This window comes from Nocardioides sp. NPDC101246 (assembly GCF_044767415.1).
Lineage (GTDB): Bacteria > Actinomycetota > Actinomycetes > Propionibacteriales > Nocardioidaceae > Nocardioides.
The window spans coordinates 1-56,578 of the sequence record NZ_JBIWNX010000022.1 but is presented as its reverse complement, the minus strand read 5'-3'; the positions used below and the strand labels follow the sequence as shown (position 1 = coordinate 56,578).

54 protein-coding genes (1 of these 54 cut by a window edge) are annotated in these 56,578 nt (G+C 69.7%); 21 read left to right on the top strand and 33 right to left on the bottom strand.

Features of this window, described 5'->3' with window-relative positions; genetic code table 11:
• Window positions 1-318, bottom strand: the 5' portion of a protein-coding gene (locus ACIRON_RS28740; protein ID WP_402998188.1) for an Lrp/AsnC family transcriptional regulator. Its footprint begins 132 nt before the window's first position; the window shows 318 of its 450 coding nt (coding positions 1-318); it begins with the start codon at window positions 316-318; its stop codon lies beyond the left edge, outside the window.
• A 110-nt stretch (window positions 319-428) separates the two neighbouring features.
• On the opposite strand from ACIRON_RS28740, the gene ACIRON_RS28735 reads away from it, so the two are divergent.
• Window positions 429-911: a DUF2000 domain-containing protein gene (locus ACIRON_RS28735; protein WP_402998186.1), complete on the top strand. Its 483-nt coding sequence runs from the start codon at window positions 429-431 to the stop codon at window positions 909-911.
• A gap of 3 nt (window positions 912-914) precedes the next feature.
• Here ACIRON_RS28735 and purE read toward each other — a convergent pair whose 3' ends face one another.
• Window positions 915-1,409 carry a 5-(carboxyamino)imidazole ribonucleotide mutase gene (purE, locus tag ACIRON_RS28730; RefSeq protein WP_091050777.1) on the bottom strand — a complete coding sequence of 165 codons (495 nt, stop codon included), beginning with the start codon at window positions 1,407-1,409 and terminating at the stop codon, window positions 915-917.
• A gap of 89 nt (window positions 1,410-1,498) precedes the next feature.
• On the opposite strand from purE, the gene ACIRON_RS28725 reads away from it, so the two are divergent.
• The 5 genes from ACIRON_RS28725 to ACIRON_RS28705 are packed head-to-tail and all read left to right on the top strand — an operon-like array spanning window position 1,499 to window position 11,131.
• On the top strand, window positions 1,499-4,162 hold the full coding sequence (locus ACIRON_RS28725; protein WP_402998184.1) for an FtsX-like permease family protein: 2,664 nt from the start codon (window positions 1,499-1,501) through the stop codon (window positions 4,160-4,162).
• Window positions 4,163-4,209: 47 nt separating this feature from the next.
• Window positions 4,210-6,858: an FtsX-like permease family protein gene (locus ACIRON_RS28720; protein WP_402998181.1), complete on the top strand. Its 2,649-nt coding sequence runs from the start codon at window positions 4,210-4,212 to the stop codon at window positions 6,856-6,858.
• 5 nt (window positions 6,859-6,863) lie between these two features.
• The gene (locus ACIRON_RS28715; RefSeq protein WP_402998178.1) at window positions 6,864-7,697 is read left to right on the top strand and encodes an ABC transporter ATP-binding protein; all 834 of its coding nucleotides are present in this window, start codon (window positions 6,864-6,866) and stop codon (window positions 7,695-7,697) included.
• Complete coding sequence (locus ACIRON_RS28710) at window positions 7,690-8,352, top strand: ATP-binding cassette domain-containing protein (protein ID WP_402998176.1); 663 nt, start codon at window positions 7,690-7,692, stop codon at window positions 8,350-8,352. Before ACIRON_RS28715 ends, ACIRON_RS28710 begins: the two co-directional genes overlap by 8 nt.
• A gap of 58 nt (window positions 8,353-8,410) precedes the next feature.
• Entirely contained in the window at window positions 8,411-11,131 is a 2,721-nt protein-coding gene (locus ACIRON_RS28705) for a DEAD/DEAH box helicase (RefSeq protein ID WP_402998174.1), read from the top strand.
• Between the two features lie 370 nt (window positions 11,132-11,501).
• Here ACIRON_RS28705 and ACIRON_RS28700 read toward each other — a convergent pair whose 3' ends face one another.
• From ACIRON_RS28700 to ACIRON_RS28685, 4 genes are all read right to left on the bottom strand, one after another.
• Complete coding sequence (locus ACIRON_RS28700) at window positions 11,502-12,659, bottom strand: 5-(carboxyamino)imidazole ribonucleotide synthase (RefSeq protein WP_402998172.1); 1,158 nt, start codon at window positions 12,657-12,659, stop codon at window positions 11,502-11,504.
• A gap of 94 nt (window positions 12,660-12,753) precedes the next feature.
• On the bottom strand, window positions 12,754-13,053 hold the full coding sequence (locus ACIRON_RS28695; protein ID WP_229788189.1) for a winged helix-turn-helix domain-containing protein: 300 nt from the start codon (window positions 13,051-13,053) through the stop codon (window positions 12,754-12,756).
• A 249-nt stretch (window positions 13,054-13,302) separates the two neighbouring features.
• Window positions 13,303-14,253, bottom strand: a complete 951-nt coding sequence (locus tag ACIRON_RS28690; RefSeq protein ID WP_402998169.1) for an adenylate/guanylate cyclase domain-containing protein — start codon at window positions 14,251-14,253, stop codon at window positions 13,303-13,305.
• A gap of 24 nt (window positions 14,254-14,277) precedes the next feature.
• Complete coding sequence (locus ACIRON_RS28685) at window positions 14,278-15,066, bottom strand: biotin--[acetyl-CoA-carboxylase] ligase (RefSeq protein ID WP_402998166.1); 789 nt, start codon at window positions 15,064-15,066, stop codon at window positions 14,278-14,280.
• A gap of 61 nt (window positions 15,067-15,127) precedes the next feature.
• Here ACIRON_RS28685 and ACIRON_RS28680 point away from each other — a divergent pair, with 61 nt between their 5' ends.
• The 9 genes from ACIRON_RS28680 to ACIRON_RS28640 all read left to right on the top strand — a co-directional run bounded on the left by ACIRON_RS28680 (window position 15,128) and on the right by ACIRON_RS28640 (window position 23,414).
• A complete protein-coding gene (locus ACIRON_RS28680; protein WP_402998163.1) occupies window positions 15,128-16,756 on the top strand; it encodes an acyl-CoA carboxylase subunit beta in 1,629 nt (542 codons plus the stop codon).
• 147 nt (window positions 16,757-16,903) lie between these two features.
• Complete coding sequence (locus ACIRON_RS28675) at window positions 16,904-17,119, top strand: acyl-CoA carboxylase epsilon subunit (protein ID WP_402998160.1); 216 nt, start codon at window positions 16,904-16,906, stop codon at window positions 17,117-17,119.
• An 82-nt stretch (window positions 17,120-17,201) separates the two neighbouring features.
• Complete coding sequence (locus ACIRON_RS28670; RefSeq protein WP_402998157.1) at window positions 17,202-17,804, top strand: nucleotidyltransferase family protein; 603 nt, start codon at window positions 17,202-17,204, stop codon at window positions 17,802-17,804.
• 60 nt (window positions 17,805-17,864) lie between these two features.
• Complete coding sequence (locus tag ACIRON_RS28665; RefSeq protein ID WP_402998155.1) at window positions 17,865-18,617, top strand: class I SAM-dependent methyltransferase; 753 nt, start codon at window positions 17,865-17,867, stop codon at window positions 18,615-18,617.
• 249 nt (window positions 18,618-18,866) lie between these two features.
• A complete protein-coding gene (locus ACIRON_RS28660; RefSeq protein WP_402998152.1) occupies window positions 18,867-19,373 on the top strand; it encodes a hypothetical protein in 507 nt (168 codons plus the stop codon).
• A gap of 224 nt (window positions 19,374-19,597) precedes the next feature.
• Complete coding sequence (locus ACIRON_RS28655; protein WP_402998149.1) at window positions 19,598-20,740, top strand: hypothetical protein; 1,143 nt, start codon at window positions 19,598-19,600, stop codon at window positions 20,738-20,740.
• Complete coding sequence (locus tag ACIRON_RS28650; RefSeq protein ID WP_402998147.1) at window positions 20,737-21,321, top strand: hypothetical protein; 585 nt, start codon at window positions 20,737-20,739, stop codon at window positions 21,319-21,321. Before ACIRON_RS28655 ends, ACIRON_RS28650 begins: the two co-directional genes overlap by 4 nt.
• Window positions 21,318-22,049, top strand: a complete 732-nt coding sequence (locus tag ACIRON_RS28645) for an ATP-binding cassette domain-containing protein (RefSeq protein ID WP_402998144.1) — start codon at window positions 21,318-21,320, stop codon at window positions 22,047-22,049. Before ACIRON_RS28650 ends, ACIRON_RS28645 begins: the two co-directional genes overlap by 4 nt.
• An 18-nt stretch (window positions 22,050-22,067) precedes the next feature.
• Window positions 22,068-23,414 (top strand): glycosyltransferase 87 family protein, encoded by a 1,347-nt coding sequence (locus ACIRON_RS28640; RefSeq protein WP_402998141.1) that lies wholly within the window; start codon window positions 22,068-22,070, stop codon window positions 23,412-23,414.
• Here ACIRON_RS28640 and ACIRON_RS28635 read toward each other — a convergent pair.
• Together ACIRON_RS28635 and ACIRON_RS28630 are read right to left on the bottom strand one after the other, a co-directional pair.
• A complete protein-coding gene (locus ACIRON_RS28635) occupies window positions 23,381-24,679 on the bottom strand; it encodes a hypothetical protein (protein WP_402998138.1) in 1,299 nt (432 codons plus the stop codon). The two genes, ACIRON_RS28640 and ACIRON_RS28635, sit on opposite strands and share 34 nt — an antisense overlap.
• Window positions 24,672-25,229, bottom strand: coding sequence for a SigE family RNA polymerase sigma factor (locus tag ACIRON_RS28630; RefSeq protein ID WP_256328819.1), 558 nt, complete (start codon window positions 25,227-25,229; stop codon window positions 24,672-24,674). The genes ACIRON_RS28635 and ACIRON_RS28630 overlap by 8 nt, the downstream gene beginning before the upstream one ends.
• Window positions 25,230-25,322: 93 nt before the next feature.
• Between ACIRON_RS28630 and ACIRON_RS28625 the strand changes: the two genes are divergently transcribed.
• The gene (locus ACIRON_RS28625) at window positions 25,323-27,002 is read left to right on the top strand and encodes a DUF885 domain-containing protein (RefSeq protein WP_402998134.1); all 1,680 of its coding nucleotides are present in this window, start codon (window positions 25,323-25,325) and stop codon (window positions 27,000-27,002) included.
• 784 nt (window positions 27,003-27,786) lie between these two features.
• Here ACIRON_RS28625 and ACIRON_RS28620 read toward each other — a convergent pair.
• From ACIRON_RS28620 to moeZ, 11 genes are all read right to left on the bottom strand, one after another.
• Window positions 27,787-30,999 carry a UvrD-helicase domain-containing protein gene (locus ACIRON_RS28620; RefSeq protein ID WP_402998131.1) on the bottom strand — a complete coding sequence of 1,071 codons (3,213 nt, stop codon included), beginning with the start codon at window positions 30,997-30,999 and terminating at the stop codon, window positions 27,787-27,789.
• A gap of 20 nt (window positions 31,000-31,019) precedes the next feature.
• Window positions 31,020-34,364: an ATP-dependent helicase gene (locus ACIRON_RS28615; protein ID WP_402998129.1), complete on the bottom strand. Its 3,345-nt coding sequence runs from the start codon at window positions 34,362-34,364 to the stop codon at window positions 31,020-31,022.
• A gap of 33 nt (window positions 34,365-34,397) precedes the next feature.
• Entirely contained in the window at window positions 34,398-34,688 is a 291-nt protein-coding gene (locus ACIRON_RS28610) for a DUF1905 domain-containing protein (protein ID WP_402998126.1), read from the bottom strand.
• Between the two features lie 3 nt (window positions 34,689-34,691).
• Window positions 34,692-35,135 carry a cupin domain-containing protein gene (locus ACIRON_RS28605; protein ID WP_402998123.1) on the bottom strand — a complete coding sequence of 148 codons (444 nt, stop codon included), beginning with the start codon at window positions 35,133-35,135 and terminating at the stop codon, window positions 34,692-34,694.
• The gene (locus ACIRON_RS28600; RefSeq protein WP_402998121.1) at window positions 35,116-35,814 is read right to left on the bottom strand and encodes a hypothetical protein; all 699 of its coding nucleotides are present in this window, start codon (window positions 35,812-35,814) and stop codon (window positions 35,116-35,118) included. The genes ACIRON_RS28605 and ACIRON_RS28600 overlap by 20 nt, the downstream gene beginning before the upstream one ends.
• A 77-nt stretch (window positions 35,815-35,891) precedes the next feature.
• Window positions 35,892-36,557 carry a lysophospholipid acyltransferase family protein gene (locus ACIRON_RS28595; protein WP_402998277.1) on the bottom strand — a complete coding sequence of 222 codons (666 nt, stop codon included), beginning with the start codon at window positions 36,555-36,557 and terminating at the stop codon, window positions 35,892-35,894.
• Complete coding sequence (locus ACIRON_RS28590) at window positions 36,557-36,892, bottom strand: MGMT family protein (RefSeq protein WP_402998118.1); 336 nt, start codon at window positions 36,890-36,892, stop codon at window positions 36,557-36,559. The genes ACIRON_RS28595 and ACIRON_RS28590 overlap by 1 nt, the downstream gene beginning before the upstream one ends.
• Before the next feature lie 47 nt (window positions 36,893-36,939).
• The gene (locus tag ACIRON_RS28585; RefSeq protein WP_402998116.1) at window positions 36,940-37,800 is read right to left on the bottom strand and encodes a hypothetical protein; all 861 of its coding nucleotides are present in this window, start codon (window positions 37,798-37,800) and stop codon (window positions 36,940-36,942) included.
• Window positions 37,801-37,860: 60 nt separating this feature from the next.
• Window positions 37,861-38,487 carry a class F sortase gene (locus ACIRON_RS28580; protein WP_402998113.1) on the bottom strand — a complete coding sequence of 209 codons (627 nt, stop codon included), beginning with the start codon at window positions 38,485-38,487 and terminating at the stop codon, window positions 37,861-37,863.
• Window positions 38,484-38,774 carry a hypothetical protein gene (locus ACIRON_RS28575; protein WP_091052603.1) on the bottom strand — a complete coding sequence of 97 codons (291 nt, stop codon included), beginning with the start codon at window positions 38,772-38,774 and terminating at the stop codon, window positions 38,484-38,486. Before ACIRON_RS28575 ends, ACIRON_RS28580 begins: the two co-directional genes overlap by 4 nt.
• Window positions 38,775-38,914: 140 nt before the next feature.
• The gene (gene moeZ, locus ACIRON_RS28570; RefSeq protein WP_402998110.1) at window positions 38,915-40,129 is read right to left on the bottom strand and encodes an adenylyltransferase/sulfurtransferase MoeZ; all 1,215 of its coding nucleotides are present in this window, start codon (window positions 40,127-40,129) and stop codon (window positions 38,915-38,917) included.
• Between the two features lie 127 nt (window positions 40,130-40,256).
• Between moeZ and ACIRON_RS28565 the strand changes: the two genes are divergently transcribed.
• From ACIRON_RS28565 to ACIRON_RS28555, 3 genes are all read left to right on the top strand, one after another.
• Entirely contained in the window at window positions 40,257-40,889 is a 633-nt protein-coding gene (locus ACIRON_RS28565) for a TetR/AcrR family transcriptional regulator (protein ID WP_091052606.1), read from the top strand.
• A 110-nt stretch (window positions 40,890-40,999) separates the two neighbouring features.
• On the top strand, window positions 41,000-41,221 hold the full coding sequence (locus tag ACIRON_RS28560) for a DUF3107 domain-containing protein (RefSeq protein ID WP_091052608.1): 222 nt from the start codon (window positions 41,000-41,002) through the stop codon (window positions 41,219-41,221).
• A 154-nt stretch (window positions 41,222-41,375) separates the two neighbouring features.
• Window positions 41,376-41,687 carry a hypothetical protein gene (locus ACIRON_RS28555; RefSeq protein ID WP_402998107.1) on the top strand — a complete coding sequence of 104 codons (312 nt, stop codon included), beginning with the start codon at window positions 41,376-41,378 and terminating at the stop codon, window positions 41,685-41,687.
• A 61-nt stretch (window positions 41,688-41,748) separates the two neighbouring features.
• Here ACIRON_RS28555 and ACIRON_RS28550 read toward each other — a convergent pair whose 3' ends face one another.
• Window positions 41,749-42,810 (bottom strand): C39 family peptidase, encoded by a 1,062-nt coding sequence (locus ACIRON_RS28550; protein ID WP_402998104.1) that lies wholly within the window; start codon window positions 42,808-42,810, stop codon window positions 41,749-41,751.
• Window positions 42,800-43,501 (bottom strand): ferritin-like fold-containing protein, encoded by a 702-nt coding sequence (locus ACIRON_RS28545; RefSeq protein WP_091052612.1) that lies wholly within the window; start codon window positions 43,499-43,501, stop codon window positions 42,800-42,802. Before ACIRON_RS28545 ends, ACIRON_RS28550 begins: the two co-directional genes overlap by 11 nt.
• 175 nt (window positions 43,502-43,676) lie before the next feature.
• Here ACIRON_RS28545 and ACIRON_RS28540 point away from each other — a divergent pair, with 175 nt between their 5' ends.
• Window positions 43,677-45,146: a DEAD/DEAH box helicase gene (locus ACIRON_RS28540; protein WP_402998100.1), complete on the top strand. Its 1,470-nt coding sequence runs from the start codon at window positions 43,677-43,679 to the stop codon at window positions 45,144-45,146.
• Between the two features lie 15 nt (window positions 45,147-45,161).
• On the opposite strand, the gene ACIRON_RS28535 is transcribed toward ACIRON_RS28540, so the two are convergent.
• On the bottom strand, window positions 45,162-45,809 hold the full coding sequence (locus ACIRON_RS28535) for a L,D-transpeptidase (protein WP_402998097.1): 648 nt from the start codon (window positions 45,807-45,809) through the stop codon (window positions 45,162-45,164).
• A 190-nt stretch (window positions 45,810-45,999) separates the two neighbouring features.
• On the opposite strand from ACIRON_RS28535, the gene ACIRON_RS28530 reads away from it, so the two are divergent.
• Entirely contained in the window at window positions 46,000-46,764 is a 765-nt protein-coding gene (locus ACIRON_RS28530; protein ID WP_402998095.1) for an SDR family NAD(P)-dependent oxidoreductase, read from the top strand.
• A gap of 53 nt (window positions 46,765-46,817) precedes the next feature.
• Here the strand turns inward: ACIRON_RS28530 and ACIRON_RS28525 are convergent, their stop codons facing one another.
• From ACIRON_RS28525 to ACIRON_RS28475, 11 genes are all read right to left on the bottom strand, one after another.
• Window positions 46,818-47,876 carry a hypothetical protein gene (locus tag ACIRON_RS28525; RefSeq protein ID WP_402998093.1) on the bottom strand — a complete coding sequence of 353 codons (1,059 nt, stop codon included), beginning with the start codon at window positions 47,874-47,876 and terminating at the stop codon, window positions 46,818-46,820.
• Between the two features lie 122 nt (window positions 47,877-47,998).
• On the bottom strand, window positions 47,999-48,598 hold the full coding sequence (locus ACIRON_RS28520) for a MarC family protein (protein WP_091052619.1): 600 nt from the start codon (window positions 48,596-48,598) through the stop codon (window positions 47,999-48,001).
• Complete coding sequence (locus tag ACIRON_RS28515; protein ID WP_402998090.1) at window positions 48,595-49,470, bottom strand: PHP domain-containing protein; 876 nt, start codon at window positions 49,468-49,470, stop codon at window positions 48,595-48,597. Before ACIRON_RS28515 ends, ACIRON_RS28520 begins: the two co-directional genes overlap by 4 nt.
• Window positions 49,471-49,479: 9 nt before the next feature.
• Entirely contained in the window at window positions 49,480-50,139 is a 660-nt protein-coding gene (locus tag ACIRON_RS28510; protein ID WP_402998088.1) for a DUF6758 family protein, read from the bottom strand.
• Window positions 50,140-50,183: 44 nt separating this feature from the next.
• Window positions 50,184-51,371, bottom strand: coding sequence for a hypothetical protein (locus tag ACIRON_RS28505; protein ID WP_402998085.1), 1,188 nt, complete (start codon window positions 51,369-51,371; stop codon window positions 50,184-50,186).
• A 93-nt stretch (window positions 51,372-51,464) separates the two neighbouring features.
• Window positions 51,465-52,019 carry a histidine phosphatase family protein gene (locus ACIRON_RS28500; protein WP_402998083.1) on the bottom strand — a complete coding sequence of 185 codons (555 nt, stop codon included), beginning with the start codon at window positions 52,017-52,019 and terminating at the stop codon, window positions 51,465-51,467.
• A 36-nt stretch (window positions 52,020-52,055) separates the two neighbouring features.
• The gene (locus ACIRON_RS28495; RefSeq protein ID WP_402998080.1) at window positions 52,056-52,880 is read right to left on the bottom strand and encodes an SDR family oxidoreductase; all 825 of its coding nucleotides are present in this window, start codon (window positions 52,878-52,880) and stop codon (window positions 52,056-52,058) included.
• A gap of 11 nt (window positions 52,881-52,891) precedes the next feature.
• A complete protein-coding gene (locus ACIRON_RS28490; protein WP_402998077.1) occupies window positions 52,892-53,959 on the bottom strand; it encodes a MaoC family dehydratase in 1,068 nt (355 codons plus the stop codon).
• Between the two features lie 57 nt (window positions 53,960-54,016).
• Window positions 54,017-54,946, bottom strand: a complete 930-nt coding sequence (locus ACIRON_RS28485) for a glycosyltransferase family 2 protein (RefSeq protein ID WP_402998075.1) — start codon at window positions 54,944-54,946, stop codon at window positions 54,017-54,019.
• A 32-nt stretch (window positions 54,947-54,978) separates the two neighbouring features.
• Window positions 54,979-56,130: a hypothetical protein gene (locus tag ACIRON_RS28480; protein ID WP_402998072.1), complete on the bottom strand. Its 1,152-nt coding sequence runs from the start codon at window positions 56,128-56,130 to the stop codon at window positions 54,979-54,981.
• Between the two features lie 56 nt (window positions 56,131-56,186).
• On the bottom strand, window positions 56,187-56,357 hold the full coding sequence (locus ACIRON_RS28475; protein WP_176884335.1) for a DUF5302 domain-containing protein: 171 nt from the start codon (window positions 56,355-56,357) through the stop codon (window positions 56,187-56,189).
• Between the last annotated feature and the right edge of the window lie 221 nt (window positions 56,358-56,578).

Sequence of the window (56,578 nt, the reverse complement as noted above, 5' to 3'; positions counted from 1 at the left end):
GACGATGAAGTCCATCCGCCCGGAGGTGACGAAGACGCCGACCGTCTCCGGGAGCCCGCCGACCCAGTCGCGGAACGACTCGATGTTGGCGCGCGAGGGCGGCCGGATGCGGACGGCGACGAGCGCCTGCACGCCGCGGTCGACCTGACGGAGGTCGAGATCGAGGTACGCACCGCGGATGAGCCCACGCCGCTGCATCGCCCGCGCGCGGTCGTGCACGGTGGTCGCCGAGACGCCAACCTCGGCGGCGATGTCCCGAAGGCTCCGCCGTGCATCCATCGTCCAGGCGGCCAGAATCTGACGGTCGACTTCGTCCATGCACGCCAGATTAGTCGATCTGTCTGACAATGCACGGCCCGATTGCGATCTGCCCTGACATTCTCAAGACTTGGCTCCGGATCAGTTGTCGAATGACAGGAGTCAGAGTGATGAGCACAGGTGTCGAGACGGCGCGGATCGGGTTCGCGCCCGACGAGATCGACCAGTCGATGAGCACCCGCGAGGCGCCCTTCAAGTGGGTGGTCGTCGTCGACCAAGACCTTCCCGCCGGCCGCGCCGTGAACGCGGCCGTCTGCGTCGCCGGAGCGACCACGCAGCGTACGTCCGGACTCCTCGGGGAGGACGCGGTGGACGCCGACGAGTCGGCCCACCCGGGCCTGCCCTGGATCGGCTGCACGGTGCTGGGCGCTCCGGCCCAGCGGCTGACCGACCTGCGGCGACAGGCCGTCGCGCAGCCCGGCGTCGCCGTCGTCGACATGCCCACGCAGGCGCAGCACACGAGGGTGTACGACGACTACCTGTTCGCCGTCGGGAACAGTCGCGGCGCCGACCTGTCCTACTGCGCGATCAGCCTCTTCGGCCCCCGCCGGATCATCGACAAACTGGCCAAGGGGCTCTCGCTCCTACCCTGAGGGTCAGGAGGTGGCGTTGCGGACGACCTCGCCCTTGGCGGCGGCGAGCTCGGCCAGCGACTTCTCGTACGCCACCAGCTTCTGCTGCAGCTCGGGGTCGCTGACCCCGAGGATGCGGGCGGCGAGGATGCCGGCGTTCTTGGCGTTGCCGATGGCGACCGTGGCCACCGGGATGCCGCCGGGCATCTGCACGATCGACATCAGCGAGTCGAGGCCGTCGAGGTACTTCAGCGGCACCGGGACGCCGATGACCGGCAGCGGGGTGACGCTCGCGAGCATCCCGGGAAGCGCCGCGGCACCGCCGGCGCCGGCGATGATCACCGACAGCCCTCGACCGGCAGCCTCGCGGCCGTAGTCGAGCATCTCCTGGGGCATCCGGTGGGCCGACTTCACATCGGCCTCCCACTCGATCCCGAACTCGTCGAGGAGCTCGGCCGCGGCCTTCATCGTCGGCCAGTCGGAGTCGGACCCCATCACGATTCCCACGCGTGCACTCATGGGGACAGGCTAGGCGCGCCCGCCCCGGAGAGTCGGATCGGCCCGTATTTAACTTTCGCGCGACCGCCGACCTGCGACATCGTGACCCGATGCTGTCGGCCCTGAGATACCGCGCCGGCCAGGTCACGGTCATCGCGCTCCTGGCCGCCCTGGTCACGACGTGTGCGGCGTTCGCTCCCCTCTATGACCGAGCGATGCAGCAGGCAGCGGTCGCGGTGACCCTCGAGAACGCGTCGAGCGTGGAGCGCGACCTGCAGATATTCGGACCCGACGCCTCGTGGATCCTGGAGCGGACCGACCCCGAGGATCTGGTCGCCTACGTCCCCGACAGCGATCCCGTGTTCGAGGCCCCCGTGCTCGGTCGCAACGCGACCACGCTCGCGGAGTTCGCCGGGATCGCGAAGCCCGTCGAGGGCGACCTGTGGTGGCGCGCCGGCCAGTGCGAGCACGTCGAGATCACCGCCGGCGCCTGTCCCGAGGCGAGTCGCGAGGTCATGGTCACCGAGAACGAGGCGGAGGCGTACGACCTGGCGGTCGGGACGAGGGTCGAGTCCCTTGCGGCGGAGCCGCCGATGGACATCAACCTCGAACAGCCGGAGACGCCGAAGGTCCGCTACGAGATCGTCGGCATCTACCGCCCGGCCGACGACGACTGGTGGCAGGGCCTGCAGCTCGACGGGACCGTGGGCGTCGCCTCCTCCGAGGAGGCTCGCCACGACGCGTGGCTGACCGACGAGTCGACCTTCTCCGGAGAGACCCCGTTCCTGTTCCGCGAGCGTTCCTGGATCGGGTCGCGGCTGCGTACGAGCGCGGTGGGGGTCGACGAGATGGCGGCGATCGAGGCAGACCTGCGACGGCTCCAGGACCGCGTGGAGGAGGACCCCAGCCAGAGCGCGGATCCCGACCTGAACACGGCGGAGACGGTCTCGCTCGTCGTCTCGTCCCTGCCCGGGCTCGCCGAGCGGGTGGACGCGCAGATCGAGCAGAGCCGTACGACCGTCCCGCTCCTGCTGTGCCAGCTCGGGCTCCTCGGCGTCCTCGTGCTGTGGCTGATGCTGCTCGCCGCGACGGACCAGCGTCGGCCCGAGGTCGTGGTCGCCCGCCTGCGCGGACGCGGCACCGCGGGTGCGAGGTCGCTGCTGATCCGGGAGCTGCTCCCGCCGGTCCTCCTCGGGATCCCGCCAGGCGTCGGCGCCGCACTGCTCGGCAGCTGGCTGGCGCGGTCCTACGTGCTGCCGGGAGAACCACCGTTCGAGCTGCGTCGCGGTCTCGCCGTCGCGGTCGTCGTCGCGGTCGTGGTGCTCGTGCTGGTGACGTACGCCGCAGCGGTCCGCGTCGCCCGCGAACCGCTCGGCGCGCTCCTGCACCGGGTCACCGGCCGCCGCCCGGGATGGCGCCTGGGGGCGGGCGACGCGGTCGCCCTCGCGGCCTCCGGTGCCGGCGTGGTCGCCTTCCTCACCGGCAGCCTGGCCGGCCCGATCGCACTGGCGGCGCCTGCACTGCTCTCGGTGTTCGTCGGGCTCGTCCTCGCCCACCTGCTTCCTCCCGTCGCCGCCCGGCTGGGTGGAGCGCTCCTGCTCCGGGGGCGGCTGCGCATCGGCGTCTCGCTCGTGGAGGCCTCGCGGAGCATCGTCACGCGGCGTACGGTCGCGCTGGTCACCGTCGCCAGTGCCCTCGCCGTCTTCTCCGTCTGCGGGCTGGTCGTGGGCGACCGCAACCGGGCGCTCGCCGCCGAGCAGGTCGCCGGTGCACCTGTGGTCGCCGAGCTGCAGAGCGCCGCCGACACCGCTGCCCGGCTGAAGGCGGTCGAGCAGGTGCTGGCCGATGTCGATCCCGCAGCGGAGCGGGTGACCCCCGTCGTACGCATCGAGACGGCCAACGGGGCCGTCTCGACCCTCTCGGTCGATCCGGACGCCTTCCGTCGGATCGCGTTCTCCGACGGTGGCGTCGGACCGAGCCCTGAGGACTGGGCCGCCCTCGCGGACGGATCCGCCACCGGCCCGACCCCCGCGATCACCTCCGGTGAGGCCTCGCTGACGGAGAAGGACGACCTGCAGGTGCTCGGCCTCGACGGGATCCAGCAGGAGGCTGTCAAGGTCGCCGAGGCCGACCGCATCCCCGGCGACGGGCCCCTCGTGACCGTGGTCGACCTGGGCACGGCCCTGAAGCGGGCCGAGCCCGACTTCGACTCCGAGGTCTCGCTCTGGTTCGCCTCCGCCGACCAGGCGTTCCTCGACCAGATCACGACGGCGCTCGCCGACGAGGGGGTGATCGTGACCGGGGTCGGGACCCTGACCGAGGCGCGCAGCGACCTCGACGCCTCGGTGGCGACGTGGAGCCTCTGGCTCGGCGTCGTGGTCGGGCTGGCCGCGGTGCTCCTCGCGGTGGCCGCGCTGACGGTGCTCACCGTCACCGGCTGGCGCACCCGGGCCCGGGACCTGGCCGCGCTGAGGCTCGCCGGCGTCGACCGCCGGATCGTCGACCGACTTCCCGCCGGTGCCCAGCTGTTGCCGGTGCTCGTCGGCGTCGCGGCAGGTGCTGGGTGCGGCGTGTACGGCGCGGTGCTGACCTTGCCCGACATCCCGCTGTTCGCGGTGCCCCCGCTGGTGGACGCCACCGACCTGAGCATCCCGTGGCCAGCGGTCGCCGTGGCCGGACTCGGATGTCTGGTCGTGCTCGGGGTCGCGGCCGTGGTTCTCGGGCGCGCTGTCGCCGCCCGGGCGCGACTCGACCGGCTCCGGGAGACCACCTAGCCCGGAATTCGCTTTCACGCGCCATCGAACTAGGTAAAGGTGATCGGATGCTGTCGGCCCTGAGATACCGCGCCGGCCAGGTCGTGGTCATCGCGCTCCTGGCCGCGCTGGTCACGACGTGTGCGGCGTTCGCTCCCCTCTATGACCGAGCGATGCAGCAGGCGGCGGTCGCGGTGGCTCTCGAGGACGCGCCGAGCGCGCTGCGCGACCTGCAGATCTACGGTCCGGACGCCGAGTGGTCCCTGCGGCGCACCGCGCCGGACGACCTCGTCGGGCTCCTTCCCAGCACCGAGCATCTGTTCCAGAAGCCCGTGCTGGGGAGCACAGCGACCACGAGGCTGGACCTGGATCGGCTCGCCCCTGTCGAAGGGGAGCTGTGGTGGCGTGCCGGCCAGTGCGACCACGTCGACATCGCGGTCGGCTCCTGCCCGGCCGCCAGCCGACAGATCATGGTCACCGAGGCCGAGGCCGAGGAGTACGGGTTCACCGTGGGGACGGTCGTGAAGGCCAAGGCAGCCTCGCTGCTGGCCACCGTCGACAACGCGGACCCGGAGATCGTCCACTACGAGATCGTCGGCATCTACCGTGCCGCCGACCCCGACTGGTGGCAGGGACTACAGCTCGACGGGCGGGCAGGAGTCGCCGCCAGCGACCTCCCCCGGCACGATGCCTGGTTGACGGACCAGTCGACGTTCTCGACGCCCACACCCGTGTTGCCCCGGGAGCACGCGTGGGTCGGGTATCGGCTGCGTACCGATGAGGTCGGGGTCGACGAGCTCGCCGCTCTCAAGACCGACCTGGTCCAGCTCAGCGCCATGCTCGCGGAGGACTCGGCGGGCACGGTCGGCGGCTCCCCGGATGCCGGCGACCCGTCCTCCGGGATCGTCTCGTCGCTCCCGGCGCTCGCCGATCGGGTCGATGCGCAGATCCAGCAGAGCCGCACCACGGTCCCGTTGCTCCTGTGCCAGCTCGGGCTCCTCGGCGTGATCGTGCTCTGGCTGATGCTGCTCGCGGCCACCGACCAACGCCGCTCCGAGGTCGTGGTCGCCCGCCTGCGCGGCCGCGGCACCGCGGGCGCCAGGACGTTGCTGATGCGCGAGCTGCTTCCGGCCGTGCTGCTCGGCGTCGTGCCGGGTGTGGGGATCGCGCTGCTCGGCGCGTGGCCGGCGCGCGCCCTCGTCCTGCCGGGCGATCCACCGTTCGAGCTGCCTCGCGGTCTCGTCGCCGCCGTCCTCATCGCGGTGGCGATGCTGGTGCTGGTGACGTACGTCGCCGTGGTCCGGGTCGCTCGCGAACCGCTCGGCACCCTCCTGCACCGGGCCGGTGGCCGTCGCCCTGGTTGGCGCCTGGGCGTCGGCGACGCGATCGCGATCGCCGTCTCCGGTGCCGGCGTGGTCGCCTTCGCGACCGGCAGCCTCACCGGCGCCCTGGCTCTGGCAGCACCGGCCCTGCTCTCGGTGTTCGTCGGTCTGGTGCTCGCCCATCTACTTCCTCCGGTTGCTGCCCGGCTGGGTGGAACGCTCCTGTACCAAGGCCGGTTGCGGGCCGGAGTCTCGCTGCTGGACGCCTCGCGGAGCATCATGACGCGGCGCACCGTCGCGCTGGCCACCGTCGCCGGCTCGCTCGCGGTCTTCTCGGTCTGCGGGCTGGTGGTCGGCGACCGCAACCGGGAGCTCGCCGCTGAGCAGGCCATCGGGGCACCTGTGGTGGTCCAGGTGCAGAGCGCCTCCCTGACCGACAGTCGGCTGAAGGTTGTCGAGACGGTGCTGGCCGATCTGGATCCTGACGGGAAGCGGGTGACTCCGGTCGTACGCACCGCCTCACCCAGCGGACAGATCTCCACCCTCGCGGTCGACCCCGAGGCGTTCAGCCGGATCGCGCTCTTCGCCGACGGCGCGCCCAGCCAGAAGGCCTGGTCGGCTCTTTCTGGGTCCTCACGGGAGCCGGTCCCGACCATCACTGCCGGCAGCCCGGCCGAGGAAGAGGCCGGCGAGGTGACGGTCCTCGGGGTCGACGGAGTCCACCAGAAGGCCACCCGGGTCGCGGTGGCGGACCGGATCCCGGGCGACGGCCCCAACGTGACCGTGGTCGACCTCTCCACCGCCACGGCACTCGCCACGCCCGACTACGAGTCCAGCATCGCGCTCTGGTTCGCCGCCGAGGACCCGGCGTTCGTCGACACGGTCGTGGACACGCTCGCGAGCGAGGGTGTGTTCGCGGCTGACACCCGCACCCTGGCCGGCGTACGTCACAGCCTGGATGCCTCGATACCGTCGTGGAGCCTCTGGCTCGGAGTCGTGGTCGGATTCGCCGCAGTGCTCCTCGCGGTGGTCGCACTGACGGTGCTCACCGTCACCGGCTGGCGCGTCCTGGCCCTGGATCTGACGGCGCTGAGGCTGGCCGGGGTCGACCAGCGAACGGTCGCTGGCATTCCCACCTACGCCCGACTGCTTCCGGTGCTCGTCGGGGTCATCGCCGGCGCCGGATGCGGCGCGATCTGTGCCGCGCTCACCCTGCCGGACATCCCGCTGCTCGCAGTGCCACCGGACGTCGACGTCACCGATCTGAGCATCCCCTGGGCTGCGGTCGCAATGACCACCGCCGGGTGCCTGATCGTGCTCGGCGCGGCCGCGGCGCTCCTCGGCCACGCGGTGGCTGCCATGGTTCGATTCGACCGACTCCGGGAAGCAGCATGAACGGAATGTCCATCCGCACCCACGGACTGGTGCACATCTACCACGCGGAAGGCCATGACGTGGCCGCGCTCTCCGGTGTCGACCTCGATGTCCGCGCCGGCGAGCTGATGGGTCTGCTCGGGCCGTCGGGTGCGGGCAAGTCGACGCTGATGAGTCTGCTCGCGGGTCTGTTCCGGCCCAGCGCCGGCAAGATCTTCGTCGGCGAGCACGAGGTCTCGGCCGCCTCGACCAAGGAGCTCGACCGGCTCCAGGCGACCCGGGTGTCGCTGATCCTGCAGGGCGCCGCCCGCAACCTGCTGCCCTATGCCACGCCTGCGGCCAACGTACGTTTCGCGCAGCACACCGCACGCCGGGCCGGCCTCGACCTGCCGCCGCCGGAGGCCGTGCTCGACGAGCTCGGCATCCCGGCGGTGGCCGATCGCCCGCTCAACCGGCTCACCCCCGGTGAGCTGCAGCTGGTGGCGATGGCGGTCGCGCTCGGCACGCGTCCGGGGCTCGTGCTCGCCGACGAGCCGACCAGCCAGCTCGACCACGGCGCCCGCGACCTGGTCCTCGAGCGCCTGGCCGAGATCAACCGCACCCACGGGACCACGGTCGTGCTGGTCACCCACGACCCGCACGTCGCCGCCTTCCTCCCCCGGACCGTGACCATCCGCGACGGCCGGATCGGTGGTGAGGGCCGCAGCGGTGAGGAGTACGCCGTGGTGACGGCCGACGGGTTCCTGCCGCTGCCGGGCCACGTACGCGACGACCTGCCGCCGGGGACGCTGGTCCGGTTCCATCCGGTCGATGGGCACTACGAGCTGGTTCCGGAACGGGAAGGTGCCGAGGATGAGTGATCTGGTCGCGGAGCGGCTGAGCGTGGCGTACGACGACCTGGTCGCGCTGCGCCCGCTCGACCTGCGGGTGGCCCCGGGCACCGTGCTCGCCGTCACCGGCCCGTCGGGAGCCGGGAAGTCGTCCTTGCTGTGGGCGCTCGGCGGCGCGATCGCACCGGCCGAGGGCACCGTGAGCCTGGACGGGGCGCGGCTCGACGGGCGGGACGCGGCCGCGCGGCTCGGCGTCGCGCTGATCCCGCAGGGCAACGGGCTGGCCGGGTCGCTCAACGCCACCGAGAACGTCCTCGTTCCGCTGCTCGCGCTCGGCACCGCGGCCGGCGAGGCACGCACCCGGACCCGGGCGGCACTGGAGCTCGTCGGCCTGCAGGAGTCCGGCCGCCATCTCGTCGACGAGCTCTCCGGCGGCCAGCAGCAGCGCGTCGCGCTCGCTCGAGCCTTCGCGATGCGGGCCGCGGTGATCCTCGCCGACGAGTCCACCAGCGACCTCGACGCCGGCAACCGGGAGCGGATGATCGCCGCCCTCCGCGCCGAGGCGGCCCGCGGCGCGATCGTCGTCCTCGCCACCCACGACCCGGAGGCGGCGGCCGAGGCCGACGCGGAGCTGGCGCTCGACGAGGGAGTCGCATCATGGCCCCGACCTCTGGCTGTCATCTGATTGTCGGTCCTGCCCGCTAGGGTGCTGGCCACTCTCCCCCACGACCCCACGAAGGCAGATGGACCGACCTACGAGCACCGACGTCGTCGTCAGCGCGCCACCGAACCCGACCGCGGTCGAGCGGTTCACCGGGCTGACCAAGGCGGAGCGCAAGGCGCTGCCGTCCCGGGTGCGACAGGTCGCGTCCTGGTCCCGGCAGGCTGGCGCGGCGACGCACGCGCGGGCCGAGATCGAGCAGGAGGCGGCCGAGGCGGCCGACCACTACCGGGAGGGTGCGGCCGAGCTGAAGCGCGCGGCCCAGGTGGCCTGGCGCAGCATCGGGCTCGACCGGAACGACGGACCGCGGCTGGCCGCGATCGCGCGGCGGCACGCGCTCGACCCCGTCGAGGAGACCACCCAGGAGCTCGTCTCCACGTTGACCGACGCCGCGGAGGACGTGGCGCGAGCGAAGAGGGCGTCCGGCGCCCGGCGGCTGTTCGTCCGCGGGAACCGACGCGAGGACGCGGAGCTTGCGGGGCGGCGGATCCTCGATCTCCACCAGTGGGCGAGCGAGGTCCAGGCTCCGGCGCGACTCGACCGGCTGGCCGGGCTCCCGGCGCGGCGCCGGGTACGGATCCGCGAGGCGCTGCTGCCGAGCGTCGGCCTCCTCGACGCGCTCGCGGGACTGGGCTCGGAGGCGGTGCTGGCGCCGCGCAAGGGCGTCCTGGTGCTGCGCAACGAGGGCGAGACGCTCAACGAGGCCAGGCGCTCCGAGGAACCCGCTCGCCGTGCCGCGACCGACGCCGCGAACGCGGTCCGGAGCGCGGACACCGATACCGCGGTCAGGTCGCTGCCGGTCGACGACCTCGCCGACCTCGTACGCATCGAGCCCCTCCTCGACGCCGGGATCCGCACCGTCCACGAGGTCATCCATCCCACCTCTGACCTGCGAGAGCTTCCCGGCGTCGGGCCGGCCACCGCGATGCGGATGCAGGAGGCGGCGCAGGCGCTGTGGCAGCGCACCTACGACGAGATGCCGCTCGCCATCGACCACGAGCGCCGCACCCCGGCGGCCACCAGGCTGCTCGCGCGGCTGGCGGAGTGGGAGGCCGGAAGGCGTACGAAGGACGCGGGAGCGGAGCTCGCCCTGGTCCAGTCGCTGCGGCCGCTGACCCGGTCGCTCGACAGCGGCGCCAGGTTCCATCTGATCCTGGCCAACGCGGCCAGCCTCGACGACTTCCAGGGCGCGCTGCGGGCGATCGCCCACCGAGCCGAGATGGCGCGCCGGATCCGGCCGGGCAACCGGCCAGCCGATCCGTGGGACGACTTCGAGAAGCGGCCGGCCGACTACTACGCGATGCTCTCCGAGCTCGGCTTCCTCACCGAGGACGAGGACAAGATCCACGGCGACCTCTCGGCCGAGATCATCGAGGCGGTGCGGGCCCAGGAGCTGCGCACCAACAACCTGACCGCGTCGCTGCGCGGCTACCAGCACTTCGGCGTCCGCTTCGCGCTGGTGCAGATGAAGGTGATCATCGGCGACGAGATGGGGCTCGGCAAGACGCTCCAGTCGCTGGCCGTGCTCGCTCATCTGCACGCGATGGGCGCGTCCCACACGCTGGTCGTCTGTCCCGCTGCCGTGGTCACCAACTGGGTGCGCGAGACCGACTCGAAGACGACCCTGATCCCCCACCGGCTCCACGGGAACCGCCGCCTGAAGGCCGCCAAGATCTGGGTCGAGCAGGGCGGCGTCGCGGTGACCACCTACGAGACGCTCAACGCGATCCAGCCGTTCCTCGACCAGGTCGAGGTCGCCTGCGTCGTGGTCGACGAGGCGCACATGATCAAGTCGCCGCGCACCCAGCGCACCGAACGCGTACGCCGGGTCCTGGACGCCTCCGAGCGCGCCATCCTGCTCACCGGCACGCCGATGGAGAACCGCATCGACGAGTTCCGCAACCTGGTCTCCTATCTCCGCCCCGATCTGCTGCTCTCCGCAGACGAGTTCAACCCCCACCGGTTCCGCAAGCAGGTCGCCCCGGTCTACCTGCGCCGCAACCAGGAGGACGTGCTCACCGAGCTCCCCGACCTCGTCGAGGTCGAGGACTGGCTACCCCTGTCAGCCGCCGACGAGAGGGCGTACGCCGAGTGCGTCCGCGACGGCAACTTCATGGCCATGCGGCAGGCCGCGATGCTTCAGGGCATCTCGTCGGCGAAGGTCGAGCGGCTGGTCGAGATCGTCGGCGAGGCCGAGGAGAACGGCCGCCGCGTGATCGTGTTCTCCCACTTCAGGAAGGTCCTCGACGACCTGGTCACCCTGCTGCCGGGCGAGGTCTTCGGACCCTTGACCGGGTCGGTTCCCGCCGAGGAGCGCCAGCAGATGGTCGACGAGTTCTCCGCGGCCGGCCACGGTGCCGTGCTGGTCACCCAGATCGTCGCCGGCGGGGTCGGCCTCAACATCCAGTCGGCCTCGGTCGTGGTCATCTGCGAGCCCCAGCTCAAGCCCACCATCGAGTGGCAGGCCATCGCCCGCGCCCGCCGAATGGGCCAGCTCCAGTCCGTCCAGGTCCACCGCCTGCTCTCCGAGGTCGGCGTCGACCAGCGCATCCACGACATCCTCGCGGCCAAGGCCGAGCTCTTCGACGACTTCGCCCGGGTCAGCGCCACCGCCGCCAGCAGCCCCGAGGCGTACGAGACCTCTCACCCCGAGGACCCCTCCACCGCCCTGGCCGCCGAAGCCTCCGACGCCGAGATCGCCCGCGACGTCGTCGCCACCGAACGCCAGCGCCTAGGCCTCTGACCCCCGCCGAGGCGTCAGGTACGCCGGTCGAGGCGTCACCTAGGTCGGCCGAAGCGTCAGCCAGATCGGCCGAGGCGTCAGCCAGATCGGTCGAAGCGTCAGGTACGTCGCCTGAGGCGTCACGCCCGTCGGCCGAGACGGCAGTCCGTGCCAATTCGGCCGACCCGAGCGACCTCTCGACCGGCGGGCGTGACGCCTCGGCCACCGAACGCCAGCGCCTCGGCATCTGACCCTGCCGATGCGTCACCTAGGTCGGTCGAGACGTCAGCCAGGACGGCTGAAGCGTCACCTAGTTCGGCCGAGACGGCAGTCGGTGCCAATTCGGCCGACCCGAGCGACGCCTCGGCCGACGGGGGTGACGCCTCGACGGTCAGTCGGAGTCGTTGCCGAGGTCGCCCTGGAACCAGTCCGCGGCGTGGCGGGCGCGCTCGAGACAGTCGTCGAGGTCGTCGCCGTAGACGTTGACGTGGCCGACCTTGCGACCCGGGCGCATCTCCTTGCCGTAGAGGTGGACGCGGAGGTTGGGGTCACGGGCCATGGCGTGGGGGTAGCCGTCGTAGAGGCGGCCGACGTTGTCCCGGGTCGAGCCGAGGATGTTGACCATCACCGACCACTTCGCGCGGGGCGCGGGAGAGCCCAGGGGCAGGTCCATGACCGCACGCAGATGGTTCTCGAACTGAGAGGTGACGGCGCCGTCCTGGGTCCAGTGGCCGGTGTTGTGGGGGCGCATGGCGAGCTCGTTGACGAGCAGTCGGCCGTCGACGGTCTCGAACATCTCGACCGCCAGGATGCCGACGACGCCGAGCTCACCGGCGATGCGCAGCGCGATCTGCTCGCCCTCGACGGCGAGCTCGGGCGAGAGGTCGGGCGCCGGAGCGATGACCTCCTTGCAGACGCCGTTCTCCTGGTAGGTGTGCACGACCGGGTACGCAGCGGCCTGGCCGCTCGGCGAACGGGCGACGATCGCGGACAGCTCCCGGCGGAAGTCGACGAGCTCCTCGGCCAGAACCTGGACCCCCGCCTCCTCGGCGACACGGAGCGGCTCGGCGACATCGGCGACGTCGCGTACGACCCAGACACCCTTGCCGTCATAGCCTCCGCGGGTGGTCTTGAGGACGCACGGGAACCCGAACGCCTCGACCTCGGCGGTGGACGACACGATCGCGTTGCGCGGGCACGGGATGCCGAGCTCGGTCAGCCGGGCGCGCATGACACCCTTGTCCTGGGCGTGCACGAGCGCGTCGGGGCCGGGGCGGACCGCCACTCCGGCGGCCGCGAGCGCGTGCAGGTGCTCGGTCGGGACGTGCTCGTGGTCGAAGGTGACCACCTCGCAGCCGTCGGTGACCTTCTTCAACGTGTCCAGGTCACGGTAGTCGCCGACCATCTGGTCGGGGATGACCTGAGCGGCCGAGACACCCTCGCCCTCGGCGAGAAGCCGGAGCGGGAGGCCGAGCGCGATTGCGGGCTGAGCCATCATGCGGGCCAGCTGGCCGCCGCCGATGATCGCGAGTGTCGGTGCGAGGGTCACGACGACAGCGTAATGAGGCTGCCCCGCCGGGGCCGATTTCGCGGATCCCCCTCACGCAATCCGCGAAACCTGACCCCCGGCAGTTGGACGAAGGTCAGGCCTTCTCGAAGCGCAGGCCCTTGCCGCGCAGAGTGGTGATCAGATGGGGCTTCCGGGGGTCGTCGCCCAGCTTGCGACGCACCCATCCCAGGTGCACGTCGATGGTCTTCGACGATGTGTAGAAGGTCGCGTTCCACACGTCCCTCATCAACTCGTCGCGGGAGACGACGTTGCCAGCCCTCTTGATCAGGGCGTGGACCAGGTCGAACTCCTTGCGAGAGAGCGTCAGCTCCTCATCGTTCCGCCATGCTCGCCGTGTCTCCGGGTCGAGCTTGATCTCCTGTACCTCGATCATGAGACCGACATTAGGGAGGTAAAGAGCCCTTGGCAAAGGATTGCACGATATTGCCACTGACATCTTCATGCCAAGGTGCAACGAATTGGGCATGCCAAACGTGCGCCCCCGAACGGCGCACTCAACCATGCCCACGAAGGCATGGCCAGGTAAAGCAGTCGCCACCCTGCGTTGATCGACTGTTAATTACAACGGAATGTGAACAGATCTGCGAAGTCGCAGGTCAGCAGCACCATCGAAGGTCACGATTCAGACACGACGGACCGCGACGGGCTCCACGATCCCGAAACCTCGCACCGGTCGAGCGGCCAGTCGCCGGGTCTCGAACTCGTCCGCGGGCATCGTCCCTGCGGTCGCCTCGTCGACGATGATCCGGTTGCGGCGAGCGACGGCGGTCAGCCGCGCGGCCATGTTCACGGGCGGCCCGAAGACGTCTCCGAGACGCGAGACGACGTTGCCGGAGGCGAGCCCGACACGTACGTCCGGCATCCGCGGATCCCGGCCGATCACGTTGATGATCCCCTCGGCGGTGCCGTAGGCCTGGAGCGGGTCGTCGTTGACGAAGAGCACCGAGTCGCCCAGTGACTTGATGATCCGGCCGCCCCAGGTCGCCACCACGTCGGCACACCGCGACTCGAAGAGCTCGACCAGGTCGCCGATCTTCTCCTCGGTCAGCGTGTTCGACAACGCGGTGAAGGAGACGATGTCTGCGAACCCGACCGTCTGCCAGACCGTGCCCAGCTGCTCCTCGGGGCCAGCGACCGACGCCTCGGCCCGAGCGAGAGCAGCGCGCGTGTGCCGGCGCCAGGCGAAGATCATCATCTCCTCGAACGCGCTCTCGAACTGCTCGGAGACCGAGACGGTCGCCTTCAGCAGCTCGGCGGGCGTCCGGTCGTCCTCGTTCTGGGTCTCGACGTGGTGCAGCAGCGCGGAGACCTCGTAGTCGGACAGGCGCGCCATCGACTGCCCGATGCCGCGGGTCAGGTTGACGACCAGGTCGAAGCTGACCAGCCCGTTGCCGGAGATCTCGTTGGCCTTGGCCAGGGCCTGCACGTCGGCCTCGTCGAAGAACGCCTCGTTGTCCCCGATCTCCGGGAACCCGAGAGCACGCCACAGACGTTTCGCCTGGTCCAGGCTCACGCCGGCCTTCTCGGCGACCTCCGCCGAGGTCAGATTGACGGGCTGCTTCGATTTCGCCACGAACAGATCATGCCATTCGGTACGTCACGACTGCCCGCGGAGCCGGGCGTGGATGACGTCGCCCGCGCCGACCACCCGCGGCCCGGCGTCGGTCGCGATGACCAGCCGGCCGAAGTCGTCGATCTCGGTGGCCACGCCCTCCCAGACCTCCCCACCCGGAAGCTCGGCGCGTACCTGTTCACCGATGGTCACCGACAACTCCCGGTAGCGGCGGGCGAGATCGTCGGGATCCGACCCCCAGATCTCGTACGCGGCCCCCAGCTCCTCCAGCAGCGCGACGAGCATCTCGGTGCGGTCGACGGGCGCCCCGCTCTCCAGCTCCAACGAGGTGGCGGTCTCGACCGGCAGCTCCTCGCGCGTCAGCGAGGTGTTGAGCCCGAACCCGATCACGGCGGCCGCGCCCTCGGTCGTCTCGATCCGCTCGATCAGGATCCCGCAGACCTTGTGCCCCTCGATGAGGACGTCGTTGGGCCACTTCAGCCCGGCCGCGTACCCCTTCGTCCGCAGCACCGACGCGACCGCAACACCGGTCATCAGCGGCAGCCACGGCCACCGCTCGACCGGGATCGAGGGCGAGGGCCGCAGCAGCGCGGAGACCGTCAGCGCCGATCGCGCCGGGGTGGTCCATCCCCGGTCCAGGCGCCCGCGGCCTGCGGTCTGGTGCTCGGTGGTGATCACCAGGCCCGGCTCCTCGCCCGCGCGCGCACGTTCGGCCAGCACGGCATTGGTCGTGGGCGTCTCGTCGAGGATCTCGACGCGCCACCCGCCTGGCAGCGCATCGAGCCGGGAGCGGTCAAGTGACGGGCGTCTCATCGCGGAAGGTGGCACGGGATTAGATTGACTCCCAGACCGCACGAAGTCCAGAGGAGCCGACGTGAGCGCCGAACCGAGCAACGAGCCAGTCACCGACCTGCACACGACTGCCGGGAAGCTGGCCGAGCTGGAGCGTCGTCTTGACGAGGCTGTCCACGCTGGTTCGGCCAAGGCGGTGGAGAAGCAGCATGCCAAGGGCCGTCAGACCGCTCGGGAGCGGATCGAGATGCTGCTCGATGAGGGCTCTTTCCAGGAGGTCGATGAGCTGGCCCGGCACCGTTCGACCGCGTTCGGGCTGGAGAAGAACCGGCCCTTCGGGGATGGGGTGGTCACCGGCTACGGCACCATCGAGGGCCGCCAGGTCTGTGTCTTCTCCCAGGACTTCACCGTCTTCGGTGGCTCCCTGGGTGAGGTCTATGGCGAGAAGATCACCAAGATCATGGACCTCGCGATCAAGACCGGGTCCCCGCTGATCGGGATCAACGAGGGCGCCGGCGCCCGGATCCAAGAAGGCGTCGTGTCCCTGGGGCTGTATGGGGAGATCTTCAAACGCAACGTGCACGCCTCCGGGGTGATCCCGCAGATCAGCCTGATCATGGGCAACTGCGCCGGCGGCCACGTCTACTCCCCCGCGGTCACCGACTTCACCATCATGGTCGACAAGACCTCGGGCATGTTCATCACCGGCCCCGATGTGATCAAGACCGTCACCGGTGAGGACATCACCATGGAAGAGCTCGGCGGCGCCCTGGCCCACAACTCCAAGTCCGGGGTGGCCCACTACATGGGCGCCGATGAGGCCGACGCGATCGACTACGTCAAGGCCCTGCTGTCCTACCTCCCCTCCAACAACATGGAAGAACCCCCGGCGTTCGAGGCCCCGGATGGGCAGAGTGCGGACCTGGAGATCTCCGACCTCGACCGGGAGCTGGATGTCTTCATCCCCGATGGCGGGAACCAGCCCTACGACATGCACGAGGTCATCTCCCATGTTGTTGATGATGAGGAGTTCCTCGAGGTCCAGCCGCTGTGGGCCCCCAACATCTTGATCGGCTATGCCCGTATCGAGGGCCGCCCGGTCGGGATCGTGGCCAACCAGCCCATGCAGTACGCCGGCTGCCTCGACATCGACGCCAGCGAGAAGGCCGCCCGGTTCGTGCGGACCTGCGACGCGTTCAACGTCCCGGTGATCACCTTCGTCGACGTGCCCGGGTTCTTGCCCGGCACCGACCAAGAACACAACGGCATCATCCGCCGCGGCGCAAAACTGATCTACGCCTACGCCGAGGCCACCGTCCCGCTGGTCACCATCATCACCCGCAAGGCCTACGGCGGTGCCTACGACGTGATGGGCTCCAAACACCTCGGCGCCGACATCAACCTGGCCTGGCCCACCGCCCAGATCGCGGTCATGGGCGCCCAAGGCGCCGCCAACATCATCCACCGCCGCACCCTGGCCGACCTGGAAGCCTCCGGCGCCAGCACCGACGAGGTCGAAGCCAAACGCACCGAACTCATCGACGAGTACGAGACCACTCTGGCCAACCCCTACATCGCCGCCGAACGCGGCTACGTCGACGCGGTCATCCCGCCCCACGAGACCCGCGCCGAGGTCACCCGCGCCCTGCGCCTGCTGCGCACCAAGCGGGAGACCCTGCCCGCGAAGAAGCACGGGAACATCCCGCTCTGAGAGGGGCCCGAAGGGTCCCGCGAAGAGCGGATAGCGCCGAGTCGGCGCAAACGGACCGCAGCGAAGCGAAGCGAGCGAGGACCGGATTGCGCCGACTCGGCGAAAGCCCGACGCAACTGAAGTTCCGTACGAAAGGTGGTCACGGAAATGACCGACAAGGCCGAGCAGCAGCCCCTGCTCAAGGTCATCGACCAGAACGCCACCCCGGAGGACGTGGCCGCGATCGTGGCCGTCCTCGCCGCAATCGGCTCAGGAGGCGAGCCCCCGAAGAAGAAGCCACGCTCCCTCTGGGCCGCTCCCCAGCTGCGTACGCCTCTCCACCCCGGCCCCGGAGCCTGGCGCGCCAGCGGCCTGCCCCGCTGACGCAGCCGCTCTACTAGACGATGGCACCTGGTGAGCAGACCCAGATTCAATAGGTGTCATCGTCATGTCTAGGTCGTCCGGCATGAGCCGACACAGTCAGCGCCTTCATGTCCCGCGGGCAGACCGCGAGGAAAGGCTCCGAGCGTTGCTCCTTGCCGACGCGGAGGTACGCAGTGTCGTGCAAGCCGCCGTCGACCTCGACGTCCCGAGCTGGGCCGTCGGTGGCGGCGTCGTGCGTAACGTCGTGTGGGACTTCATCTTCGAGAGCCGAGGTCGCACCGCCCACAACGACATCGACCTCGTCTACTTCGACATCGACCTCACGGAATCCAAGGAACTCCAGATCGAGAAGTCGATCCATGAGCGTTGCGGCAACGCCAGCGCCGAGGTGCGAAACCAAGCGCGTGTTCATCTCTGGTACGAAAGAAGATTCGGCCATCGGATCGATCCGGTCACAGACATCGAAGATGCGGTTGCTCGATTCCCAGAGACATGCACGTCCGTTGCCATCACCGGCACATCGATCGATGCGCTCGACCTCCTGGCACCCTGTGGCCTCGATGACCTCTTCGAGGGAGTCCTTCGCAGAAACCCCCAGCAGGTGACTGCCGAATACTTCGAGGAACGGCTCACGGCCAAGCGGATCGATGAACGGTGGCCCGGCGTTACGGTAGTACGTGAGTGACCTCGACTCGCCTCTATTTGCACTGGCGCCTACCCGTCGTCGGTGCCAAGATTCATCGCCGTGGGCTCGTTCCGTGAGGTCGAAATCGTGTGGTCGGAGCGTTTGGGGAGCCTCCGCAACGTGGTCCGACAGCAGGTCATCCATCGGCAGTTGACGAACCACACCAATACAGCGAGCACCGCGCTGGACGTCGGCTGCGGCCAGGGCACCCAGGCCATCGAGCTGGCCGCCCGGGGTGTCGAGGTCACGGGGATCGACCCATCGCGCGACCTCCTTGAAACGCTCGCCGCCACCGCAAAGGAACGCGGCGTCACGGTTGAGACTCTTCAGGGCACCCTCGAAGATCTCGACCGGCTGGTCGGCGCGACCAAGTACGATCTGGTGACCGCCCACGGCCTGATGATGTACCTCGACGATCCCGAAGCGGCCGTCTCGGCGCTGGCAGCCAGGGTCGCCGGCGGCGGCACCCTGTCGATCACCTTCCGCAACGGAGCCGCCCTCGCGTACCGCCCCGGCCTTCGCCGACAGTGGCAGCGCGCGCTCGCCTCATTCGACGCGACGACGTACGTCAACGAGCTGGGGGCCGAGGCCCGGGCACACACCTTGGAGGAAATGACAGCCTGGTGCGAGGCGTCCGGCCTCCAGGTCGAGCGCTGGTACGGCGTCCGGGTGCTCACCGACGGCGTTCCCGCCGACGAGATTCCCGACCAGCACACCCTTGCCGACTGCATCGCTGCCGAACTCGAAGCAGGCAGCCGTGACCCCTACCGCCACCTCGGCTCTCAACTGCACGTCATCGCCCGCGCCCGCTGACGGGAACCGCGAACGCCGCCCACAACCATGCCGAGGCGCACGGATCATGCACATGCACGATCGGTGCACCTCGCCACCCCTCGAAGTGCACGGATCGAGCACATGGCCTGATTAGCCCCCATTCACGGCCTGCCAGGGCCGACTTCAAGACTCACTAGGGGCCTCCACCCGACCCTCTTCAGCGACTCTGTCTGGTTAACTCCGATCCAAATTTTACGAAACCAGTACCGAACCTGGAGTGGATCCCTAATGTTCGGCGAGGAAATTTCCAACGACGAAGCGGAAGAGGAAACAACAGTGCGCATCATCCCCCCACCTGCTAGACGGGGCATTTTCGCAGTAGCCGCTGCCGGAGCCGTCCTCGCAGTGACCGCCCCTGCCGCCGTGGCGAACTGGACCGGTTCGCTCTCAGGCTGGTCCGACGGCGTAGGCGAGTCTCGGCGCTGGAACGACACCGGGCCCTACACCCAGATCAAGTGGGAGGACTGTGAGGTCCAGGGCTTTGGCGAGAAGCAGGAAGCGACGATCCGAGTCTGGCGCGACATCACAGCCGCGCCCGACGTGCACTACGGCAGCCTGACATACTCTGCCTGTTTCAAGGACAACACCACGAGAAGTATCGGCGAGTGGACCAACTTGACGAGCGGGACGTACCCCTACTACTTCAAGACACCTCGGGTGGGCACATCTGGAACCGATAACAACGGGCTTCTACACGTCGCTTGGGTGGGAGTCGACACCTCCATGGCTGACTGAGCCACCCCTTCCTCTCTCGGACACGAACGGTGGCGGCTGGCTCAGCCTTAAGGTAACCGGCCGCCACCCTCGTACGAACACGAAAGACCGACATGCGGATACGCGCGTTGCTTCTATCCTCCGCTGCTCTACCTCTTTTCCCTGTTGCCATTGCGGCCGCCGCGTTCTACTACGTCGTGAACGGCCAACCGCAAGTTCACTACTTTCCGATAGCCACGGCGCCGATGCTGGTCGCAGCACCGATCGCGACGATGTATCCGGTCGCCTACGGTCTAGCCGCTGCGGCTGGTGCGTGGCAGGGCTCAAGACTGCGATCCGACGGCACCTGGCTGGTGGCCCCCGTGCGACGCCCCGCGAAAGTAGTCGCGACGACACTCGCCCCAGTGGTCACGATGGCCTGGCTCATGTTCGTTCTGCCTGTTGCAGCAGCTTTTCTGGACCGCCCAACGTTGCCCACCTGGAACAGCCTCCTCCCTTTGGTCCTAGGTCTTGTGCTCTCCACCGCCTGGGCTGTTATCGGATTCGTGGTCGGACAGCGGACAAGCCCGATCATTGCCGTACCCCTGCTGGCATGCGGCGTCTTCTACCTGGTCGCTGTCACCGTTGCCGTGGATCCGATGTACCTACGCCATATGAGCGGCTATTACACCGATGGCCCTGGATTCGGCGAGTCGGCAACAGCCGAGTCGATGGTCGCACAGGCTCTCCCGACGGCCGGAGTCGCTGTTGCAGTCTGCCTACTGTGGAGCAGATTCCACAAGCTGGTCACATTGGTCGCCGGCGGAGCCGTAATCGTCGCGGCGTCCTTCACCAGCTATTCGATCGTGAAGGACTGGAACTACAACCCGAGTCTCAACAGCGGTGACCTACCCACGGCCTGCGCGGGAACGGCGCCTCAGATCTGTCTTCCCGAACAGGCAGAGGGAGATCTTGATGAGATTCACCAGGAGGTGCAGTCCGCATACACCGTTCTCACTGCTTACGGCGTCGTGGACGACGTCCCCAAGATCGTCACCGAGCGGAGCATGTTCGGTCGCTTCGACCCACCTGCGATTGACGGAACACGATACGCGTTCTTGCTTCAGGGGCAGAAGAACCGGTCAGTCGTCGGATCAATATTGGTCGAAGAGATCCGTTTCGGCTGTGACGCGGACTCACTCTCATACCGAGTCGTTCAACTGTGGCTCGGTGAGAAGCTGGGCCTGACCCGTACGTTCGAGTCCTACGCAGGCGAGGACCCTTACTACACCCGCAAACAGCACCGCGAGTTGATGCAGACGGTGGCGACGATTTCCGCGAAGCCCGACGCCGCACAGCGGAAGTGGTTCCAGGACCTCAAGGCGAAGGCATGCGAGGAGGCCACGTGAGATGGTGGCTGAAGGCACGGCGGATCGCCCCGGTCCTGGCACCAGGTTTGGTCACGATCGTCCTCGCACTCGGTCTGTTCGCCGATACCGACGCTTCGTTAGTTTCGTGGACCGTGTCGAACCAGACGGTGCCGTTGTTGACGTTCGCCCCACTCATCCTCGCCGCAACCCTCGCTCTCAGTCTCGACTCACGCCTCCCTGAGGCCGAGCTGACCTCGACCCGTCGCCTTCCATCGTTGGACATGCTTCTGATCGTCAGCGCGGTCTCCGCAACGCTCGCGGCGGCGTGGTTCGCACACCAAGTGACCCATGCTGACTCGACGCTCGTCGTCGGACGCAACGCGCTCTTCCTCACCGGCTTGATGCTCGTAGCTCGGGGGTTCGTCGGCCGAGGCGGCATCGTCGTAGCCACAGGCTGGGTGTTGATCGTGATCCTGGTCGGCCGCCGCACGCCAACCGAGTACTTTCCGTGGGCGGTCACAGGCCTCCCCATCAGCACGTCACGTGCCACCACGGCAGCGATCGCCGCGTTCGTGCTTGGTGTGCTCATGACCTATCTCACCGCAAGGAAGCTCCCATGACCCTGCACTTCGACACCATCAGCTATCGCTACCGACCATGGAGCACCGACGTGCTCGACGGGTTTAACTACATCCTTCCCGGCGGCCTGACCATCCTGCTCGGACCGAACGGCGCAGGGAAGTCGACGCTGCTGCGCCTCGGCGCCTCGGTGACCAACCCGAAGCGGGGGCGCGTGACGGTCGACAGCATCTCCTCCAAGACCAGAGACTTCCGACGTCACGTCTCCTGGATGCCTCAGAACGTCACAGCAATGACGGGGCTGACCGCGCGTGAGCAGGTCTCCTATACGGGCTGGCTGAAGGGGATGAGCCGATCCGAGGCATGGGCAGCGTCGATGGAGGCACTCGCTACTGTCAACCTGGCCGAGCAGGCCGACAAGAAGGCGAAGGCGCTCTCCGGCGGACAACTCCGCCGCCTCGGCGTGGCCTCGGCCACGATCCACCGAAGCAAGGTCCTGCTTCTGGACGAGCCGACCGCCGGGATGGATCCGACTCAACGACGTTCGTTCCGGGACATCCTCACCAGAATCGCCGACCGTGGCGTGAATGTGTTGATGTCGACCCACGATGTCGCGGACCTCGCCGAGGACGCTACCCATGTGACCGTGATGAGTCAGGGCCATGTCCGATACGACGGGCCGACCCACGAATACCTGCGCAACGCACCAGTGGGCACCCCTGCGAACCGGCTCGCGGAGGCTGCGTACACGGCGCTCACCCTGGGCTGACCTGCTTATGATCCCGGAGTGATCACCTTCTCTCGGCGATATCTCCTGGTCACCCTGGCATGGCTGGTGACCCGGGGGTGGGTGGTGATCCTCTACGGCTTCCCGGCCGCCGCGCAGGAGCAGTTCTCCTGGTGGGGCACGGAGTGGGGCGTGGTGGGCGACGTGAACTACTACCGCGACAGTCTCGACGGCCTCGCCCAGGGCGGGGTCGCGGGGACGCTGGTCGAGTATCCGGTGCCGGCACTGCTCCTGCTCTGGATCCCGTACGCCGCGATCGGACTGCTCGACCTGGGCGGCGAGGCCTACATCGTGGCCGTGCTGGCGATGGCGGCGCTGACCGATCTGCTCTTCATGGTGCTGCTGATCCGCAACCGCCGCGGGATGCACCCGAGGTTCGGGATCTCCGGCGCGGAGGCGTTGTGGCTGGTCGCGGTCCCAGCGCTGGGTGCGACGGCGTACGCCCGCTTCGACCTCTTCCCCGGGATCATGGTCGGGCTGGCGGTGCTCTACGTGGTGACCAGACCGAAGGTGGCCGCGACGTTCGCGGCCTTCGCGACCGGCGCGAAGTACTGGCCGATCCTGGTCATCCCGGCCCTCGCCGCGAACCGCGCCACCCGCCGCGGGGTCATCCTGACCGTCGCCGGCACCGGCCTCGCCCTGGCCGGGCTGAGTCTCGTCCTCGGTGGCTGGGACCGCCTCTGGACGCCGCTGAACTACCAGAGCGAGCGGGGCCTGCAGATCGAGTCGGTCTTCGCGACCCCGGCGATGTACGCGTGGGGCCACGGCGGTCCGGAGAGCGGCTACGCCATCGACTACACCGAGTGGAAGGCGTACGACATCAGCGGCCCGCGGGTCGAGGCGCTGCTCCTCGCGGCGACGGTCGCCTCCGTGGTCGCCGGGGCTCTCGTCATCGTCTGGTGGGTGCTCGCCTGGCGACGTCTCCCCCGCGGCGAGAGGACCGAGGAGACGATCGTGTGGCTGGTGCTCGCGACGGTGGCCGCGTTCCTGGTGACCAACAAGGTGCTCAGCCCTCAGTACATGCTCTGGCTGCTCCCCGCCGCCTCCGCCGGGCTGGTCCTGCTCCGCGGCCGGGCTCGCCGGCAGCTCGGTATCTGGTCGGTCGTGCTGGTCGTGGCGACACTGCTGACCCACGAGATCTTCCCGCGGATGTACGGCTACATGCTCACCTTCAACGACATCGGCTCACCGTGGATCACCGAGGTGCTGGCCTGGCGCAACGGCCTGCTGGTGCTTCTCTTCCTCTACGCCGCGTGGCGCACGACCCGGCTGCTGGCCGCCCTCCCCGAGCGGGGGCGGCCAGCAACCGAGGGTCAGGAGAGGCAGACCTTGGCGACGTCGCCCTGAGCCGAGTAGATCGTGACCGGCGCCTCGGCGAAGACCGGCCGGCAGGCCGGCGCGGTGAGCTCGTGCACGGTGATGCCGTCGTAGAACCCGTGGTCGTCGCAGTTCTCGTAGTTCACGTAGACCTCCCCGGGCTCGCCTCCGTCGCGGAAGATCCGCAGGATGACGTACGCCGTGACCGGCTGCCCCGCGGCACAATTCTGCGGCGTGTTGGGACCGGAGCGGGCCGGTGCGCTCGTGATCGCCTCCACGAGGCCTTCGGCGTCATCGCCCGTGATCTCTCGCGACCCGGTCAGCGAGGCCGAGGACGGCTCGTAGCGACAGATCGCGATCGACTCCGGGGCATCGCCCACCAGCGGTGAGGTCTTCGGGGCGGTCTTCGGCCGCACCTGGTCGCCCTCGGCCAGCGGCGAGGAGGTCTCGCAGCCGTAGGGGTCCTTCGGCGTCGTCCGCAGCGAGCCCTTGATCTCGTAGTTGACCTTCTCGTCACCCGGACCGGTGAGGATCGTGGCGTAGGCGTCGCTCTCCCCGACCTGGACCCGGGTCAGCAGCCAGCCCTCGTGCTCCCAGGAACCGGTCTGGAGGGTCCCGCCCTTGCCGGGCTTCTCGATCAGGACGTAGGGCTGCCACAGCGCGAACGGCACCTTGCCGAACTGCGGCGGGAAGTCACGGTCCGCGGTCTCGTTGCAGGCGATGGCCGGCACCGGCTGGTTGGTGATGTTCGCGACGTACGGAGTCCGCGGCACGGTGTCCCACTGGTCGCCGGGCTTCGCGATGCACTCCGGCAGCGCCGGTGCCGTGGCGTCGGCCCACTCCTCGGGCACCTGGAAGGCGATGTCGTAGCGGACCGCCCAGCGGTTCCCGTCGGCCGGCGCGGGCAGGTCGGTGCGGCCGCGCTCGACGTAGGTGCCCTCCGGTGCGGCATCCTCGTCGGCGCCGAACGCCTTGGGCGCGTCCCCGGCACTGTCCTCGGCGCCGGAGGCGTCGCTCGCGGCCGTGCTCTCGCCACCACCACCGGTGGGCTGCAGGTTGGCCACCACGCCACCCAGGCCGACGACTGCCAGCACCGCGGCGGCAGCAGCCAGGATCCAGGGCGCCTTCCGGCGTCCGGGAGACTTCTCCTCGGCTGTCTCACGCTCGTCGGACAGGTCAGCCGGTCCAGACTCTTCAGACGCCCCGGGGATCGCGAGCTTCCGCGGCTCGAAGCCGTCGGCCGCACGGGCCAGGGCGGCGCGGAAGGCCCGCTCCTCGCGCTCGAAGTCACTCATTGTCAACCCCCTCGTTCCCTCTGTGATCAACAGAGCCTTGCTCGTTCAACCGCTGCCTCAGCTTGGCCAGCGCCCGGTGCACGTGTGAGCGGGCCGTCGCCTCGGCGCAGTCGAGCACCGTCGCGATCTGCGCGAACGAGAGGTCCTCGTAGAACCGGAGAACCACCGCCGCTCGCTGGTTCGACGGCAGCGTCTGCACCAGCGCCCACGCCTCGTCCGCGTCTCGCTCCTCAGGGCCGGGCTCATGCCTGGTCGCCATCGGCTCGACGTCCTCGACCAGCACCAGCCGGCGCCGCTTGCGCCAGCCGCTGATCGACCCGTTGACGATGCTCCTCTTCACGTACGCCTCCGCCGTCCCGGACGCCGCCAGCGACTCCCACCGCGGCAGCGCGCGGGCGAGGGCGTCCTGCACCAGGTCAGGAGCGTCGGAGTTGTTGCCGGTCACCAGGTAGGCGAACCGCTGCAACGCGGGTCCCCGAGAGGCCACCCAGGCACCGAAGTCTGGTTCGCCCGCTTCCTCGTGGGCATCCACGGACACCTCCTCTGGCACGTTCACACACCTCCTACGCGAAGTCTGTCGTGTTCGTTGCGAGTCGCGCGGAATTGAGTTGCCCCGATCCGCCGCAGACCTATGGTTGGCCAGATGACCCGTGAAGTAGACGCCCGCACCGATCGCTATGTCGAGGAGCTCTGCGCCCTCGACCCGCTGACCGCTACGTATGTCGGTGTCGCCGGCCACGACGCGGAGCTTCCCGACCTCTCCCCCGACGGGATGGCGGCGGTGGAGGAGCTCAACCGGGCGGCCTACGCCGACGTGGCCGCGATCAAGCCGGTCGACGAGCGTGAGCAGGTCGCCAAGGACGCGTTCCTGGAACGGGTCGGGCTCGACATCGAGTTCGCCGAGGCGCAGCTGGACCGGAAGTTCGTCTCCGTCATCACCAGCGGCATCCACAACCTGCGCGAGGTCTTCGACCTGATGCCGACCAGCACCGAGGACGACTGGGCGGCGATCGGCGCCCGGCTGGCCAAGATGCCGGACGCGGTCGCCGGCTACACCGCGACCCTCCGGGAAGAGGCGGCGGCCGGACGGGTCTCGGCGACGGCTCAGTACCAGAAGGTCGCCGACCAGATCCTGAGCTGGACCGGGCAGAAGGGGGCCGGCGACTTCTTCGCCGGCCTGGTCTCACGTGCCCCCGAAACCACTCCCGCCTCGCTGCGCGCCGAGCTCGAGGCCTCGGCCGGGAGGGCCAACGAGGCGTTCGTCGAGTTCGGGCGCTTCATGGCCGACGACCTGGTCCCGAACGGGCTGCCGAAGGAGGCCGTCGGGCGCGACCACTACCAGCTCTCCTCACGGCGCTACCTGGGCGCCGAGATCGACCTGGAGGAGACGTACGCCTGGGGCTGGGAGGAGCTCAAGCGACTCTCCGACGACATGGAGGCCACTGCCGACCGGATCCTGCCGGGAGCGAGCGTCGTCGAGGCGGCAGCTCATCTCGACAAGGACCCCGCACGGCAGCTGACCTCGACCGACGCGCTCAAGTCGTGGATGCAGGACCGGGCCGACCAGGCGATCGCGGAGCTGGCCGACGTGCACTTCGACATCCCCGAGCCGGTACGGCGGATCGAGTGCATGATCGCGCCCACCACCGACGGCGGGATCTACTACACCGGCCCCTCCGAGGACTTCTCCCGTCCCGGCCGGATGTGGTGGTCGGTGCCGGAGTCGGTCACCTCGTTCGGCACCTGGCGCGAGCTGACCACCGTCTACCACGAGGGCGTTCCCGGCCATCATCTCCAGGTCGCCCAGACCGCCTACCGCGCCGAGCTGCTCAACCGCTGGCAGCGGCTGATGTGCTGGGTCTCGGGCCACGGCGAGGGCTGGGCGCTCTACGCCGAGCGCCTCATGGACGATCTCGGCTACCTGGACGATCCCGGTGACCGCCTCGGCATGCTCGACGGGCAGTCGTTCCGGGCCGCGCGGGTGATCATCGACATCGGCATGCACCTGGAGCTGACGATCCCGGAGGACAACCCGTTCGGCTTCCACCCCGGCGAGGTGTGGACCCCCGAGCTCGGCCGCGAGTTCATCGGGCAGCACTGCCTGATGGAGGACGCCTTCCTCGACTTCGAGGTCGCCCGCTACCTCGGCTGGCCGGGCCAGGCGCCGTCCTACAAGGTCGGTGAGCGGATCTGGCTCCAGGCCCGCGAGGATGCCCGCGCCCGCGCCGGCACTGCCTTCGACATGAAGGCCTTCCACCGCGCCGCGCTCGACCTCGGCTCGCTCGGCCTCGATCCGTTGCGGGCGGCGCTCGGGCGGCTGTAGCTCTGCGGGGTTGGGCAGAGGCCTTTTGGGCGTACGCGGGGTGCGGCTTCGTCTGCGCTCTGTTTCCACGGGGCTGGGGTGGGCCGCCGACCCTCTCTCTGAGGGTCTTCTCGCCAGACCCCGGAGTAAAGGACGGCCTGCGGCCGCCGGCTTCGCCGGTCGCCTTCGGCGATCCTTGACACCGGACCATGTCGAGAAAAGATTTGGCTGGCTATCGGGGCGGCGGCCCCGAAGTGGCCGCGGGAAACCGCCCAGGGCGACGGAGGCTTCTACGGGCGAACGAAAATTCGTTCGCCCCAACTGAGCAGGGACTCCTCTGGCGGAAAGAAAATTCCTTCCGCCAGCAGAACCCGCACCCGGAGGGGACTACCTACACGGCGAACGAAAATTCGATCGCCCCAACTGAGCACGGACTCCTCCAGCGGAAAGAAAATTCCTTCCGCCAGCAGAACCCACACCCGGCGGAGACCGGCTCACACGGCGAACGAAAATTCGTTCGCCGACCACCCCACTCGCCCACACCGGCGAAGCGATCAGCCGATTCCCAGGCCCCTACACAACCCACATCTCCGCACCAAACCCCTGCCGCCGACCCGATAGCCAGCCAAAATTCTCGGCGACGGCCGGTGTCAAGGACCGCGAAGCGGCCGGCGTCAGCCGGCGGCCAAAGGCCGTCCTTTACTCCGGACGCCGCCGAGAACACCCTCCCCGAAAGGGTCGGCGGCAAACCCCAACCACAAAACACACCAGCCAATACGCGAGCCAATACGCGCCGAAAAGCGAGTCAGCGCCCCCCACCCAAGATCCGCTCCAACCCCTCCCGCCCAGCAAGCCCAGAAGGCTCGACAAGACGCCCAGACCGCACGTAGTAGAACGCCGCCCGAACCCGAGACAACGGCACCCCCATCAGCTCAGCCCACCCCAGCCGATAGAGCGCGAGCTGCAACGGGTCGGCGTTCTGGGCCTGGTTTGTCTTCCAGTCGACGATCAGGAAGCCCCCGTCGGGCTCATGGTAGACCGCATCGATCCGGCCGCGTACGACCTGACCTGCCAGGACGATCGCGAACGCGGCCTCGACCCGGTAGGGCGGGCGGTCGGCGAACGGGCCCTGCTCGAAGGCGGCGATGACCTCCTCGAGGCCGGACTCGTCCTCGATGCCGTGGTCGGCGCGACCGGGGAGATCATCGGGGTCGAAGAGGTCCTGCTGGCCGAAGCGGGCCTCGACCCAGGCGTGGAACCGGGTGCCGAACCGCGCCTGAGAGGACGGCTTGCGGGGCATCGGGCGGACCAGGTCGGCGGCGAAGCCGAGCGGGTCGTCGCGCAGCTTCGACATGGCGGTGGCCGAGAGCGAGGACGGCAGCGGTACGACCACCTCCGGAGCGCGCTCGCGCTCCGCCTCGGTGAGCAGCCGCTCGATCTCCTCGTCCCACTGGTTCACCGTCTCGAGCAGGGTGAGGTCGTCGAGATCGTCGGGTCCCGGCCCGACCTCGCGGACGAGCCTGGCCGCCTCGAGGCGGCGCTCCACCTCTGGGGTGTGGTGGTTGATCGGCCAGGGCAGGTCGACCTCCTGGGCGGCGTAGGGGCTCTCCTCCTCACCCTTCACCACGACCTCCGCCCAGCGGTCGGGCTTGGCGCCCCACTGGAGCAGCGCCTCGCGGGTCTTCTCCACGTAGACCGACGGCCCACGCCCCTCCTTCAGCGAGGGTGACCAGCGCCAGCAGGAGACGAACTGGATGTGGCGGGCGCGGGTCCAGGCGACGTAGGCCAGCCGTAGCTCCTCGACGCGCTCGTGCTCCTTGCGCTCGGCGAGGAGCTCGTCGATCGAGTCGGCGTCGTGGCCGTGGAGCTGCGGCAGGTCGTCGCGATCGCCGCGGAGCGCGGCGGGCATGACCGAGGGGACGGTCAGCCATGACGAGCGGGTCTGGCCGGTGGGGAACTTCTTGTGGGTGACCCCGACCAGGAAGACGACGTCCCACTCCAGGCCCTTGGCGCGGTGGACGGTGAGCAGCTTGACCGAGTCGGCCTCCGAGGGCGTGGCGACGTCGAGGCCCTGGCCGTATTCGTCCTCCGCCTCGAGGTAGGCCAGCAGCGCGGCGAGGGTGACCTGACCGTCGAGACCCTCGAAGTCGGCGACCGCCTGGACGAAGAGGTCGAGGTTGTCTCGCCTGGCCGAGGCCGCCGGGGAGACCGAGGCGGCCAGCTCGACGTCGATGCCGGTGACGTCGATGATCCGCCGGACCAGGTCGAGGAGCGGTTCGTTGACCGCCCGGCGCAGTCCTCGGAGCTCCTCGGCGAGGAGCTTGAACCGCTCCCTGGCCTGCGGCGAATAGTCGTAGTCGGAGGGGTCGCCGGGATCCTCCAGCGCGTCGTTGAGCGAGGGGATCTCGGTGGGGTCGGTGCCCTCGACGGCCGCCTCGAGCTGCCGCTCGATGTCGGCGAACTCCTCCGCGCCGCCGACGACCCCGGCCAGGTCACGCGAGCGCCGACCGAGGATGGCCAGATCGCGCGGACCGATCGCCCAGCGTGGACCCGCCAGCAGCGTGAGCAGCGCGGCGTTGGCGGTGACGTCGTGGAGCAGCTCCATGGTGGCCACGACCTCGGCCACCTCGGGCAGCCGGAGCAGCCCCTTCAGACCGACGATCTCCACCGGGATCTCGCGAGCGGTGAGCGCGTCGAAGACCGCCGCCGCCTGCGAGTTGTCCCTGGTCAAGACGCCGATCTCCTTCCACTCCCCCACCGCCTCATGGGCCTCGATCACCTTGTCGGCGAGCCAGAGCAGCTCGTCGTCGTACGTCTCGTGGACATGCACCCGCACCTCACCGTCGCGCGCCCCCTCGGCGGCGACCAGGCGCTCCTTCTCGCGCCCCTCGTAGAGCTGGGAGGCCAGGTGGTTGGCGGTGTCGAGGATGCGCGCGTCGGAGCGGCGGTTGACGGTCAGGGAGTAGGCGGGGCGGCGTCCGTCCTTCGTCGGGAAGTCGCGGCCGAACTCGAGGATGTTGCTCACCGAGGCGCCGCGCCAGCCGTAGATCGCCTGGTTGGGGTCGCCGACGGCGGTGACGGGGTGCCCGTCGCCGAAGAGGCGGGCGAGCATCTGGGCCTGGGCCACCGAGGTGTCCTGGTATTCGTCGAGCAGCACGACCTTGAACTTCCCGCGCTCGATCTCACCGACCTCGGGGGTCTCCACGGCCAGCCGGGCGGCGAGAGCGATCTGGTCGGAGAAGTCCATCAGCCCGAGCCGGTCCTTGAGCCGCCGGTAGCCGTCGACCAGGTCGAGCAGCTCGTAGCGCTTGTCGATGGCGTCGATCGCCTTCTCGACCTTGGTCAGCTTGGTCTTGACCCGTTTCCCGTCGGCCAGCTGGCCCTCGAGGTCGGCCACCTCCAGCGCGAACAGCGACCGCTCGTTGCGGTCGTAGGCGCGCAGCGTGGCGGGGTCGACGAGGTGCTCGGAGAGCTCGGAGTCGAGCGCGAGCAGCTGTTGGACGGCCAGCTTCGGGTAGTCGGTCAGCTTCTCCACCGGGTGGTTGTGCCGGGCCACGGCTCGAGCCGCGAGCTGGTAGCGGGTCGCGTCGGCGATCAGCCGGGTGTCGGGTTCGTGACCGATCCGCAGCCCGTGCTCGGAGAGCAGGCCGGAGGCGTAGGAGTGGTAGGTCGCCACCGTTGGCTCGATGGGCTCGTCATCCTCCTCACCGGGCCGCGGCGGGCCCTCGCGGCGCTCCGGCCACAGCCCCGCCTTCTGCAGCGACTCCCGGATCCTGGTGGCCAGCTCGGCGGTCGCCTTCGTGGTGAAGGTCAGACCGAGCACCTCCCCAGGAAGCACCCGACCGGTGGCGACCAGCCAGACGACTCGCGCGGCCATGACCGCGGTCTTGCCGGACCCGGCGCCGGCGACCACCACGGCCGGCTCCAACGGCGCCGTGATCGCGCGGAACTGCTCCTCGCTGTAGAGCCAGTCGTGGCCCATCAGCTTGGCGAGCTCCTCGGGGGTCTCGACCGTCATCGCGGAACTCATGTCAGGGGTCACGACAGCACCGATCCCGAGGTCTGCGCCGGACAGAGCGCGACGAACTGGCACCTGTCGCACTGCTTGCCCGGTCTGGCCACGAACTCCTCCGCCCGGACCGTCGCCACCGCCTTCTCCAGCTGGGTGATGATCTCGGGCGGCTCGGGAGCCTGCACCTGCACCTTCGGCAGCTCGCTCCCCGAACCCGCGGGATGGCGCAGCTGGATCAGCTCCGCGCCACCGGAGGTCGCCCCCGGTGCCAGCGACGAGGCCGCGCCGTGCTCCACGGCCAGCTGGTAGAGGCCGAGCTGGCCGTGCTCCTTGACCTCCTGCGCGGTGGGCGGATACTTCCCGGTCTTCAGGTCGACGACGACGATCCGGCCACTCTCATCGAGCTCCAGGCGGTCCGCATAGCCGTTCAGCCGCACCGTCTCCCCGCTGGGCAGCGAGACCTTCGCGGTCAGCTGCTCCTCGAAGCCGATCACGGTGCGCGCGCCGGGGCGCCGGTGCCAGGTCAGGAACCTGGCCAGTACATCCTGGACCGCCTCACGCTCGCGGGCAGCGGACCAGGGCGTACGGAACTCGAGGCGGCCCCAGACCTCGTCCACGAACGGCATCAGGTCCTCGACCGTGGCGGCATCGAGATCGCCGCGGGCGAGCTGCTCGGCGATCGCGTGCACCACCTTGCCGAAACCCTGGCTCGAGGAGTCCGTGACCGCGCCCCCGGCCTCCCGGGCCAGGAACCACTGCGCGGGACAGGTCAGGATCGCCTCCAGCGCCGACGCGCTCAGCGTGATCGGACGGTCCTCGGGGCGCACCGCGGCCGAGGCGTACGTCGGGGCCCGCAGCCCCCACCAGGTCGAGGGGTCGGCGGAGAGCGCGATCCGCTTGCCGCGCACCTCGGTCGCGGCCAGCTTCTGCAGCCTCCTCGCGGCCGCTTCGCGCAGCGCGTCGGGTCGGGCAGGATCCGCGGCGGTGCGGCGCAGCTCGGCGACCAGACCGGCCAGCGACAGCGGTCGAGTCGGCCTGCCGACGCGGTGACGGATCTGATCCTCGCGCAGGCCGAGCTCGTTGATGAACCGCGACGGCTGGTCACCGTCGTCGTCGGGCGACTTCACCGCGGTCACGACCAGCCGGGACCGGGCGCGGGTGGCGGCGACGTAGAAGAGCCGGCGCTCCTCGGCGAGCATCGCCGAGCGAGTCAATGGCGGGAGCAGCCCGCCGTGACGGCCGTCCGGCAGCGCCGGGGCGATCCGGTCGGGACCGAGGAGCGAGTCGCGCCGGCGCAGGTCGGGCCATGCCCCCTCCTGGACGTGGGCGACGACCACCAGACCCCACTCCAACCCCTTGGAACGGTGGGCGGTGAGCAGCCGCACCGCCGAGCCGCGCACGCCCTTGTCGGCCAGGGTGTCGGCCGGGATCTCCTGGGCACGCAGCGTGGCCAGGAACGCCTCCACCGAGGTGAACTCCTGGCGGCCCTCGATCTTGGCGGCGGTGTCGAAGAGCGCCACGACCGCGTCCAGATCGCGGTGGGCCAGTCGCGCCGCCGCACCACCCGACTCCACCTGCGCCCGGAGCCGCTGACCCCACTCGGCACCGTCCCACAGCGTCCACAGCACCTGCTCCGCCCCGGCCCCGTCCTTCAGCGCAGCCCGAGCCTCGGCAAGAAGGGCCGCAAGCCGGCGCACCCGCCCCAGCACCCGCTCCTCGCCAGCTCCGCCCCCGCTGGTCGAGCCGCCCCCGCTGGTCGAGCCGGATTCGTGAGGTACGAACGAATCAGTGTCGAGACCAACACGGTCCCGCTCGGCGCTCGATGGGACCGTGTTGGTCTCGACACGCTCGCTGGCGCTCGCGGCTCGACCAGCGGGGAACCCCAGCACGGCACGGCGTACGAGCTCGTGGGCAGAGACGTCGGGAAACCTCGCCCGAAGCAGACGGGTGAGCGCGCGGACGTCGGTGGCGTCGAGGCCACCGAGAGGACCGGTGAGCAGCTCCTCGCAGCGGTCGGGGCGTACGTAGCGCTCGTCGAGGTCCGACTCGACGTCGGCGTCGACGACGATCCCGAGCGCGTCGAGGAGGACGGCGGCGGCAGGCTCGCGGACCAGCGGGGTCTCGTCGGCAGCTACCTCGACCGGCACGCCGGCCGCGGTCAGTGACCGGCGCAGCTGCGGGATCGAGGTGCGGCCGGAGCGCACCAGGACGGCCATGTCGGACCAGTCGATGCCGTCCTCGAGATGCGCGCGGCGGAGCAGATCGGCGATGTGCTCGGTCTCGGCGCGGTCGGTGTCGAAGGTGAGCACCTCGGCCCGGCCGGGGTCCTCGGCCAGCGGGTGCGGGTTGCGGAAGGTGTCGTAGGCCGCGGCCGGGATCGAGCCGCGCACCGAGATGCCCGCCGCGATCGACCGCGACGCCCGCAGCAGCCGCGACCCGAACCGGCGGGTCGTCCCGAGTGCCACCACCGGCGCGTGCCGGCGTTCCCTGGTCAGGAACTGGGAAGGGAAGTCGAGGATCCCGTTGACGTCCGCGCCCCGGAACCCGTAGATCGACTGGTCGGGGTCGCCCACCACGATCAGGTCGCGCCCGTCACCGGCCAGCGCCTGCAGCAGAGCGACCTGGCTCGGGTCGGTGTCTTGGTACTCGTCGACGAACACGCACGCGAACTCCGCCCGGAGCTCGACCGCATGCCGCTCGGCCTCGATCACCCCCCGCATGATCAGGTCGGGGTAGTCGATCGCCGACTGCGCACCGAGCACGTCGAGATACTGCTCCAGGAACCACCCGGCCGCGACGAACTCCTCGATGCGCTCCTCCCGGCCGAGCGCCACCAGCTGGTCGGGGTCGAGCCCGCGCTCGCGCGCCCGCGCGATCACGGTCTGCACCTCCCGCGCGAACCCGCGGGTGCCGATCGCCATCCGGAACCGCTCCGGCCACCTCACCGACTCCGGGTGGTCGGCCAGCAGCTCCTGCAGCACCACGTCGGCCTCCGGCGCCGAGAGCAGCGTCAGCGGGGCGGCGTAGAGCTCGGCCGGCGCATAGCGGCGCACCAGCCCGTAGGCGAAGGAGTGGAAGGTCGAGGAGACCGCCCCGGACAACGTCCGCCCCAGCCGTGCGGTCACCCGGTCGCGCAGCTGCTCGGCGGCCTTGCGGGAGAAGGTCAGCGCCAGCAGCTGGTCAGGGCGTACGCCGCGGTTCTCGATCCGGTCGACCACCGCCTCGACCAGCGTGGTCGTCTTGCCGGTCCCCGGTCCGGCGAGCACGAGCAGCGGTCCGCCGGGGTGCTCCACGACCGACCGCTGGTGCTCGTCGAGCACCGGCACACCGACAGCGCTCGGCGGCGGGGCAAGGCGGTAGGAGACGGTCACGGGCTCCACCCAACCAGAGAGCACCGACAACCGTCAGACGTCATGCCCCAGACGCATCCTCACCTCGACCACGTCGTCGAGATCGAGGCCCTCCGCCTTCCGGACGACCACCTTCAACGGCAGCAGATAGGTGCCGTCCTTGGGGAAGAGCGCGGTGGTGAACGTGGTCGCGCCGATGGTGGCGGTGACGGCGACCTGCCCCCAGTACTCCAGACCCCGGGCATCCTCCTTGAGGTCCTCGGCGTCCTCGACAGGCATCGGCACGTAGTAGTACGGCGCCGGCCCGCGCCACTCGATGACGGCTCCTTCGAACGCGTACTCCATCCCCTACTCCGCAGTGCCCGGGGCAAGCTCGAAGTCGTCGAAGTCGAACCCGGGTGAGACCACGCAGGAGACGAGCGCGTCCTCGGCCGAGGGGACCGTACGCTGCCACACCCCCGCCGGCACGACCGCCTGCGGCACCTGGCCGGCGGCGACGTCCACCCCGACGAGCACGCTCTCCCCCGCGACCGGAGCCTCGCCGGCTCCGCCGAGCTGCAAGGACACGACGCCGGTGTGCGCCAGCCAGATCTCGTCCGAGGTGACGCGGTGCCACGCGGACGACTCCCCGGCCAGGAGCCGGAAGTAGATCAAGGTCGCGGTCGGACGCACCCGCCCGTCGGACAGGGTGACGGTCTCGGCAGCAGCCCAGGTCTGCCGGAACGCCCCGCCTTCGGGATGCGGCGCGAGGTCAAGAGCGGAAGTGATGGAGTCAGCGGTCACCCGGCTCATTGTGCCGGGTGTCGTTGGCCGGGTCGTCGGGGAAGCGCGGGTCGCCGAGCAGGTACTGCCAGATCAGTCCCGGCTTCTCGTGCGGCACCGGCTCGGGGCCGCCGACCGAGCGGCCCTCGACCGCGTCCCAGACGGCGTCGACGGGACGGGCCACCCGGCGTACGACCTTTCCGGCGAGACCCGTGTGCGGCAGGTGGGGATGCGGACGCGTAGGCGCCCTCCGCTCCGCGGCGGCCATCCGCTCGGCGATCAGGAGAAGCTCGTCGTCGGAGGCCTCCTCGGCGAGGCGCGAGACCAGCTCGCCCTCCCTCGACTCCTGGTCGATGAGGGCCTCCTCGACCTCGCCCCACAGCACCGGCCAGCCGTGGGTGGTCTCCCAGGTGGAGCCGTACTCGTGCGCCTTCACGTGGAAGAGCAGCACCTCCAGGTGCCGCGCCGTGGGGAGGTAGTCGTGGACCAGACCTGCTCCGCCCTCGCAGCGGGCGGAGACCGCCGGCAGCAGTGCCTCGTCCACCGCGTGCAGGTGGCGGGACGTACCGGCGTTGAACTGGTCGATCGGTGGGCAGCCCCGGCGGGTCTGCTCAGGCCTGGCGATGATGCTCCGAGCGTGGGCCAGGCGCCCAGCCAGCTCGTCGTGCTTGCGTCGCAGCTCGTCCTGCAACACGGTCGTGGTGGCCATCTGCCTCACCTCGGCTGCTAGGGGGTCACCTTCCAGAATGCGCCCCTTCCCACCCCCGCGCAACAGGCAACCTGCGATCAGACGTCGGCGGGCCGCTCGTTGTAGACCCCGGCCAGGTCCTGGCCGCTCAGCGCCGCGATCGCCGCCATCACCTCGTCGGTCAGGGCACGGCGGGCCTTGCCGAGAGGTACGCCGTCGAAGCGCCCGGCCACCTGGATCGGCTGTCCGAACTCGACGGTGACCTTCGCCAGCCGCGGCAGGCTCGACCCGACCGGCTGGAGCTCCGCGGTCCCCCGCAGGCCCACCGGCACCACGGGCACGCCGGCGGTCAGCGCCAGGTGCGCCACCCCGGTGCGTCCGCGGTAGAGCAGGCCGTCACGCGACCGGGTGCCCTCCGGGTAGATCCCGAACGCCTCGCCCTTGTCGAGGACCTCCAGGGCCACCTCGAGCGAGCCGAGCGCGGCCTGCGGGTCGTCGCGGTCCACGGGCAGCATTCCCATGCCCTCGAACCATGCCCGCTGGGCGGCGCCCTTGAGCCCGGTGCCGGTGAAGTAGTCGGACTTGGCCAGGAAGTGCACGGGGCGCGGCGAGACCGACGGGATCACGATCGAGTCGGCGAAGCTGAGGTGGTTGCTGGCCAGGATCACCCCGCCGCTGCGCGGGACGTTCTCGGCCCCCGTCACCGTGGGACGCCAGACCGCGCGGAGAACGGGGGGAATGACGGTGTGGAGGACGCGATACATCACGGGATCATCGTAGGCGGCAACCACATCGCTTCGCGCAGGTCCACAGCCCCCGAGACACGTCGCGGGGTGCCCTCCTCGAGATAGGCCTGCCGGGCCTCCTCGCCGTGGGAGGCGGGGAGCGAGCCATCGGCCCGCACCACCCGCCACCACGGCATCCCGGCGCCCTCGCGCGCCATCACCGAGCCGACCTGCCGAGGCCCGCCTCCGAACTCGTCGAAGAGGGCATCGGCGATCGCGCCGTACGTCGTCACCGAACCGCGTGGGATCTGCTCGACGATCCGCAGCACAGCCTCGCCATACGCCTCACGCACAGTCGCCTCCCGGTCGGTCATGCCCGGCAGGTTAGCGCGCTGTCAGCGGCTGCCGTCAGAGGCTCCTGTCAGAGGACGCCGGTGAAGGGCTCGGTGCCGTGAACCAGACGCAGACCGGAGATGCCCGAGGTCGCCTGGGCGTACTCCAGCTCGAGGTCGAGGTCGCCGATGTTGTTGGAGCCCGGGAGCGGGAGCAGGCCGAGCGTCGACAGGGTGCCGACGGCCTTGCCCTCGGAGCTCAGGAAGCCCGATCCGGAGTCACCGGGGATGCCCGGGGTGAGGTTGTAGAGCGGGTGCGACCAACGGGTGCCGCTGTCCCCGAGCGAGAGACCGATCTTCGGCGAGAGCAGGTCCAGGTCGGCGCGCACCGAGGAGTTGCCGTAGGAGTAGACCCGGTCACCGGCGGCGGTGCCGTCGGTGTCGATCCCGGTCGGACCGCCCCAGATCGGCACGCTCGGGTTGACCTTGCCCTTGTCACCGGAGCTCACCTTGACCAGCGCGAGGTCGTTGTAGGCGCAGGTGTTCTCGTCGGTGGTGCCCCGCTGCTGCATGGTCACCCACGAGGAGTACGCCAGCGTGCCCTTGCCGATGACGGTGCCCTCGGTCAGCAGCGAACCGCCCTCGTTGAAGGTCACCGGAGTGCCCACCGGGAGCGACTTGGCCGCGCACCCGTTGGTGTCGGTGGCCTCGCCCAGGCCGGCACAGTGGGCGGCGTAGCCGACGTAGACGTTGGCAGCGGAGTCGGTGTAGACGAAGTTGGCGGTGCACTGGGCACCCTTGGTGTACATCTGCACGCCCGGGGTGATGGTGGCCGTGTCGGCCGGAGCCCAGGCGTGGGCCGGTGCCGGGATCAGGGCAGGCACCAGCGCGGCGGTCAGGGCGGTCGCGGCAAAGGCTGCGGCGCGGCGTACGGAACGGGTGCGGAGCATGTGGGGGCCTCGTCTCTGAAGTGATGTGACTCACAAGTAACGAGGCTCGACACCCCGGGGTTACGGGACCGCCACCACCACGGTGTTGCCCTGGAACGAGGTGCCGTCCCAGTCGTCGCACGTCACCACGACCAGCTTCGGCTCGCCGTCGGTGTCGAAGAGCCTCTTGCTGCGCTTGGCGACCTGCTCCTTGGAGAGATCGCGCACCGACCGGACGGTGTAGCTGAACTCCTCGTCCTTGGTCCGCACGACGATCTCGTCGCCCTCTGTGACCTCACCCAGCCGGTCGAGGATGCCACCACCGTTGTGCAGGGTGTGCCCGACGATCAGCACCGAGCCGGCGTCCGCGCCAGGCTTCGCGCCGCCCTTCCACCAGCCCATGAGCGAGGCGTCGGCGGGCGGGGTGAGCGTGCCGTTCTCCATCGCCAGCGGCACCACGTCGGCGTGCACGTTGAGCGACTCGATGGAGACGCCGCGTACCTTGCCCTTCTTCTTCGGCACCTCGGCCAGCGCCTCGGCCGGGATCGAGGACGTCGTCGCGGGCGGGGTCGCGTTGGCCTTCTGCGCCTCGTCGATCTTGATGTAGTAGTCGTACGCGGCATAGCCGAGCACCCCGACCGCGACCACGAGGACGACGACGAAGATCTCGCCGACGAAGGTCCTCAGGCTGGGTTGACCGCTGCTCACTCGGCCGAGCGTGCCACAGCCTCAGCTCGTTTGCGACGTACGGCCAGTCCGGCCCCCGCCCCCATCAGCAGCGCACCGACCCCGGCGAAGACATAGGACGGAGGTACGCCGCGAGTCGGGTCGGCGACGTTCGACTCCAGCCTCTCCGGGTCGATCGCGGTGCCGACGGCCGCGCCGGAGGCCGGCTCCGGGGCCTGGTCGCTCGCGTGGGCAGGGGCACCGAGAAGCAGTCCGCCGGCCAGGGTGGCACCGGCGAGCGTCGCGCTGAGACGAGCGCGTGTGGACAACGTCGAATCCTCCGAGGTTCGGGCATTGATGCAACTCCGCCCCCCGCAGCTGCGACCGTAAAACTATCGGGTACGCCACGCACAGATAAAGCCAGCGGCGACCCCAGAGGGGCCACCGCTGGCCTACAGTTCAGTAACCCTCAGTAGGAGGGCTGCGAGGGGTCGATCTGGTTGACCCACGCCACCACGCCACCACCGACGTGGACCGCGTCCGCGTAGCCGGCGCCCTTGGCGATCGCGAGCACCTCGGCGCTGCGTACGCCGCTCTTGCAGTGGAACACCAGCGGCTTGGCTCCGTCGCCGGTGAGCTCGGCGACCTGCGGGATCGCGTTGCCGTTGAGGAACTCGCCCTTGGGGATCAGGACGGCGCCGGGGATCTTGTTGATCTCGTACTCGTTCGGCTCGCGCACGTCGACGAGGACGAAGTCGCGGCTGCCCTCCTCGCGCTCCTTGATCATCTCGGAGAGCTGGTTGACCGAGATGGTCGAGCCGGCCGCGGCGTCGGCCGCCTCCGTGGAGATCGCACCGCAGAAGGCGTCGTAGTCGATCAGGTCGGTGACCGTCGCGTTCTCCCCGCACAGCGCGCAGTTGGGGTCCTTGCGGACCTTCAGCTTGCGGTACTCCATCTCGAGTGCGTCGTAGATCATCAGCTTGCCGACCAGCGGCTCACCGATGCCGGTCAGCATCTTGATGGCCTCGTTGACCTGGATCGAGCCGATCGAGGCGCAGAGCACGCCCAGCACGCCGCCCTCGGCGCAGGAGGGGACCATGCCCGGGGGCGGGGGCTCGGGGTAGAGGCAGCGGTAGCACGGGGCGTCGTCGGTCAGGGTCGGCGCGAACACCGAGGCCTGTCCGTCGAAGCGGTAGATCGAGCCCCAGACGTACGGGATGCCCAGGAAGTAGGCCGCGTCGTTGACCATGTAGCGGGTCGCGAAGTTGTCGGTGCCGTCGACGATCAGGTCGTAGCCGGTGAAGATCTCGCGCACGTTGTCGTTGTCGAGCCGCACGTCGTGCAGCACGATGTTCACGTACGGGTTGACCTCCTTGATCGCCGCCGCGGCCGACTCCGCCTTCGGCTGGCCCACCGTCGACTGCTTGTGGATGATCTGGCGCTGCAGGTTGGACTCGTCGACCTCGTCGAACTCGACGATGCCGAGGGTGCCGACGCCTGCCGCGGCCAGGTAGAGCAGGGCGGGCGAGCCGAGACCGCCGGCGCCGATGACCAGCACCTTGGCGTTCTTCAGGCGCTTCTGCCCGGCCATGCCGACGTCGGGGATGATGAGGTGGCGGCTGTAGCGGCGCACCTCGTCGATCGTCAGCTCGTCAGCGGGCTCCACGAGCGGGGCTAGGGACACAACTGCTCCTCAGTTCGGACGTACGTATGCCTACTTGAACACCGCAGGCACATCTCCATGTTCCCTCATTCGTGGGCGAGGCAACGACGCGTCCCGCGATCCGAGTACCAGCGGGTAGGCTGCTGGGGTGACCACGCACCAATCCGAGCTCGACCCCACTCGACCGCGAGGGGCCCGACTGCCCCGAACGGAGCGACGAGCCCAGCTTCTCGAATCCGCCCTCGAGGTCTTCGTCGCCTACGGCTTCCACGCTGCCGCGATGGACGACATCGCCGAGAGGGCCGGGGTCTCGAAGCCCGTTCTCTACCAGCACTTCCCCGGCAAGCTCGATCTCTATCTGGCCCTGCTGGAGAAGTCCGCGAACGAGATCATCGATCGCTGCCGGGAGGCCCTGGCGTCGACCGACGAGAACAAGGAGCGCGTGGCCCGCACCGTCGAGGTCTTCTACGACTACGTCGCCTCCGAGTCCGGTGCGTTCCGGCTCGTCTTCGAGTCCGACCTGACCAACGACCCCGCCGTGCGCGAGCAGGTCGACCGGGTCACCAACGAGTGTGCCGAGGTCATCGCCGAGGTCATCGCCGAGGACACCGGCTTCGCTCCCACCGCCTCCCACCTGCTCGCCGTGGGTCTGGTCGGCCAGATCCAGGTCAGCGCGCGCTACTGGCTCCACAACAACGGCGAGCTCTCCCAGGCCGACGCGGCGCGTCTGGTCGCCGGGCTCGCCTGGCGCGGCATCGGCGGCTACCCCAAGACCGACTGAGTCGGTTCGAATCCGGCTCGAAGTTTCCGCTCGTAGCGCAACAACGGGGTTCCTCATGGTCCGTGTGAGAGGATTCCGAAGCATTGATCGACCCATCGCAAGGAGGACCCGTGGAGGTCAAGATCGGCGTCCAGCAGGCCGCCCGTGAGCTCGTCGTAGAGACCGAGGAGTCCAGCGAATCGGTGGAGAAGCTCATCGCCGACGCCCTCGGCGGCGGCGCTGTGCTCGCTTTGACCGACAGCAAGGGCCGGAAGGTCATCGTCCCGACCGAGAAGCTCGCCTACATCGAGATCGGCCCGGCCAAGGTCGGCAAGGTCGGGTTCGCCGGCTGAACCGATCCGGACCGTACGACTCAGGGATGGCCCTGATTCCGGTGGCGAACTTCCGGGTTTGAGCCATGTTGTCCGTGCAATGTCGTCTCAACAGGTGCAATATCGAGGGATAGGCGCTTTTCATGGCGCCCTCTCAACCTGAAGGGATCTGGGCATGATCGGGACCATCATCACCGTCCTCGTCGGCGGCGTCATCATCGGGCTCCTCGGCAAGTTCCTCGCTCCGGGTAGCCGGGACAACATTCCGTTCTGGCTCGTCGTCGTCTGCGGAATCGTGGGCATGCTCGTCGGCGGCTGGATCTACTACGCGATCTTCGGCGTTGCCGGCAACGTCGAGGGCAACCCGAACTACGACATGTGGAACACGTCCAAGGGCATCGACTGGTGGCGTCACCTGTGGCAGGTCGTCGTCGCGGCCATCGCGGTCGTCGTGGCCGCCGGCATCACCGGAAAGTCCAAGGCCTGAGCCTCGACCAGGTCATCTCGAAGCGGTCCCGCCCCTTGGGGTGGGGCCGCTTCGGGCTATTTCACCAGTTCGGCTGCCGCGTCGGCGGTTCGGGCAGCGCGACGTCCGCCGGGCGGATGACATAGACGATCCGCCCGGAGCGGGCCCAGGCACGGTCGAGCTCGCCCGCGTCGTACGTCGCCCGCACCTCCGCATCGCTGACGATCCGGTGGGAGGCGGGGTCGTGGACGACGGGGTCGCCTTCCTCGTCGAAGCCCGTCAGCACGAGCAGGTGACCGTTGGTGACGTATCCGGCGCCGGTCAGCTCGCCGTCCTGGTGCGAGACGGCCAGCACGAGCGGGATCCCGGCCTCGAGGAACCGGGCGGCCTCGGCGAAGGAGCGGAGCCTGGTGACGTACGCGACCAGGCCGCGGGTGCCCGCATAGGCGGTGTTGAAGGCCCAGTTGCCGGCACCACCGAAGGACTCGTCGTAGACCTCCCTGACGGTGAACGGCACCTGCGGGTCGGGGGTCTCGTAGTCCACCCAGGCCGTCTCGGCGGGCGTCGGCCCGACGCCCCAGAAGTCGGCGATCATCGCCGTCGAGGCGGCACTGCACCAGGACTGCCCGCCACCGTCCCACTGCGAGTAGCGGTCACGGTGGAGCTGCTGCGAATAGGCGGGTACGCCACCCACGACCGTCCCGCGAGGCACCGCCCCCGGGCCCGGCGCCGAGTCCCGGGCGCCGGCCGAGACCATCGCGCCGAGCAGGCTCGCTCGCGGCGTCCGGGCCGAGCCGAACGACCTCAGCCGCAGCGAGAACGAGGTGAACCGGTGCCCGTCCCGCCCCAGGATCGTGTCGTCGTCCGCGACCGCGACCGGGTCGTCCTGACCGGCGACGGAGGTGGAGGTGAAGGCCGGGTCCGAGGACCAGCGAGCCAGCACCAGCCAGCCGCTCCGCTCCCCCGACTCGGCAACCACCTGAGCCGCGACCTCGACCCAGGTCCCGGGCGGGGTCACCACGTTCCAGGAGGCGACCAGCTCGTCGAAGCAGAACCCCGGGATGACCTCGGGAGACGTCCACACACCGGCTTCGGGGACGATCTGGGTCCCTGACCAGCCGGTGAAGAGGATGTCAGTGCTCAAGCCCGAGCTTGCCCATTCGCTCGACGTGGCGCTGGGTGAGCCGGGTGAGCATCTCGCCGATGGTGCCGAGGTCGAGACCCGGAAGGTGGCCGCCGGCGATCAGGTCACTGAGCCCCTCGCGGGTGGCCGCGACCTGCTGGGCCTGGGTGATCGCCTCGCCCATGAGGCGACGGCCCCACAGCGCCAGCCGTCCGCCGATGAGGTGATCGGCCTCGATGCCGGCCCGCACCCTGTCCACCACGAAGTCGGCGCGCCCGGCGTCCTCGAGGGTGGTGACGACGAGCTTGTGGGTGTCCTCGTCGAGGAAGCCGGCGACCTCACGGTAGAAGTCGTTGGCGAGCCCGTCACCGACGTACGCCTTCACCAGCGACTCCCACCAGTCCGCGGGCTTGGTGTGGGTGTGGAACTCGTCGAACCCCTCGCGCAGCGGCTCCATGGCCGCGTACGGGTCGGTCCCGAGCTCCACCAGCCGGTCGAGGACCGGCTGGATCTTGGCGTGCTGGGCGGCCGCCATCGCGAGAAGAGCCGTCTTGTCCTCCAGGGAGGGCGCCATCTTGGCGTCGTCGGTCAACCGCTCGACAGCCGAGACCTCGCCATAGGCGACTGCTCCGAGAAGGTCGATGACGGCAGCCTTGTAAACAGGATCACCGAACGGATCCTGAGGACCCGTGAACTCTGACGATGCAACCACGGGAGAACCCTACCGATAGAATGCCTTTTGACCGACCCAGCGCCGCTGATATTCAGCTTTCATATCGCGGCGGCTCGGATCCCGTATGTGCGCGGCGTGGCACTCGCTTGGCAAGCTCGAGACACCCGTGAGTCGCTCGCCGCATTCGATGAGACAAGCGAGTAGCGACGAAATCATGACAACGTTCAAGGACCTCGGTGTTCATCCCGAGATCTGCGCTCCGCTCGAGCGCAAAGGCATCACCACCCCCTTCGCCATCCAGGAGATGACCCTCTCGGTCGCCCTGCAGGGCACCGACCTGATCGGCCAGGCCCGCACCGGGTCCGGCAAGACGCTGGCCTTCGGCATCCCGGTCGTGCAGCGCAGCGTGTCCCCCAAGGACCCTGACTACATCGACCTCCCGCAGGGCAAGCCCCAGGCGCTGATCGTGGCTCCGACCCGCGAGCTGGCCATGCAGGTCTCGGCCGAGATCTCGCTGATCTCCGAGGACCGCGGCCTCCGTGTGCTGACCGTCTACGGCGGCGCCGGCTACGACCCCCAGATCGACGCGCTGGAGAAGGGCGTCGACATCGTGGTCGGCACCCCCGGCCGCCTGATCGACCTGGCCAACCGGAAGGTCCTCGACCTCTCCCACGTGCACGCCCTCGTCCTCGACGAGGCCGACGAGATGCTCGACCTCGGGTTCCTGCCCGACGTGGAGAAGCTCGTCACCCTCACCCCGGAGACCCGCCAGACGCTGCTCTTCTCGGCCACCATGCCGGGTGCGATCGTGGCGCTGGCGCGCTCCTACATGCGCCACCCGATGAACATCCGCGCCGAGTCGGCGAGCGAGCGCGAGACCGTGCCCGCCACCGCGCAGTTCGTCTACCAGGCCCACGACCTCGACAAGCCCGAGATGATCGGCCGCCTGCTGCAGTGCGAGGACCACGACAAGGTCGTCGTCTTCGCCCGCACCAAGCGGCAGGCACAGCGCGTGGCCGACGACCTCGCCGAGCGCGGCTTCGTGGCCTCTCCCCTGCACGGCGACATGCAGCAGGCCGCCCGCGAGCGGGTGATGCAGAAGTTCCGTGACGGCAAGGTCGAGGTCCTGGTGGCCACCGACGTCGCCGCCCGCGGCATCGACGTCACCGGCGTCTCCCACGTGGTCAACTACACGACCCCCGACGACGAGAAGACCTACGTCCACCGCATCGGCCGCACCGGCCGCGCCGGCGCCACCGGTGTCGCGGTCACGTTCGTCGACTGGGCCGACCTCCACAAGTGGAAGATGATCAACAAGGCTCTCGACCTTCCCTTCGACGAGCCGCAGGAGACCTACTCCTCCTCGGAGCACTTCCTCCACGACATGGGCATCCCGAAGGGCACCAAGGGCCGGATCAAGGCCGCCGCGCCCGCGAAGCCCAAGGACAAGGACTCCGGCAAGGACGGCGAGAAGCGCGAGCGCGCTCCCCGCAACCGTGACCGTCAGCGCACCCGTTCGCGCGGCGGCCAGGTCGTCGACAAGGCCGCTGCTCCGGCCGCGGCCGAGTCCGCCGGGTCCACGCAGCCCGCCGACGGCGAGGCCAAGGCCGAGGGCTCCGCACCCCGTCGTCGCCGTCGCCGCCGCTCGGGCTCGGGCGGCTCCGCGCCCAAGGCCGACGCCTGAGCTGCCAGGGCCAGGCTAAGGAATCACGACCACCTTGGTGCCGAGCCGCGCGAAGCGCCACATCGCCTTCGCGTCCGGCTCGGCCTGGCGGATGCACCCGTGCGACAGCGGTGTGCCGAGCTGCGCGCGGGTCTGCACGCGCTTGCCCTTGTCCACCGGGATGTTGTGGAAGCCGATCGCGGCGCGGGGGCCCTTGGTGAAGCGTACGAACCACTTCATCCGGCCCGAGTCGTCGATCCCCTTCGCGTGCTCGGAGCGGGAGAAGACCTTGTAGGTGCCGGGCTCGAGGTTGTCGTAGGCGCTGCCCGAGACCGGATAGGTACGCCGCGTCCGATCGCCCGCGGAGACGATCCAGACCCGCTGACGGCTGATCGAGAAGACGGCCCGCCGACCGGTGCCGGAATCATCCGGGAGCACCTTCTCCGCGGCGGCGATCCGCGCGTCGACGTAGCGGTCGATCGCGGCCTCACGCTGGCTGTCATGCGGCCAGACCGGGGTGCGGGCCGCGCCGTCCGCGCCCAGCTTCATCCTGCTGTCGGCCGCGCTGGGCCGGCCGTTGGCCACCGGCTCGGCGATGACCTCCATCCCGACGTACAGACCGGCCGACGTCAGCAAGGACGCGACGAAGAGCATCTTGGTGCGCCTGAGGGGCCGCGATCTCATGTGCCGCCCAGTGCGGTTCACTTCGCCATCACGTGCCCGAGTCCCCCTGCTAAATCCACGTCGAACATCATCCAAACACGTATCACCGCAAGTCAACTGTCACACGACAGACAGAAACCGTGATTCCGCTGGCGAACCGACGGCCCGGCGCCTGGATCGCCATCGCGACCCGTGGTGGCAGGATTGCCCCATGTCGAACCCCACCTCCCTGGTCACCGGCGCAACCGCCGGCATCGGACTCGCCTTCGCCCAGCAGCTCGCTGCCCGCGGACACGACCTCGTCCTCGTCGCCCGTGACGAGGAGCGCCTCGACGGCGTCGCCAAGAACCTGACGGACGCTCACGGCATCGGTGTCGAGGTGCTTCGCGCCGATCTGACCGACAGCGCCGATCTGGCCAGGGTCGAGGCCCGTCTGGCCGATGCCGATCACCCGGTCGACCTGCTGGTCAACAACGCCGGCCACGGCCTCAAGCGCCGCTTCCTCGACAACACCGCCGACGAGGAGACCGCGATGGCAGAGGTGCTCGTGATCGCCCCGCTGCGCCTCTCCCACGCCGCGCTGCGCGGCCAGGTGGCCCGCGGCCACGGCGGCATCATCAACGTCGGCTCCGTCGCCTCCTACCTTCCCCGCGGCACCTACTCGGCCGCCAAGGCGTGGATCAACTCCTTCACCGAGTGGGCCCACAACGAGTACGCCGGCCAGGGCATCAAGGTCATGGCCCTGCTGCCGGGATTCACCAAGACCGAGTTCCACGAGCGCCTCGGCTCCGGCTACGACTCGGCCCCCTCCTGGATGTGGCTCGACGTCGACGACCTGGTCCGTGAAGCGCTCGAGGACTACGACGCCGACAAGACCTTCTCGATCCCGAGCAAGCGCTACAAGGCCCTGGCCACCATGGCTCGGGTGGTCCCGTCCGGCGTACTCCAGAAGTTCCAGTCGCTGGGTCGCAAGTAGTCCCAGGCGTACGCGCCCGTTACGCGCCGGTAGACGGGCGCGTACGTCTGAAACTAACCGGCACGCTGCCGGAGGAAGCGATCCCGCTGCCAGGCCGTGAGGGCTCGCCGCTCGGCCACTGTGTTCGTCGGCACCCACCCCGGCGGCGGGGTGATCGTCCAGGTCCGCTCGCTCACCGGCGTACGTCTCGCTCGTGCTCTCGCCTCCCGGGTCCGCCTCATGAAATCGGCGGGCTGATGGAGGTCGGAGGCGACCATCGTGACGTACTCCAGGCCGGCCCGTCTGAAGTCACCCTCCCGTCGCAGATCCTTCGCACGCTGCTTACCGGCCAGATGTAGCTCGCCGTCGTACTCCCCCACCACTCCGGCCCGGAGATCGAGCACGTCGGGGGTCCCGATGTGGCGTCCGTCGAGGTCGAACACCGGCCTGTTGCAGACGATGTCGGCAAGCCCCATCCGGACCGTCCAGGTCAGCCGCAGGTCGACCTCCGGCGGGGACCAGACGTTCTCGTCGGCATGCCGAAGCGCCCACCGGAGGTGGTCGATCCCCGCCCAGCCGGTGAGTGTCTCGGCGTACGCCCGCATCTCCTCGAGCGAGATCAGGTCGCTCGCCGCCACCAGGTCCAGCCAGCGCACCGCGGCCACCGGCGAGGGCGCACGGCGAACTTCGAAGGCCGTGGACCGCAGCGGCCCGGTGACGACCACCCCGTCGTGGGTCAGTCGCTCGCCCGGCAGCAGGCGCTCGTGGCTCACCTCGATCCCCGGCCGCGGCCGGACGCGGCAGCCAGGAGTCACGACGGTGACCGGACGTCGGCTCCCGTGGTCATCGCACCCGTCGATCCACCGGACGTTGCGCCAGGCAAGAGCGGCCCAGCCTGTGAGTGCACCGTCGCCCGGCACCAGCACCGAGGCCTCGAGCACACGCTGCTGCGGCGACTCCCCATCGACGCCCGACGGAACGTAGAACCCGCGCGAAGAGCGCCGCCACGCCCGACCACGGGCCTGCTTCGGGGTCGGCCCGCTCACCCCCGCACGGTCCACCGGCACCGGCCGCACGAGGCCTGGCCTCCCGACGAGGTCGGGCGGCCGGAAGTGCAACACCCGAGCGCTCATGGCTCACATCATGGGGCGCGACCACCGACACTTCTCCCGAGCCGCAGACGGTCCCAGACGTTCGCGCCCATTACTGGCCGGTAGACGGGCGCGTACGTCTGAAACTGACCAGCGACCCAGAATCAGGCGTTCGCGATGAAGGTCGTGACGGCGTCGGCGACCATCTGAACGGCGATCGCCGAGAGGAGCAGGCCGGCGATCCTGGTGATGAGCAGGACGCCGGACTCCTTGAGGACCTTGAGGATCGGGACGGAGAAGATCATTCCGAGGAGCAGGGTGAGGTGTACGACGACCAGGCCGAGGCCGAGCCCGAAGCCGTCCGCGACGGAGTCGACGTCCTGGGTGAAGACCATGGTGGCGACGATCGCACCCGGACCGGCCAGGAGCGGGGTGCCGAGGGGCACCATCGCCACGTTGGCGCCTGCCGCGGCCACCGGGTCGTCGAAGTTGTCGGTCAGCAGCTCGAGCGCCACCAGCAGCAGGAGCAGGCCGCCGGCGCACTGCAGCGCCTCGAGGGAGATGTGCAGGTAGTGCAGGATCGCCTGTCCGAACAGCGCGAAGATCGTGATCACCAGGAACGAGACGGCGACCGCGAGGACCGCCGCCCGACGCTGCTTGCCCGCTGACTGACCGGCGGTCAGCGAGAGGAAGACCGGGATCGTTCCGACCGGGTCCATGATCACGAAGAGCGTCACGAACGTGGAGACGAAGAGCTCGGTCAACGCACGACCTCGGGGGTGGCTCGTCCGGAGGCGGCCGCGGCTGCGGCGGCGCGCTCCAGGAGCCGCTCGTACTCAGCGGGTGCAGTGGTGTTCACTCCCAGATGGTGACCCACCTTCCCGGTGCCGTGGTAATCGCTGGATCCGGTCACCACGAGGTCGAGGTTGCGGGCGATCACCCGCAGCTTCTCGCGCACTTCCGGGCTGTGATCCTGGTGGTCGACCTCGAGCCCGGACAGGCCCGCGTCGACCAGCGCGGAGAGAGCTGCCTCGTCGGGCTGCTCGCGTCCGGACCGGCCCCAGGGATGGGCGATCACGGTGACTCCCCCGGCGGCGGCGACGGTGCGGATCATCGGCTCGAGCGGGGCCGCGTAGCGGTTGACGTACGCAGGCTTGCCGGCGCCGAGGTAGCGGTTGAAGGCCTCGTCACGACTGCCCACGTACCCCTTGGCGACGAGCGCGTCGGCCAGGTGCGGACGCCCCGAGGCGGCGGCATCACCGGAGACGGCCGCGACGTCCTCGAGGGACACCTCGATGCCGATGCGGGCCAGCCGGGCCAGCATCAGCGGCAGCCGCCCGTCGCGGCCGGCCAGGACACGGCCGAGCTCCTCGACCAGCGGCGGGTGGGTCCGGTCCGGCAGGTAGGCCAGCAGGTGCACCCCGTGGCCGGCGTGGATGGTGCTGATCTCCATGCCCCGCACCAGCTCGATCCCGGCCTCGGCCGCAGCAGCGGCCGCCTCGTCCCAGCTGTCGGCGGTGTCGTGGTCGGTGATCGCGACGACATCGAGGTCCGCTGCCTTCGCCGCGCGAACCAGCTCGGTGGGCGAATCGGTCCCGTCACTCACCCGCGAGTGAGTATGGAGGTCGATGCGCACCCGCCTATCCTAGGGCGCGTTCCACCAAGTTCCACCGGGCCCTCCGAAGGGCAGCTCGACCATCTGTACGCCCAGATCGTCGACCTGGCGCAGGTGCCAGCCGTCCTGGAGCATGAGCATCGCCGTGGCCGGGCGGAAGACCAGCCACAGCCAGCGGCCGGCGGCCTCGCCGACGACCACAGACCGCTCCCACTCCTCGGCGCCGTTGGTCCACTGGGTGATCGGCCACAGCGGCACCAGCTGCCGCTGCCCGGCGACCCGGACCTTCGTCGTGGGCGGTCCGGTGCAGGCGTCGATGCCGGGGTCCGGTCCTTCCGTACGCGCGCACCGCGCGCCCAGCCCGACTCCGGCCTCCTCGGCGACGACGGTCATCTCGACGGGTCCGTCGTCGGGGGTCACACCGGTCAGCGTGAGCAGCGTCGCCGAGCCCTTGGCCTCGTCGCTGACAACCGCGAGGTCGGCGATCGACCAGCCCGACTCGACCGGCCAGGGAAGGTAGGTGGGCACGTCACCGGCCAGCGAGAGGACCTGCACCAGGTCCTCGTAGGAGGCCGGATCCGAACGCCACACCGGCGTCACCACACCATGCTCGGGACACGACTTGCTGCCGCCGGCACCGATGCTCGCCACCGGTGTCGCGCAGCGTGGACAGCCAACCGCAAGAGCCACCCCCTAACGGTGACCCGTGCCATCCGTCTGGTCAAGCGGTCCGGTCATGCGTCGGCGGCTTGTTTCGCGCGCGTGCGGGTGATCGCCCACTCGATCAGGTCGGCGAGCGCGGCCACCGCGTCCTCGGCCGGTTCGTCGGACGCGTCGTCGGACCCGCCGGGCGACCACTGCGGGACCGTCTCGGGGCCCCAGCCGGGGCGAGACCCGACGGCAGCCCGCTCGAGCAACCACTCCCGCAACGGTACGTGGGTGGCGGCCGCCACCGCCGCGATCCGGTCCTCGGTGACCGTCGACGGATCGGTACCGCTGACCTCGACCGGGGTGAGGTCGGCCCAGTCGCCGTGCAGGACGACACCCTGACGCTGCAGCGCGGCGACCTGCTGTCGTGCGCTCCTCTCGACCCACGGCGCGACCCGCAGCCCGAGGCGCTGGTCGTCGACGTCGAGGTCGCGCATGAGCCGCTTGGCGAGCACGTGCTTGCGGAGCCGGATGCCGGCCGGGAACCGCAGACCCCGCCGCTCGAGCTCCACATTGAGGCGGCGCAGCACGTCGGCGCGTACGACGCCGAGGGAGGCGTTGCGCGACATCGGCGTCGAGACGTCGCCGAACCCGAAGCCGATCACCTCGCCGAACCGCTCCAGGAGCACCTCGGACGGACCTCCCGGCGGGGGCACGGTGACCACGTGCACCGGCCCGGCGGCGCTCCAGCGCCTCGCGATCGCCGCCGCGTCCTGCTCCTTCCAGAACCGGTTCGTGCCGGTCATCAGGTCGGGCAGCGACCACCGGGGCCGCATCTGCTTGGCCGACGCGAGGAACTCGGGCCAGGTCCACAGCTCGCCGTTCTGCACCACCTCCTGCCACATCGCCGGCAGGTTGCGGTTGAGGTCGCGTACGGAGACCACGATCTCGACGGAGGCGAAGGACCGGGCGACCTCCTCGACCACGGCCGTGCCGGCCGGGGCGAGCAGCTCGGCGGAGACGACCGCGGTTCCTGGCCAGGCGTCGATCTCCTCGACGAGCCGGCCCCAGGATCCCCCGATCGAACGGTCGCCGGCCAGCGACCACGCCCGGCCGCGGACGTCCCAGACCGCGTCGACCTGCTCTCGCCAGCTCTTTCCCGGGACGAGAATGCCGAGATCACGTAGGTGCTCTCGATGCGCGAAGAGCGCATGTTGCAGGGACGTGGTCCCTGACTTCATCGTGCCGACATGGACGATCACACGGCGTGCCACAACTACCCCTTCCAGCGGCCGCGGGATGGTACGGCCGCCCTCCAGAGGTAGTGATCCAGCCTGTGCGTTCGACCCGGGCCGGCTATGGAGGGGCTATGTGTTCCAGCTCTTCACGACCGGCTGCCCGTGGTGGGCATCCAGCAGCGAGACGGTCGCGGTGTCCAGCCTGAACAGCCGTCCTTCGGTGACCGGGAGGCCCAGCCACACCGCGGCCAGGGCACACAGCGCGTGTCCGTGGGAGAAGACCAGGGTGTCGCCGTCGCGCTCGCGGGCGGCCGAGACGACTCGGCCCAGCCTCTCCTGGACGGCGGCCGCGGCCTCTCCCCCGGGCGTCTTCGCGGTCCACAGGCTCCAGTCGGGGTCGGTGCGGTGGATCTCGTCGGTGGTGATGCCCTCGTAGTCGCCGTAGTCCCACTCGACCAGGTCGTCGGTGAGGACCGCGTCCGGGAAGCCCGCGAGCTCAGCCGTACGCAGCGCCCGCTGTCGCGGGGAGGTCAGCACGGCGGCGTACGTCCGCTCGGCTAGCCGGGACGCGAGCTCCTTGGCAGCCTCCTCCCCCTCGGGCAGGAGGGGGAGATCGGTGCGGGAGGTGTGCCGGCCGTTGAGGGACCACTCGGTGGTGCCGTGCCTGACGAGGTAGAGGGCCATGCCCCCATCCAACCAGCCATCGGGCCGGCCGAATCCTCACGCCCGAGTGATGAACCGGTTGACCTCGCGGACGAACAGGTTGGGCGCGAGGTCGGCGGCGGTCGAGAGCGCCCTGGCCGGAAGGCCGACGGTGGTGTGCACCTTCGGCAGCCGTCCGCGCAGTCCCTTGCGCGGCTGCGCCATCTCCCAGACCTGGTCGGCGACGTCCTCGACGGTCAGCCGGATGCCCAGGGTCTCGTGGGAGGAGGCGGCGTTGCCGTCGAGCAGCGCGGTCTTCACCCACAGCGGCCAGACCGCCTGCACCCGGATGCCCTCCTTGCGCCACTCCAGCTCCAGCGCCTCGGTGAGTCCGCGCACGGCGTACTTCGACGCGCTGTAGGAGGCGATCTCCGGCTGCCCGTAGATCGCGCTCGCACTGCAGACGTTGATGACGCCCGAACCAGGGGTGGCCCGGAGATAGGGGTACGCGGTGTGGCAGCCGTTGATCACGCCGTTGACGTTGATCTCGATGGTCTGGTGATGCTGGGCCAGGTCGACGTCGGCCAGGCGGCCGGCGCGCAGGATACCGGCGTTGTTGACCAGCAGGTCGAGGCGACCGCCGGCTGCGGTGGCGAACTCCTCCAGCGCCGCGTTCCAGGACGCGGGGTCGGTGACGTCGAGCGCGCCGCCGACGGCGTTGTCGGAGCCGAGGATACCTGCCGAAGCGGAGCCCGAGGCGATCGACTGGGCGACGTCCCGGGCGAGCTCCGCGTCGATGTCGTAGACACCGACGAACCAGCCCTCGGAGGCGAACTTCTCGACGATCGCCTTGCCGATCCCCTGGGCGGAGCCGGAGACGAACAGGGACTTCTTGGTGGGCATCGGGTGCCTCCTTACACCGGGATGAGCGCCCAGCAGTCGAGGTCGAGCAGCACGCCGGGGGCGTACTTGCCGTCCTCGCCGCGCAGGGTCATCGACTCGTCGCGGCCCTTGGTGGCGACCAGGCGCAGTCGCAGCGCGCCGACACCGGGAGCATCGGTCTCGGCGCGGTCGAGCACCTCCGACCAGGCGTAGACGGTGTCCCCGGCGAAGGCCGGGGAGGTGTGGGCGCCGGCGTTGATCGCGGCGATCAGCTGGGCGTTGGCCAGGCCGTTGAACGACAGCGCCCGGGCCATCGAGATGATGTGGCCGCCGTAGACGAGGTTGCGCCCGTCGGGGCGGGCCTCGGCGTTGAAGTGAACCTTGGCGGTGTTCTGCCACAGCCGGGTCGCCTGCTGGTGCTCGGACTCGGTCAGCGTCACGCCGTCGACGTGGTCGATCTTCTCGCCGACCTCGTAGTCGCCCCAACGGTGGGGCTCGCCCGCCGCGGTGAAGTCGTACGAGGTGAAGTCGAGGCCCTTCGGCACGATCAGGTCCTCGGCGGCGACCGCCGGGGCCAGGTCGGGCAGGACGGTCTCGGGCGCGGGAGCATCGAGATCGCGCTTGTGCACCATCACCCAGCGAGCCCAGTCCAGCGCCACCTCGCCGCGCTGGTTGACGGCGGTGGAGCGAACGTAGACGACGCCGGACTTCCCGTTGGAGTTCTGCTTGAGACCGATCACCTCCGAGGAGGTCGACAGGGTGTCACCGGGCACGACGAGCCGGTGGAAGCGCAGCTCGGCGTAGCCCAGGTTGGCCACGGCGTTGAGCGAGATGTCGGGGACGGTCTTGCCGAACGCGATGTGGAAGGCGATCAGCTCCTCGACCGGGTGCTCCTCGACCACGACCGGCCCACGCAGCGCGGAGACGCTGAGCCCCACCGAGGAGGCGAACTGCGCCGAGGACGGGATGGCGAAGCGGGTCGGGTAGAGCGACCCGTACGCAGCCCGGTCGCCCTCGGTCACCGTGCGCGGCGTGGCGTGCTCGATGACCTGGCCGACCGAGAAGTCCTCGAAGAAGTTGCCGGGGTTCGTCTTGCTCATCTGCGGCCTCTCGTCGGTGAGTCTGGCGGTGCGTTGATTACCGGACGGTAACCTAGTTCAGACGATCCCGTGGAGGCGTTCCGGGATGCGTAACAACGGCTGGTTGCGGAGGTTGTCGATGTGCCCCGGGCCGACGGCGCGGTGCACGCCGTCCTCCTCGCGGACGAGCCTGGCCGGCAGGACCGAGGCCGGGTCGAACTCCTCGACATCGGCGCTCACCGCGGCGGTCGCGGCGGTCAGCAGGCCGGCGAGGTCATCGCCGGACCGTCCCCACGAGCTGCCCTTGCCGCGGCCCACCGCCTTGGCGAGCTCGTTGCGGCGGTCGGCCTGTCGTCGCAGCAGATCCAGGTCGGCGAACTTCATGTGGAGCATGAACAGCCCGGGATCGGGCACGTACGGCGCCTTGATCCCGTGGGAGGCGAGCGTCCAGGCGGCCGGCACCCGTTTGACCGACGGCTTGCACATCAACGGCGCGAACTGGGCGTACGAGCGCTGACCCATGATCGGCTTGCCGCTGACCAGCGGCCCCTCGACCGCGGTGTGGTGGATGACGTTGAGGGCGAAGGGGGCGATCACCCGCTCCGGCCGCCGGGACAGGTAGTCGGACAGGCTGGCGTACCTCGCCGGGTCGGGGACCAGGAACTCGTCCACGTCGGTGAAGATGACCACGTCGTAGATCCCCAGAAGACCGTGGGCGACCCCGCTGGCCAGGCCCATCCGGCCGGCCTCGAAGTTGCCCTTCCGGAAGCCGGGCAGGCGCTGGACCGTGCACGGGAGGTCGTCGGTGGAGCCGTCGGTCGAGCCGTCGTCGAAGACGATCAGGTTCTCGTGGCCGGCCGCTCGGCCGTAGTGGTCGACCCAGCGGGCGAGCATCTCGCCCTCGTCGCGGGCGATCGTGAGCACCGCGATCCGAGGCAGCGCGGCAGACGTGCCACGTGCCTCCTCGGCGAGTCTGCGACGACGGCGCAGGCTCCAACTGCTTGACAAAGAGTTCCCCCGAATATGTGTGTGTTGAGGCCCTACGTACGGACCAGCTCCTCTCGCCGGACGGACCACTCCACGAGGTCGGCCAGGGCGGAGACGGCACGTGCCGGGGCCTTGCGGCCCTCCCCCGGGTCGACGGCCTCACCAGGGATGGTCGGGTCGGCGAGCTTCTTGTCGAGGTCCGAACGCAGCGCGGCATAGGAAGCCACCGCGGCGTCTCGAACCTGCTTGTCGGTGACCTTGCGCGGGTCGATCCCGCGTACGTCCACAGGGGCCAGGTCATCGAGATCCCCGTGGATGGTCGCGTCCAGGCCGCGCAGCTCGGCTGCCTGGTCGCGGGTGAATCCCGCGGTCCAGCGCGGCGCCTGGAGCCCGATACGCGGGTCCTCGACCGTCAGGTCCGGCATCAGCCGCTTGCCGAGGACGTGCTTGCGCAGCGCCATCGCCGCCGGATAGGCCAGGCCGCGCCGGTCCAGCTCGGCGTTGAGACCTCTCAGCACCTCGACGGTCGCGGCGCCGAGGGAGGTGTTCTTCGGGGGCGGGCTCTGCATCCCCTCGGGGTCGAAGCCCATCGCCGCGCCGAAGCGCTCCAGCAGCAGTGTCGCCGGGCTGCCCGGCGGCGGCACGGTGACCAGGTGGAGAGGTCCGGCCTGGCCCCAGCGCCGGGCGATGGCGACCATGTCCTGCTCGGCCCAGAACCGCTTGCCGGGCCCGGAGCGACGGCGCTCGGGCGAGCCCGGACGGCTCTTGTTGACCGCGGCGAGGAACTCCGCCCAGGTCCAGTCGACGCCGTTCTGGACGAGCTCCTGCCACATCGACGGGATCTGCCGGTTGATGTCACGCAGCGAGAGCACGATCTCGGGAGTCACACCCGCGAAGCTCGTCGCCACCCGCTCGACCGTCTCGGGCCCGACAGGTGCGAGCAGCTCGACGGAGATCAGCGCGGTGCCGTCCCAGGCGTCGACCTCGGCGACCAGACGGTCCCAGGCTCCGGCGACCGAGTTCCCCTGCGGATGCTTGCGGCGGCCCTTCACGTCGAGGACGGCCTCGATCTGGTTGCGCCAGCGTGCGCCGGGGACCAGGAACCCACGCTCCGCAAGGAGTGCCTTGTTCTTGTACAGGGCACCCTGCAGATATGTCGTCCCCGATTTCATCGCCCCGACATGGAGCACTACGCGGCGCGCCAACTTCTCGTTACCTCTCGACCAGACCTACCCGACACCCCCGAGGGGGCATCGTAGCCTCAGGACCCGCCGCCGCCTGCCTTTCGGCGGTGCATCTTCGGTGCGCCACCGATTACCTCGGACCCGTGCGCCTTCTCCTTGGCCCCCGCACTCTCGGCGTGTGCGTGGTCGTTGTTGTTCTTCTTCTCCAGCGCCTCGCGCATCTTGGCTTTGAGATCGTCGTTCGTCATCGCTCTCCCTGAATCGGCGTTGCTAGATCGTTGGTCGGGTAACCCCCAACCTACGACAACGACAACGACGAATCCTCAGGTTTTCCGGACGAGACCGTAGTTGTGGGGGGGGGGGGGGGGGGGGGGGGGGGGCCCCCCACCCCTGGTAGGGCCCCGCCACGGGGGCCGGGGGCGCGCGCCACCGGTGAGGCGGGGGGGGGGGGGGGGGGGGGGGGGCGCGC

Coding starts and splice junctions, on each gene's coding strand:
- ACIRON_RS28735 (WP_402998186.1), top strand. CDS start 429: ATGAGCACAGGTGTCGAGACGGCGCGGATCGGGTTCGCGCCCGACGAG.
- purE (WP_091050777.1), bottom strand. CDS start 1,409: ATGAGTGCACGCGTGGGAATCGTGATGGGGTCCGACTCCGACTGGCCG.
- ACIRON_RS28725 (WP_402998184.1), top strand. CDS start 1,499: ATGCTGTCGGCCCTGAGATACCGCGCCGGCCAGGTCACGGTCATCGCG.
- ACIRON_RS28720 (WP_402998181.1), top strand. CDS start 4,210: ATGCTGTCGGCCCTGAGATACCGCGCCGGCCAGGTCGTGGTCATCGCG.
- ACIRON_RS28715 (WP_402998178.1), top strand. CDS start 6,864: ATGTCCATCCGCACCCACGGACTGGTGCACATCTACCACGCGGAAGGC.
- ACIRON_RS28710 (WP_402998176.1), top strand. CDS start 7,690: ATGAGTGATCTGGTCGCGGAGCGGCTGAGCGTGGCGTACGACGACCTG.
- ACIRON_RS28705 (WP_402998174.1), top strand. CDS start 8,411: ATGGACCGACCTACGAGCACCGACGTCGTCGTCAGCGCGCCACCGAAC.
- ACIRON_RS28695 (WP_229788189.1), bottom strand. CDS start 13,053: ATGATCGAGGTACAGGAGATCAAGCTCGACCCGGAGACACGGCGAGCA.
- ACIRON_RS28685 (WP_402998166.1), bottom strand. CDS start 15,066: ATGAGACGCCCGTCACTTGACCGCTCCCGGCTCGATGCGCTGCCAGGC.
- ACIRON_RS28675 (WP_402998160.1), top strand. CDS start 16,904: ATGACCGACAAGGCCGAGCAGCAGCCCCTGCTCAAGGTCATCGACCAG.
- ACIRON_RS28670 (WP_402998157.1), top strand. CDS start 17,202: ATGAGCCGACACAGTCAGCGCCTTCATGTCCCGCGGGCAGACCGCGAG.
- ACIRON_RS28660 (WP_402998152.1), top strand. CDS start 18,867: ATGTTCGGCGAGGAAATTTCCAACGACGAAGCGGAAGAGGAAACAACA.
- ACIRON_RS28655 (WP_402998149.1), top strand. CDS start 19,598: ATGCTGGTCGCAGCACCGATCGCGACGATGTATCCGGTCGCCTACGGT.
- ACIRON_RS28645 (WP_402998144.1), top strand. CDS start 21,318: ATGACCCTGCACTTCGACACCATCAGCTATCGCTACCGACCATGGAGC.
- ACIRON_RS28635 (WP_402998138.1), bottom strand. CDS start 24,679: ATGAGTGACTTCGAGCGCGAGGAGCGGGCCTTCCGCGCCGCCCTGGCC.
- ACIRON_RS28625 (WP_402998134.1), top strand. CDS start 25,323: ATGACCCGTGAAGTAGACGCCCGCACCGATCGCTATGTCGAGGAGCTC.
- ACIRON_RS28620 (WP_402998131.1), bottom strand. CDS start 30,999: ATGACGGTCGAGACCCCCGAGGAGCTCGCCAAGCTGATGGGCCACGAC.
- ACIRON_RS28610 (WP_402998126.1), bottom strand. CDS start 34,688: ATGGAGTACGCGTTCGAAGGAGCCGTCATCGAGTGGCGCGGGCCGGCG.
- ACIRON_RS28605 (WP_402998123.1), bottom strand. CDS start 35,135: ATGAGCCGGGTGACCGCTGACTCCATCACTTCCGCTCTTGACCTCGCG.
- ACIRON_RS28600 (WP_402998121.1), bottom strand. CDS start 35,814: ATGGCCACCACGACCGTGTTGCAGGACGAGCTGCGACGCAAGCACGAC.
- ACIRON_RS28595 (WP_402998277.1), bottom strand. CDS start 36,557: ATGTATCGCGTCCTCCACACCGTCATTCCCCCCGTTCTCCGCGCGGTC.
- ACIRON_RS28590 (WP_402998118.1), bottom strand. CDS start 36,892: ATGACCGACCGGGAGGCGACTGTGCGTGAGGCGTATGGCGAGGCTGTG.
- ACIRON_RS28585 (WP_402998116.1), bottom strand. CDS start 37,800: ATGCTCCGCACCCGTTCCGTACGCCGCGCCGCAGCCTTTGCCGCGACC.
- ACIRON_RS28555 (WP_402998107.1), top strand. CDS start 41,376: ATGATCGGGACCATCATCACCGTCCTCGTCGGCGGCGTCATCATCGGG.
- ACIRON_RS28540 (WP_402998100.1), top strand. CDS start 43,677: ATGACAACGTTCAAGGACCTCGGTGTTCATCCCGAGATCTGCGCTCCG.
- ACIRON_RS28535 (WP_402998097.1), bottom strand. CDS start 45,809: ATGAGATCGCGGCCCCTCAGGCGCACCAAGATGCTCTTCGTCGCGTCC.
- ACIRON_RS28530 (WP_402998095.1), top strand. CDS start 46,000: ATGTCGAACCCCACCTCCCTGGTCACCGGCGCAACCGCCGGCATCGGA.
- ACIRON_RS28525 (WP_402998093.1), bottom strand. CDS start 47,876: ATGAGCGCTCGGGTGTTGCACTTCCGGCCGCCCGACCTCGTCGGGAGG.
- ACIRON_RS28500 (WP_402998083.1), bottom strand. CDS start 52,019: ATGGCCCTCTACCTCGTCAGGCACGGCACCACCGAGTGGTCCCTCAAC.
- ACIRON_RS28495 (WP_402998080.1), bottom strand. CDS start 52,880: ATGCCCACCAAGAAGTCCCTGTTCGTCTCCGGCTCCGCCCAGGGGATC.
- ACIRON_RS28490 (WP_402998077.1), bottom strand. CDS start 53,959: ATGAGCAAGACGAACCCCGGCAACTTCTTCGAGGACTTCTCGGTCGGC.
- ACIRON_RS28475 (WP_176884335.1), bottom strand. CDS start 56,357: ATGACGAACGACGATCTCAAAGCCAAGATGCGCGAGGCGCTGGAGAAG.